Source organism: Glutamicibacter sp. NPDC090743 (assembly GCF_044769125.1).
GTDB lineage: Bacteria > Actinomycetota > Actinomycetes > Actinomycetales > Micrococcaceae > Glutamicibacter.
This window is the reverse complement of record NZ_JBIVXE010000004.1, coordinates 228415-286085: the sequence shown is the minus strand read 5'-3', so window position 1 is coordinate 286085 and position 57671 is coordinate 228415. Positions and strand designations below refer to the sequence as shown.

56 protein-coding genes, 1 tRNA gene and 1 pseudogene (1 of these 58 running past the window's edge) are annotated in these 57671 nt (G+C 60.5%); 20 read left to right on the top strand and 38 right to left on the bottom strand.

The genetic code is table 11. The features are described 5' to 3' along the window. Positions 1-354: 354 nt before the first annotated feature. The 4 genes from ACIQTS_RS10100 to ACIQTS_RS10085 form a co-directional block, all read right to left on the bottom strand. Complete coding sequence (locus tag ACIQTS_RS10100) at positions 355-2025, bottom strand: ubiquinol-cytochrome c reductase cytochrome b subunit (protein ID WP_105658350.1); 1671 nt, start codon at positions 2023-2025, stop codon at positions 355-357. A gap of 2 nt (positions 2026-2027) precedes the next feature. Then, the gene (locus ACIQTS_RS10095) at positions 2028-3077 is read right to left on the bottom strand and encodes a ubiquinol-cytochrome c reductase iron-sulfur subunit (protein WP_105658351.1); all 1050 of its coding nucleotides are present in this window, start codon (positions 3075-3077) and stop codon (positions 2028-2030) included. 71 nt (positions 3078-3148) lie between these two features. After that, positions 3149-3943 carry a cytochrome c gene (locus tag ACIQTS_RS10090; protein ID WP_105658352.1) on the bottom strand — a complete coding sequence of 265 codons (795 nt, stop codon included), beginning with the start codon at positions 3941-3943 and terminating at the stop codon, positions 3149-3151. 76 nt (positions 3944-4019) lie between these two features. Beyond that, positions 4020-4658, bottom strand: coding sequence for a heme-copper oxidase subunit III (locus tag ACIQTS_RS10085; protein WP_105658353.1), 639 nt, complete (start codon positions 4656-4658; stop codon positions 4020-4022). A gap of 286 nt (positions 4659-4944) precedes the next feature. On the opposite strand from ACIQTS_RS10085, the gene trpD reads away from it, so the two are divergent. Then, entirely contained in the window at positions 4945-6012 is a 1068-nt protein-coding gene (trpD, locus tag ACIQTS_RS10080) for an anthranilate phosphoribosyltransferase (RefSeq protein WP_332594750.1), read from the top strand. 85 nt (positions 6013-6097) lie between these two features. Here trpD and ACIQTS_RS10075 read toward each other — a convergent pair whose 3' ends face one another. Further along, on the bottom strand, positions 6098-6379 hold the full coding sequence (locus ACIQTS_RS10075; RefSeq protein WP_105658354.1) for an Lrp/AsnC family transcriptional regulator: 282 nt from the start codon (positions 6377-6379) through the stop codon (positions 6098-6100). A 302-nt stretch (positions 6380-6681) separates the two neighbouring features. On the opposite strand from ACIQTS_RS10075, the gene ACIQTS_RS10070 reads away from it, so the two are divergent. Beyond that, positions 6682-7140, top strand: a complete 459-nt coding sequence (locus ACIQTS_RS10070) for a sigma factor-like helix-turn-helix DNA-binding protein (protein ID WP_402473126.1) — start codon at positions 6682-6684, stop codon at positions 7138-7140. Further along, the gene (locus ACIQTS_RS10065; RefSeq protein WP_402473123.1) at positions 7141-7683 is read left to right on the top strand and encodes a hypothetical protein; all 543 of its coding nucleotides are present in this window, start codon (positions 7141-7143) and stop codon (positions 7681-7683) included. It begins immediately after the preceding gene. On the opposite strand, the gene ACIQTS_RS10060 is transcribed toward ACIQTS_RS10065, so the two are convergent. After that, positions 7672-8046 (bottom strand): DUF3054 domain-containing protein, encoded by a 375-nt coding sequence (locus ACIQTS_RS10060; protein ID WP_105658356.1) that lies wholly within the window; start codon positions 8044-8046, stop codon positions 7672-7674. The genes ACIQTS_RS10065 and ACIQTS_RS10060 overlap by 12 nt on opposite strands. A 175-nt stretch (positions 8047-8221) precedes the next feature. Between ACIQTS_RS10060 and ACIQTS_RS10055 the strand changes: the two genes are divergently transcribed. Then, entirely contained in the window at positions 8222-9163 is a 942-nt protein-coding gene (locus ACIQTS_RS10055; RefSeq protein WP_402473121.1) for an arsenic resistance protein, read from the top strand. 149 nt (positions 9164-9312) lie between these two features. Here ACIQTS_RS10055 and ACIQTS_RS10050 read toward each other — a convergent pair whose 3' ends face one another. Further along, complete coding sequence (locus ACIQTS_RS10050) at positions 9313-9774, bottom strand: DUF3817 domain-containing protein (RefSeq protein ID WP_402473118.1); 462 nt, start codon at positions 9772-9774, stop codon at positions 9313-9315. A 227-nt stretch (positions 9775-10001) separates the two neighbouring features. Here ACIQTS_RS10050 and ACIQTS_RS10045 point away from each other — a divergent pair, with 227 nt between their 5' ends. Next, entirely contained in the window at positions 10002-10589 is a 588-nt protein-coding gene (locus tag ACIQTS_RS10045; protein ID WP_332594752.1) for an HAD family hydrolase, read from the top strand. Positions 10590-10644: 55 nt separating this feature from the next. Here ACIQTS_RS10045 and ACIQTS_RS10040 read toward each other — a convergent pair. Together ACIQTS_RS10040 and ACIQTS_RS10035 are read right to left on the bottom strand one after the other, a co-directional pair. Continuing rightward, positions 10645-11025: pseudogene (locus tag ACIQTS_RS10040) on the bottom strand (SRPBCC domain-containing protein); the annotation flags it as partial. A gap of 259 nt (positions 11026-11284) precedes the next feature. Next, the gene (locus tag ACIQTS_RS10035) at positions 11285-11647 is read right to left on the bottom strand and encodes a helix-turn-helix transcriptional regulator (protein ID WP_105659237.1); all 363 of its coding nucleotides are present in this window, start codon (positions 11645-11647) and stop codon (positions 11285-11287) included. Positions 11648-11965: 318 nt separating this feature from the next. Between ACIQTS_RS10035 and zapE the strand changes: the two genes are divergently transcribed. The 6 genes from zapE to ACIQTS_RS10005 all read left to right on the top strand — a co-directional run bounded on the left by zapE (position 11966) and on the right by ACIQTS_RS10005 (position 16614). Beyond that, positions 11966-13018: a cell division protein ZapE gene (gene zapE, locus ACIQTS_RS10030; RefSeq protein WP_402473116.1), complete on the top strand. Its 1053-nt coding sequence runs from the start codon at positions 11966-11968 to the stop codon at positions 13016-13018. Then, the gene (gene def, locus ACIQTS_RS10025) at positions 13015-13656 is read left to right on the top strand and encodes a peptide deformylase (RefSeq protein ID WP_402473113.1); all 642 of its coding nucleotides are present in this window, start codon (positions 13015-13017) and stop codon (positions 13654-13656) included. The genes zapE and def overlap by 4 nt, the downstream gene beginning before the upstream one ends. Further along, complete coding sequence (locus tag ACIQTS_RS10020) at positions 13656-14507, top strand: putative RNA methyltransferase (RefSeq protein WP_400289052.1); 852 nt, start codon at positions 13656-13658, stop codon at positions 14505-14507. Before def ends, ACIQTS_RS10020 begins: the two co-directional genes overlap by 1 nt. A 104-nt stretch (positions 14508-14611) precedes the next feature. Continuing rightward, the gene (locus ACIQTS_RS10015) at positions 14612-15088 is read left to right on the top strand and encodes an NfeD family protein (protein WP_105657869.1); all 477 of its coding nucleotides are present in this window, start codon (positions 14612-14614) and stop codon (positions 15086-15088) included. Between the two features lie 55 nt (positions 15089-15143). Then, positions 15144-16082, top strand: coding sequence for an SPFH domain-containing protein (locus ACIQTS_RS10010; RefSeq protein WP_105657849.1), 939 nt, complete (start codon positions 15144-15146; stop codon positions 16080-16082). A 184-nt stretch (positions 16083-16266) separates the two neighbouring features. Further along, positions 16267-16614 carry an RNA polymerase-binding protein RbpA gene (locus tag ACIQTS_RS10005; RefSeq protein ID WP_105657848.1) on the top strand — a complete coding sequence of 116 codons (348 nt, stop codon included), beginning with the start codon at positions 16267-16269 and terminating at the stop codon, positions 16612-16614. Positions 16615-16972: 358 nt separating this feature from the next. Here ACIQTS_RS10005 and ACIQTS_RS10000 read toward each other — a convergent pair whose 3' ends face one another. The 16 genes from ACIQTS_RS10000 to ACIQTS_RS09925 all read right to left on the bottom strand — a co-directional run bounded on the left by ACIQTS_RS10000 (position 16973) and on the right by ACIQTS_RS09925 (position 35753). Then, positions 16973-17701 (bottom strand): polyprenol monophosphomannose synthase, encoded by a 729-nt coding sequence (locus ACIQTS_RS10000; RefSeq protein WP_402473109.1) that lies wholly within the window; start codon positions 17699-17701, stop codon positions 16973-16975. Positions 17702-18112: 411 nt separating this feature from the next. After that, a complete protein-coding gene (locus tag ACIQTS_RS09995; RefSeq protein WP_402473106.1) occupies positions 18113-19717 on the bottom strand; it encodes an amidohydrolase in 1605 nt (534 codons plus the stop codon). Between the two features lie 56 nt (positions 19718-19773). Further along, positions 19774-22557, bottom strand: coding sequence for a DEAD/DEAH box helicase (locus ACIQTS_RS09990; protein WP_402473103.1), 2784 nt, complete (start codon positions 22555-22557; stop codon positions 19774-19776). Positions 22558-22585: 28 nt separating this feature from the next. After that, positions 22586-23452, bottom strand: a complete 867-nt coding sequence (tatC, locus tag ACIQTS_RS09985) for a twin-arginine translocase subunit TatC (RefSeq protein WP_105657844.1) — start codon at positions 23450-23452, stop codon at positions 22586-22588. 9 nt (positions 23453-23461) lie between these two features. Next, on the bottom strand, positions 23462-23677 hold the full coding sequence (gene tatA, locus ACIQTS_RS09980; protein WP_105657843.1) for a Sec-independent protein translocase subunit TatA: 216 nt from the start codon (positions 23675-23677) through the stop codon (positions 23462-23464). A gap of 32 nt (positions 23678-23709) precedes the next feature. Next, positions 23710-23970, bottom strand: coding sequence for a hypothetical protein (locus tag ACIQTS_RS09975; protein ID WP_133833372.1), 261 nt, complete (start codon positions 23968-23970; stop codon positions 23710-23712). Between the two features lie 102 nt (positions 23971-24072). Beyond that, positions 24073-26076, bottom strand: a complete 2004-nt coding sequence (locus tag ACIQTS_RS09970) for a helix-turn-helix transcriptional regulator (RefSeq protein WP_402473099.1) — start codon at positions 26074-26076, stop codon at positions 24073-24075. A 93-nt stretch (positions 26077-26169) separates the two neighbouring features. Next, a complete protein-coding gene (locus ACIQTS_RS09965) occupies positions 26170-26565 on the bottom strand; it encodes an FKBP-type peptidyl-prolyl cis-trans isomerase (RefSeq protein WP_013348985.1) in 396 nt (131 codons plus the stop codon). Positions 26566-26581: 16 nt separating this feature from the next. After that, positions 26582-27517, bottom strand: coding sequence for an FKBP-type peptidyl-prolyl cis-trans isomerase (locus ACIQTS_RS09960; RefSeq protein WP_400289040.1), 936 nt, complete (start codon positions 27515-27517; stop codon positions 26582-26584). A gap of 119 nt (positions 27518-27636) precedes the next feature. Next, a complete protein-coding gene (gene pafA / locus ACIQTS_RS09955; RefSeq protein WP_402473096.1) occupies positions 27637-29010 on the bottom strand; it encodes a Pup--protein ligase in 1374 nt (457 codons plus the stop codon). 78 nt (positions 29011-29088) lie between these two features. Next, positions 29089-29274, bottom strand: coding sequence for a ubiquitin-like protein Pup (locus tag ACIQTS_RS09950; RefSeq protein WP_105657838.1), 186 nt, complete (start codon positions 29272-29274; stop codon positions 29089-29091). Positions 29275-29340: 66 nt separating this feature from the next. Further along, on the bottom strand, positions 29341-30957 hold the full coding sequence (gene dop / locus ACIQTS_RS09945) for a depupylase/deamidase Dop (RefSeq protein WP_400289036.1): 1617 nt from the start codon (positions 30955-30957) through the stop codon (positions 29341-29343). Then, positions 30954-32591, bottom strand: coding sequence for a proteasome ATPase (gene arc, locus ACIQTS_RS09940; protein ID WP_402473354.1), 1638 nt, complete (start codon positions 32589-32591; stop codon positions 30954-30956). Before arc ends, dop begins: the two co-directional genes overlap by 4 nt. A gap of 220 nt (positions 32592-32811) precedes the next feature. Continuing rightward, positions 32812-33873: a tRNA (adenine-N1)-methyltransferase gene (locus tag ACIQTS_RS09935; protein WP_402473093.1), complete on the bottom strand. Its 1062-nt coding sequence runs from the start codon at positions 33871-33873 to the stop codon at positions 32812-32814. 42 nt (positions 33874-33915) lie between these two features. Beyond that, complete coding sequence (locus tag ACIQTS_RS09930; RefSeq protein WP_402473090.1) at positions 33916-35043, bottom strand: site-2 protease family protein; 1128 nt, start codon at positions 35041-35043, stop codon at positions 33916-33918. After that, a complete protein-coding gene (locus ACIQTS_RS09925; protein ID WP_402473088.1) occupies positions 35040-35753 on the bottom strand; it encodes an HAD family hydrolase in 714 nt (237 codons plus the stop codon). Before ACIQTS_RS09925 ends, ACIQTS_RS09930 begins: the two co-directional genes overlap by 4 nt. An 83-nt stretch (positions 35754-35836) precedes the next feature. Between ACIQTS_RS09925 and ACIQTS_RS09920 the strand changes: the two genes are divergently transcribed. Beyond that, complete coding sequence (locus ACIQTS_RS09920) at positions 35837-36745, top strand: PAC2 family protein (RefSeq protein WP_402473085.1); 909 nt, start codon at positions 35837-35839, stop codon at positions 36743-36745. A 33-nt stretch (positions 36746-36778) separates the two neighbouring features. Here ACIQTS_RS09920 and mshC read toward each other — a convergent pair whose 3' ends face one another. From mshC to ACIQTS_RS09905, 3 genes are all read right to left on the bottom strand, one after another. Next, positions 36779-38041, bottom strand: coding sequence for a cysteine--1-D-myo-inosityl 2-amino-2-deoxy-alpha-D-glucopyranoside ligase (mshC, locus tag ACIQTS_RS09915; RefSeq protein WP_402473082.1), 1263 nt, complete (start codon positions 38039-38041; stop codon positions 36779-36781). A gap of 127 nt (positions 38042-38168) precedes the next feature. Next, positions 38169-38993: an undecaprenyl-diphosphate phosphatase gene (locus ACIQTS_RS09910; RefSeq protein WP_105657830.1), complete on the bottom strand. Its 825-nt coding sequence runs from the start codon at positions 38991-38993 to the stop codon at positions 38169-38171. Between the two features lie 78 nt (positions 38994-39071). Next, positions 39072-39281: a hypothetical protein gene (locus ACIQTS_RS09905; RefSeq protein WP_105657829.1), complete on the bottom strand. Its 210-nt coding sequence runs from the start codon at positions 39279-39281 to the stop codon at positions 39072-39074. A gap of 44 nt (positions 39282-39325) precedes the next feature. On the opposite strand from ACIQTS_RS09905, the gene ACIQTS_RS09900 reads away from it, so the two are divergent. Continuing rightward, positions 39326-39559, top strand: a complete 234-nt coding sequence (locus ACIQTS_RS09900; protein ID WP_105657828.1) for a DUF5703 family protein — start codon at positions 39326-39328, stop codon at positions 39557-39559. Positions 39560-39624: 65 nt separating this feature from the next. On the opposite strand, the gene ACIQTS_RS09895 is transcribed toward ACIQTS_RS09900, so the two are convergent. The 5 genes from ACIQTS_RS09895 to ACIQTS_RS09875 form a co-directional block, all read right to left on the bottom strand. Further along, complete coding sequence (locus ACIQTS_RS09895; protein ID WP_402473079.1) at positions 39625-40764, bottom strand: acyl-CoA dehydrogenase family protein; 1140 nt, start codon at positions 40762-40764, stop codon at positions 39625-39627. 47 nt (positions 40765-40811) lie between these two features. After that, positions 40812-42128 (bottom strand): M20/M25/M40 family metallo-hydrolase, encoded by a 1317-nt coding sequence (locus ACIQTS_RS09890; protein ID WP_402473076.1) that lies wholly within the window; start codon positions 42126-42128, stop codon positions 40812-40814. Positions 42129-42212: 84 nt separating this feature from the next. After that, the gene (locus tag ACIQTS_RS09885) at positions 42213-43187 is read right to left on the bottom strand and encodes a TAXI family TRAP transporter solute-binding subunit (protein ID WP_402473074.1); all 975 of its coding nucleotides are present in this window, start codon (positions 43185-43187) and stop codon (positions 42213-42215) included. Then, positions 43177-44613 (bottom strand): ATP-binding protein, encoded by a 1437-nt coding sequence (locus ACIQTS_RS09880; protein ID WP_402473071.1) that lies wholly within the window; start codon positions 44611-44613, stop codon positions 43177-43179. Before ACIQTS_RS09880 ends, ACIQTS_RS09885 begins: the two co-directional genes overlap by 11 nt. Further along, entirely contained in the window at positions 44610-45278 is a 669-nt protein-coding gene (locus tag ACIQTS_RS09875; protein WP_105657866.1) for a response regulator transcription factor, read from the bottom strand. The genes ACIQTS_RS09880 and ACIQTS_RS09875 overlap by 4 nt, the downstream gene beginning before the upstream one ends. Positions 45279-45521: 243 nt before the next feature. Between ACIQTS_RS09875 and ACIQTS_RS09870 the strand changes: the two genes are divergently transcribed. The 5 genes from ACIQTS_RS09870 (at position 45522) to ACIQTS_RS09850 (ending at position 50212) form a co-directional block, all read left to right on the top strand. Then, positions 45522-46802, top strand: coding sequence for an Nramp family divalent metal transporter (locus tag ACIQTS_RS09870; protein WP_105657825.1), 1281 nt, complete (start codon positions 45522-45524; stop codon positions 46800-46802). Positions 46803-46884: 82 nt separating this feature from the next. Then, on the top strand, positions 46885-47529 hold the full coding sequence (locus tag ACIQTS_RS09865; RefSeq protein ID WP_105657865.1) for an NADPH-dependent F420 reductase: 645 nt from the start codon (positions 46885-46887) through the stop codon (positions 47527-47529). 228 nt (positions 47530-47757) lie between these two features. Next, positions 47758-47841: transfer RNA gene (locus ACIQTS_RS09860), tRNA-Leu, on the top strand. A gap of 132 nt (positions 47842-47973) precedes the next feature. After that, positions 47974-48951, top strand: coding sequence for an alpha/beta fold hydrolase (locus ACIQTS_RS09855; protein ID WP_105657824.1), 978 nt, complete (start codon positions 47974-47976; stop codon positions 48949-48951). Positions 48952-49018: 67 nt separating this feature from the next. Continuing rightward, positions 49019-50212 (top strand): glycosyltransferase, encoded by a 1194-nt coding sequence (locus tag ACIQTS_RS09850; protein ID WP_402473067.1) that lies wholly within the window; start codon positions 49019-49021, stop codon positions 50210-50212. Between the two features lie 62 nt (positions 50213-50274). Here the strand turns inward: ACIQTS_RS09850 and ACIQTS_RS09845 are convergent, their stop codons facing one another. The 3 genes from ACIQTS_RS09845 to ACIQTS_RS09835 are packed head-to-tail and all read right to left on the bottom strand — an operon-like array spanning position 50275 to position 53762. Next, positions 50275-51129, bottom strand: coding sequence for a MaoC/PaaZ C-terminal domain-containing protein (locus ACIQTS_RS09845; protein WP_105657822.1), 855 nt, complete (start codon positions 51127-51129; stop codon positions 50275-50277). Then, positions 51130-52467 carry a 3-oxoacyl-ACP reductase gene (locus ACIQTS_RS09840; protein ID WP_332486288.1) on the bottom strand — a complete coding sequence of 446 codons (1338 nt, stop codon included), beginning with the start codon at positions 52465-52467 and terminating at the stop codon, positions 51130-51132. After that, a complete protein-coding gene (locus ACIQTS_RS09835; RefSeq protein ID WP_105661261.1) occupies positions 52467-53762 on the bottom strand; it encodes an acetyl-CoA C-acetyltransferase in 1296 nt (431 codons plus the stop codon). Before ACIQTS_RS09835 ends, ACIQTS_RS09840 begins: the two co-directional genes overlap by 1 nt. Positions 53763-53837: 75 nt before the next feature. Here ACIQTS_RS09835 and ACIQTS_RS09830 point away from each other — a divergent pair, with 75 nt between their 5' ends. Next, positions 53838-54497 (top strand): TetR/AcrR family transcriptional regulator, encoded by a 660-nt coding sequence (locus tag ACIQTS_RS09830; protein WP_402473063.1) that lies wholly within the window; start codon positions 53838-53840, stop codon positions 54495-54497. Between the two features lie 46 nt (positions 54498-54543). Further along, positions 54544-56559, top strand: a complete 2016-nt coding sequence (locus ACIQTS_RS09825; RefSeq protein WP_402473060.1) for an acyl-CoA dehydrogenase — start codon at positions 54544-54546, stop codon at positions 56557-56559. Between the two features lie 57 nt (positions 56560-56616). Here ACIQTS_RS09825 and ACIQTS_RS09820 read toward each other — a convergent pair whose 3' ends face one another. Together ACIQTS_RS09820 and ACIQTS_RS09815 are read right to left on the bottom strand one after the other, a co-directional pair. Further along, a complete protein-coding gene (locus tag ACIQTS_RS09820; protein ID WP_105657817.1) occupies positions 56617-57063 on the bottom strand; it encodes a VOC family protein in 447 nt (148 codons plus the stop codon). Between the two features lie 93 nt (positions 57064-57156). Then, positions 57157-57671, bottom strand: the 3' portion of a protein-coding gene (locus tag ACIQTS_RS09815; protein WP_402473056.1) for a dihydrodipicolinate synthase family protein. Its footprint extends 424 nt past the window's final position; the window shows 515 of its 939 coding nt (coding positions 425-939); the start codon falls outside the window, past its right edge; its stop codon occupies positions 57157-57159.

Here is a 57671-nt window from a genome sequence, read left to right as displayed (position 1 = left end):
GTGCCGCATTCGATTCCAGCCAATCCGGAATGGCTGCACTGCAGGCCGGCAGTAGCATTCAGCCCCGAACGGCATTTCTGACTGAAGTGCCAAACAGGATGGCCAATTCTTCTCCGCACTGGGGAGCGCAGCTCGATACGCGGCTAGGGGAGCAGTATCGGACTTTCCACCCTGAGCACCCGGCAGTGCCAGATGCCGTTCTAAGCCACTGGAATCTCGATGGGCGTCCACCATGCGTCTTCGGAGCGCTCACCCGGCGCTAGGCTCACTGGGACCCCTGGGAAAGCCGGGTTAACGAAAGGAGGGACACACCTTGCGGTGTGTCCCTCCTTTTGTGACTAACTCAGGTCGCTATTACTTGGCGATCGAGTCCTGCGTGTCACCCTCAACCTCATGGTGGCCGTGGGCTGCATGAGCAGCTTCCAGCTCCGATGGGGTTACCGGGGCGACGCGATCTTCGAAGAAGAACTTCGAGATTGCTGCACGACGCTTCTCCGAACCGGAGACGTGTCCTGCTGCGTCAGGCTGAGCCGGGATGTACTGGCGATCAACGTAGTTGGTCAGCAGGTAACGCTTGTAGACGTCGACTTCCTCGTGCTTCTCCGAGAAGCCGCCCTCAGGCGACATCTGGATGATGCCAGCTTCGCGGCCATGCAGGACGATCTCGCGATCCTTGCGCTGCAGCGACAGGCAGATACGGCGAGTCAACCAGAAGGCGAAGATTGGGCCCAGGAAGAACAGCGTACGCAGCCAGTAGGTGACATCGTTCAGCGACACGTGGAAGTGGGTCGCGATCAAGTCCGAGGAAGCAGCAGCCCACATGACGCAGTAGAAGACTACGCCGGCAGCGCCCACTGCAGTTCGGAATGGAGCGTTGCGTGGACGGTCGAGCAGGTGGTGCTCGCGGTTGTCCTTGGTGATCCAGCGTTCGATCCACGGCCATGCGAACATCACTGCGAACAGTGCGCCTGCAGGAACCAGTGCTGGCAGCAGTACCGACATCACCAGGGTGTTATCGCCCCATGGGAATGGAATGATCCATTCGAAGCTGAAGTTGCCCAGGTAACCTGGCATCAAGCGCAGCGCGCCATCGACGAAACCGATGTACCAGTCCGGCTGGGTACCAGCCGAAACAGGGGATGGGTCATATGGACCGTAGTTCCATACCGGGTTGATCTGGAACAGGCCAGCAATGAATGCCACGATGCCGAAGACGATGAAGAAGAATCCACCGGCCTTGGCTGCGTATACCGGACCAACCGGGAAGCCAACAACGTTGTCGTTGGTGCGGCCTGGGCCAGGGTACTGGGTGTGCTTGTGGGTCACGACCATGAACAGGTGCACAACGATCAGCAAGATGATGACCGCAGGAACAATCATGATGTGCAACGAGTACAGTCGCGGAATCACGGTATCGCCAGGGAACTCGCCGCCGAAGAAGAACATCGACAGGTAGGTGCCGACGATCGGCAGTGCCTTCATGACGCCATCGATAATGCGCAGGCCGTTACCGGACAGCAGATCATCAGGCAGGGAGTAGCCGGTGAAGCCGGCAGCAAGACCCATGATCAGCAGCACGCCGCCGACAACCCAGTTCAGTTCACGTGGGCGACGGAATGCGCCGGTGAAGAATACGCGCAGCATGTGCACGGACAGGGAAGCGACGAACAGCAGTGCCGACCAGTGGTGTACCTGTCGCATGAACAGGCCGCCGCGCACGTCGAAGGAGATATCCATGGTCGATGCCATAGCCGTCGACATGCCGATACCCTTCATCGGTACGTACGAGCCGTCGTAGACGACGTGAGCCATCGACGGATCGAAGAAGAAGGTCAGGAAGGTGCCCGAGAGCAGCAGCAGTACGAAGGTGTACATTGCCACTTCGCCGAACATGAACGACCAGTGGTCCGGGAAGATCTTGCGACCGAATTCCTTGACCATGCCCGAAGCGCCGACGCGGGAATCCACGAAGTTGGCGATGCGACCGGTAGCGGTCGATGCCTGGTATTCGTTAGTTGTCGTCATGATTAACCACGCTCCCAGTAGGACGGGCCAACTGGTTCGTGGAAGTCACTCTGAGCTACCAGGTAGCCCTCGGAGTCCACGGTAATTGGCAGCTGTGGCAGTGCGTGGCCAGCTGGGCCGAAGATGACCTTGCATTCCTGCGTCAGGTCGAAGGTCGACTGGTGGCAAGGGCACAGCAAGTGGTGGGTGTGCTGCTCGTACAGAGCAATCGGGCAACCCACGTGGGTGCAAATCTTGGAGTATGCGACGATGCCGTCGACGTTCCAGGTTTCGCGTCCCTCGGAGATCTGCATTTCTGCTGGATCCATGCGCATCAGCAGAACGACGGCCTTGGCCTTTTCGTTCAGCGGGTGCTCGGTCTCGTTGAGGCCTTCTGGGATCACGTGGAATGCGGAACCGATCTGCACATCCGAAGCCTTGATCGGGGTACCGGATGGGTCGCGGGTCAGACGGATGCCCTTGTCCCACATGGTGTGGCGCAGGGAATCGATCATCTCGTTCGCGGTGTTACCGGTGCGATCCAGATCGCGGAACATGAAGATTGCTGGGATTGGCGCCAAGGCGATGGCACCGATCAGGGTATTGCGGATCAGCGGACGACGCTTGATGCCGGACTCTTCGAGCACGGTATCGATGATTTCGACGGCATCCTGGCGATCTTCTTCCGAGCGGATCTCGTGGCGCATTTCCATGAGCTCGTGATCCGGCATCAGGGTCTTGGCCCAGTGAACAATACCCACACCGATACCGAGCATCGCGAAAGCGGTGCCCAGTCCCAGTGCAGCGTTCTGCACACGCAGTTCAGCGAAGGTCATCTCGCCCAGGTGGCCCAGGACGAAGTAGGCCACGAAGAAGAAGAGCGTGCCGATGATGGAGATGGTAAATAGGAGCGCTACTTGACGCTCATGTCGCTTGGCTGCGCGCGGATCGCGGTCTGCGAGACGCGGACGATGGGGTGGTAAGCCCGGATCTGGGAATCGATCCTGAGCTACATCGTCAGCCTTAGCAACGGTGCCCGAGTTTTCGGGACTGCCGTGACTATGGTCGCCCATGTTTCTCTCTCATCCTTCTGTTAGGAATTTATGTACGTAGTGATGGTTACGGCCGAGGCCGCGGGTTTGCCTTAGGAAGGACGCGAGGTCAACCAAATGGTGAAGGCAATGATGATACCAAGACCTGCGGTCCAGGTGAACAGGCCTTCAGCAACTGGACCCAGGGAGCCCAGGGCTGCACCGCCAGCGGAACCATTTGCTTCAATGGTCTTCAGGAAGGTGATAACGTCACGCTTCTCTTCTGGGGTGATGTTCGAGTCGTTGAACACTGGCATGTTCTGTGGGCCGGTAGCCATCGCTTCGTAGATGTGCTTCTCGGATACACCGGTCAGGGTTGGTGCGAACTTGCCGCGGGTCAACGCGCCACCGGCAGCAGCCGCGTTGTGGCACATTGCGCAGTTCACACGGAAGACGGTGCCACCGTGGGCGGCGTCGCCCTGGGTGGTATCCAAGTATTCCTCATCAGGGATCGCTGGGCCTGCACCCAGGCTTGCAACATACGCTGCCAGCTGGGAGATCTGCTCGTCGTCGAACTGTACTGGCTTGACCTGGGCCTGCGGGCCCTGCATCTGCATCGGCATACGGCCGGTGCCGACCTGGAAGTCAACAGAAGCCGCGCCAACGCCGATCAGCGATGGACCGGAGTCAGAGCCTTCGGCATTCATGCCGTGGCAAGTAGCGCAGTTGGCGACGAAAAGCTTCTGACCTTCTTCTACATCGGCCTGCGATGCAGAAGTGGTCTCAGCTGCCTTCGCTTCGCTGATGTTACCGGCTGCAGTGTAAAGACTGCCGGTAATCAGCAATCCGAACAGAAGCAGGGCCACAGCGGCGAGCGGGTGGCGGCGCTTTTTCGAAAGAGCCTTCACTTGCTGGTTCCTCACTTAGTTTCTTTGGTGTGGTGTTGCCGTACTTCTTGTTGAGGCAACTAATGAATTTAAGTTGCTACTTCAAGAAGTAGATGATCGCGAACAGGGCGATCCAAACAACGTCAACGAAGTGCCAGTAGTAGGACACGACGATGGAGCCGGTTGCTTCGAAGTGACCAAACTTCTTAGCCAGCATCGCACGACCAATGATCAGCAAGAATGCAATCAGACCACCAGCGACGTGAATGCCGTGGAAGCCGGTCGTAATGTAGAAGGCCGAAGCGTAGGAGTTCGAGTCGAATGCCACGCCCTCGCTAACGAGGACAGCGTATTCGTAGGCCTGAACCGAAACGAAGATCGCGCCAAGGATGAAGGTAAGAATGAACCATTCAATCATTCCCCATTCCTTGAAGTTGAAAAGCCCACCGGAACGGCGAGGCTTGAATTCTTCGGCACGGAACACGCCTAGCTGGCACGAGAACGAGCTGGACACCAGGATGATGGTGTTAACCAGCGCGAACGGTACGTTGAGCTTGGCAGTTTCAGTCGCCCATAGTTCGGGCGCGGCAGCCCGGAGGCTGAAGTACATGGCGAAGAGGGCGGCGAAGAACATGAGCTCGCTGGAGAGCCACACCATCGTTCCCACCGACACCATGTTTGGGCGGTTCGGCGCATGTGGCGCCGTCGTATTTGGGGCATGAGTCGCAGTTGTCACACTGACATTATGTCTCTAAATGCCCCTCAGATACCAATGCAAAAGCGGGTTGGCAGAGGTTTGTTGCGCCACATCTTGGCAACATCCGCGGAAACATGCGGAAGTACAGAGAAAACTCTTTCTACAATTCGTAGAGCTTCATCCGGCGAGTCTCACGAAACAATCATTTATGCAACGAAAGTGTTTCGTATTTAACCCCAGAAACTAGGCATTTTTAGCGACCTGAGCCACATCATCTAACGACATGAATTGGGTAGCGCCCCGGTGTCTGGATAGGCTTTCCCATGTGTCAACGAGCCTTGTAAACGAAAAGTTCCCGACGTGGCCAGATCTATTGGCCACCCTGATCAACGGTGGCGATCTCAGCCGCGAACAGGCCGCTTGGGCAATGAATGAGATCATGTCCGGCGAGGCGAGCGACGTTCAGATTGCCGGGTTCCTGGTTGCACTGCGATCCAAGGGTGAAACCGTGGCCGAATTGACCGGCTTAGTGGACTCCATGGTCGCCAATGCGCGCCCCTTGACCATCGATGCACAAACTTTGGACATTGTTGGGACCGGTGGCGATCGCCAGAACACCGTCAACATCTCAACGATGGCCACACTGGTGTGCGCTGGCGCCGGCGTGAGCATAGTTAAACACGGCAACCGCGCATCCTCTTCGTCCTCGGGTTCCGCCGACGTGCTTGAAGCATTGGGCGTCCGCCTGGAGGTACCAATCGAGCGCCTTGTAGAGGTGTACGACAAGGTTGGGATTGCGTTCTGCTTCGCCAACGTCTTCCATCCCTCGATGCGCCACGTTGCCGGAGCACGCCGTCAATTGCGCATACCAACCGCTTTCAACTTCATGGGCCCCTTGACCAATCCCGCATTGCCCAGCGCATCCGCCATCGGCTGCTCCGACATGGTCATGGCACCAATCATGGCGGGCGTTCTTGCAAGCCGTGGCGTGCGTGGCCTGGTCTTCCGCGGGGATGACGGACTGGATGAACTAACCACCACTGCAGCTAACCGCGTCTGGGAAGTGCGCAACGGCACGGTCACCGAGTTCACGTTCGATGCCCAGGACGTGGGATTTGCCCGTGCGACGCTTAATGATCTGCGCGGTGGAGATGCACTACATAACGCAGGGGTTGTACGAGATGTCATCTCCGGGACTCCCGGACCCGTTCGAGATGCGGTCCTCCTGAACGCGGCTGCCGGAATGGTGGCTTACAGCGATACCGCTGAAGGCAGTTTCGAAGATCGCATGCGGGCGGCGATTGGGAAAGCGGCGCATTCCATCGATTCCGGTGCGGCGAAGGCGACCTTGGAAGCCTGGTCCTCAACGACCCAGGCGATCGTAGGCGCGTAGCACCGTCAGATGCCAACGAAGCCGGTCTTTGGTTCGCGATTTTACAATCGCTGAACCGAAGGCCGGCTTTGTTCTTGAAAAGTCCTTAGTCGCCTAGGCCAAGGGAAAAGGCTGCTTCAAGATCATGTTCCGAATATGCGCGGAATGCAATGTGGGTCTGGGTGCCGCGGATGCCTGGAATCTTGGAAAGCTTATTGGCAATGACTTCGGCGAGGTCCTCGTGCTTGTTGACTCGTGCAATTGCAATCAAGTCCCAGTCGCCTGCTACGGAATAGACTTCGCTGATGCCCGAGATTGCGGAGATCTGCTTAGCGCATTCAGGGATACTGTCCGTTGCAGTCTGGATCATGACGAATGCGGTGACCATCACTGTGCCTTTCGGTTCTAACTTATCGCCTGCCAGGAGGCGGCTGATCTGGAATCAACTCTAGTCGAAAAGCAGCGAATGAGAGGCATGGGCGCATCGCCCCGCTTCGCATAGTACAATGATTTTAATTTGTAGATTCAGATACAAAGTTTTACAATTGTTCCATGATTGTGTTGACCATTGACCAGCGGCGTTCACGTTCCACCGAAGATAAGGTGGAGGCTCTAGTCAAGCAAGCTAATGCTACCGTTCCAGTGGTTCGCCCCTTCCAGCGAACCGCTGGCGATGAAGTTCAAGCTGCCTTGGATAACGCCAACGAAGCTATTCGCTTGGCAGTGATGATGGCAGCTTCAGGGGACTGGAGTGTCGGCATTGGCTTTGGGCAAGTCGAAACGCCACTGCCCGAAGAAACCCGTGCCGGCAGGGGACCTGCCTTTGAATATGCTCGTGTCGCAGTTGAGCGGGCAAAGAACACCAATGCGCATCTAGCTGTTCATGGACCGTCGCATGAAGCCACCCGTCTGGAAGCCGAGCTCCAGCTGACTGCCTGCATAGTTTCAAAGCGACGGGCCACGGCATGGGAAGCGGGCACTCTGGCCGACGAAGGCCTGACCCAGCAGCAGATTGCCAAAGAATTAGGAATCACCCAGCAGGCTGTCTCTTCTCGTCTGTCGGCCGCGCTATGGTTTGAGGCGAACCGAATGATGGATGAAGCTGCCAAATCGCTGAACCGACAGCTGAAGATGCTAAAGGAGCAGTAAATGCTTTGGATCGCTTGGGGGAGTCTGAGCCTGGCGGCGTTTGTCTCTTGCATAGCTGCCTACCTTGGCTATGCCATGGGCAAACGAGCTCGTGTCCGCGACTGGCTAGTTGTGGTCTCTGCCCTGTTCGCCATTCTCTCGGCCCTGCTGGCAGTTGCTTCTCAAACTTCGTTGGAGCAGAACGGGCTTTCGCCGGTGTACGCGATCGTCCTGAGTTCCATCTTTGCCATTAGTTTCGGCGGTCCGTTTACGGAACTTGTTTTCCGGCTTGCTGCGAAGAATGATGTCGAGCTCCAAAAGGAGGAGTCCGACCCTTCACCGCTTCGAGGCGGGCTGTGGATCGGACTCCTGGAGCGCACGGCCATCGTTGGAAGCCTCTGGGCCGGTTGGCCAGAAGGCATTGCCGTCGTCTTGGCGGTCAAGGGTCTTGGCCGGTTCTCTGAACTGAAAAACCATCGCGCCGCCGAACAGTTTATTCTGGGGACTTTCGCCAGCGGTCTCGTCGCTGCCGGTTCCTACGGGCTCGGCCTGCTATTTACCTAGCCGCTTAGCCACCATTGAGGTAACCAGCCGACGCCCCATCAAGAATGCGCCCAGAACCAGTGTCGCGACGATGATGAAGGGGAGTGCCGCAGTGGAATCCATGCCAACGCGAAGCGCAAGGCCCGCTGCTACGGTCACCACCCAGACCAGTACGCCAACAGGGAAGAGCTTGTTGATCGTGGTCCAAGGCTTGGACAGCAAGGTCACGACGACGTAGGCAACCAAGAACGGCAGGGCGGTCATCAGGATGCCGCCAATGCTCAAGGCATGCTCGTGTTCACGTCGACCGAGCAGGGCGAATAGAACAATGAGAACAACGTCGACAGCCATCCACAGCGGCCACTTACGAATAGAATCCTTCATGTACTCATCATAGGTTTACCCCGGTGTCCGTGAGTAATTCGGCGTTGGCTGGATCGTTGTCGGTTCAGACACAGAAGGTCGCCGTCGAGGCTCGCCCGAATGAGCTCACGGCCATGGTGGCCGCAGCTATTGTTCTAGCATTAGTCCTATGAAGATCTGGCCTGGCAATGCATGGATGCAAACGCACCAGATCGCCCTCTATTTATCCGCGATCACTGCCGGTTGCGTTCTCGGCCTGGCCTTGCCTGCCGCAAGCAAGGGTCTCGAGAACTCGGTTAACCCGTTCCTTGGGTTGCTGCTCCACGCTACTTTCCTGGGCATGCCGCTGACCCGTTTTCCGGAGGCCTTCCGGGACACTCGCTTCATGGGTGCACTGTGCGCGGTCAACTTTGCCGTGGTGCCGCTCGTGGCCTTCGGGCTATCGCGAATAGTGGCGGGGGACCAGGCACTGCTCTTCGGCGTGCTGCTGGTCTTGCTAGCGCCCTGCATCGACTACGTTATCGTCTTTACCGGCTTAGCCGGGGGAGACAGCCAACGGTTGCTGGCGGCCACACCGCTCTTGTTGATCTTGCAGATGCTGCTCGTGCCGGCATACCTCTATATATTTGCTGGACCCTCGGCGATCGACGTGATCGTGCCAGCTCCTTTCCTGGGGGCACTGCTGGGACTGATCGTGCTCCCACTGCTGGCAGCAGCACTCACCCAGGCACTCGCCAAACGATTTACCTGGGCAGAGCCCATCGGGGATTGGGCCGACTATCTAATGGTTCCGTTGATGATGGGAACGCTATTTAGCGTGGTGGGCTCGCAGATCTTCACGGTGAGAGCAAGCCTGGGTCAATTAGGGCTGGCCATTATGGTTTTCGCTCTGTTTATCTGCATCATGAATGTCCTTGGATACTCCGCGGGGAAACTCTTCAAGCTGCCCACCGCCTCGCGGCGGGCAGTTACTTTCAGTGGCGTCACACGCAATTCTCTGGTGGTGCTTCCCCTGGCCCTGGCTTTGCCCGCGGAGCTGGAATTAGCCTCTGCCGTGGTCGTTAGCCAGACCTTGGTAGAGCTAATTGGAATGTTGCTGATGGTTCACTACGCACCGAAGCAACGCACCACCAAGTAGTTCGAGCCTTACCCTGCTATGTCCGGATTAAACAGAATTTGCCTGGCCAAGAACACATGGAAGTGACCGGGCCAGGCAAATTGGATTGAGGAGTCAGGGCATTCAGTGATGCCCAGGCGAAAGCAGCCTGCTCCTCATAGAATCCATGATTAGTGCTCGCCACCTGGAGGGCCAATGAAAAGCATGGTCGAGAAGATACCGGCAATAACGACGAATAGCAGGACCGTGGTCAGCGCCGGGCGGGCAACAAGCCAACGCATCGTCGCGTCGGTCCACTTGCGATCATCTGGATGATCGGTTGCCTCGGTACGCCAGGTACCATCCAGCTTTCCCTTGCGTTCCAGCCACTTGTCGTAAGGAATGGTCAGATATGGGACGACGGCGGTCGCGGCAGCTCCAATGATCAGCGACTTCCTCCAGCGCTGATTCATGCCAATGAGCACAGCCATCGTTGCATAAGTCAGGAAGACAAAGCCGTGGATGAAGCCGGCAATGGAAACAGGCCAATCACCAACCTTGACGACGTACTTCAAAATCAATGCAATGATCAGCATCGTCCATGTGACAGCTTCAGCGCGGGCAACTAGACGGTACAGGGCGCTTGGAGACATAGGGTGTTTTCTGTCCTTGAAGGTAGATAGGGGAGTAGTCCGGGAACTCGGTCAAGTACTAGCCTATCTGGCTCCAGGGATACCGCCGACATCCTGCCCTGGAGCATGGAGTTCCCGGTTGACGCAGCACCTACTTGATTTCTAGGCAGGCCCTTGCTGCAGGAAAAGCACCGGATGCACTTGGACCCAGATGCCCCAATGCGCCTGAATCTGGCAGGATGGCACCCATGATCCACGCAGTAGTTTTCGATTTGGACGGAGTGATCCGCAATTTTCCCGAGGCCGCCACTGCTGACGTTGAAATGGAATATGGGTTGCCATCAGGCACTTTGAACGCGGCGGCTTTCGACCCTGCTCGCCTGGAACGACTCACTACAGGTAAAATATCTCGTTTGACATGGATCAAGGAGATTGGGAAGAGCGTTGGATCCACGGAAGCCGCCAACGCATGGGGTCTCATAGAGCCCGTTGTAGATCGCGATGTGCTGCAGCTACTCGACGATCTACAACGTGCAGGTATCACCACCGCCATTCTCACGAACGGCAGCGACACCATTGACATCGAACTTAAGCGGCAAGGAATCGCCACCCACGTCGCCCGAGTATTCAATTCAGCAAAAATCGGTTATCCGAAGCCAGACCGACGAGCATTTCTGCACGTAATCAATGCTCTGCACCTGTGTGCAAACCAGATCCTCTTTACCGACGATTCCGCCGGGAAACTTGTCGGGGCGACCGATCTCGGGATCCACACACATCACTTTACTTCCGCTGCGGATTTGAGGTCGGCATTGACCGGGCGCGGTGTACTCTAGCCGGATCGATCATCGTTTGGAATAACATCAAGGGGAGTGGCAAGAGGAAAGCGCCCTAGTTCTCGAATACCTCCTGATAAACGTCCCAGAATTGGTCCATCGAGCGCGGAGCCCCAAGCAGGACGGCCTCCAGATACATGAGATGCGTTTCCCATCCCGCCAGGTAATTCGAGACGCCAACGCTGAGTTTGGAGTGGCTCAGCGCAAGTTCAGCTCCGAAGAGGCTCGACTGCAGAGTCAAACTAACCTCCGACACAGATTCTTCCGGAAACTTCCAGGACATCACGAGGGCGGATGCTGGCTCGACCTGTTCAATCCGGCTTTCGCAGATGTAGTTTTCCGCATGCTCGATCTGCACAGTAGAACCCACGTCAAGGCTTCCAGCGACGTGAGTTCCCAGCCAGAGTGGCAATGCCTGACGATCAATCATTGCGGGCCAAAGCCTGTCGGTCTATACGCCGAAGGACCACCTGAGATCCACAGATCCCGCCGAAGCGTCCGCGAACTTTCGAATGATGGGCATGAAAAGAGCCTGCTTCGATATACGGGGCAGCCAGCACAAATGGCTGCAGTGAGACCCTGCGTGGGGAGTCGTGGATTTCCAATACTTTACATAATGTAGATTATCGGCTTATTCGCAATGTCGTTGGAAGTAGCCATATTCGTCCATTTACGCCACGGATTTCGAAGGCCGCTTACTGCTCAGCTTGTTGACGCTGATCCTGCAAATCCAGCCGGTGCCTCGCGAAGTCCAGGGTCTGCCGAATGAACTCGCGCGATCGCTCATCATGCATCGAGTAGATGACATGGCGGCCGGACTTCCTCGTTTGCAATACACCAGCTGCTCGCAGCTTGGATAGCAATTGGCCGGCAACCGTTGGACTAACGCCGATCAACTGAGCCAAATCGGACAGGGAAAGATCGTCCATGGACAGCGCCCAGAGCATCTGGAGCCTTGCCGGATCCGACAAGGTTTTGAGTACCGTTGCCGACATGTCCAAAAGATCGCTGGAGACGATCTCGTCTTCAGCCGTTGGGACAATGAATTCGCTGGTCATCTCACGCGCTCCCTCTCCGCATTTCGCCCGCCCTGGTCCGATTCAACTGCTTCAACCCAGCTCTATGGGTGTGTCCATTATGGCCACGGATCAAGATAAAGCGATAGGTATGCTCAAAATTCACAAGACTAAACAGGCTCGTAGCCATCTTTGGGAGCACTCCCCTATTTAAATCATCCGTTTCGAAATAAATCGAAGGCTTCTTGACTAGGCACTTTAACGTCGCCTCGGCACCGCAAGGCATCCCTGCAAGCTGGAATGGTGGCGATTGCATCACAGAAGATTGGCCGCGTCTGCGCTCAGTGGCAAAATTTAGATATGGCTAATCCGTTGCTACGCATTCCCCACGGGAATAAGTACGCTCTTCAGATCCGCGAAGCTCTCAAGCTGCAAGGTATCGAAGTTGACCCGGTTCAGAGTGATCTGATCGACCTTCTAGGACGTACTTTGCGTACGACGATGACGGCAAAGCACCCTGGCGTCTACATTTATGGCCCTCCTGGTCGAGGCAAAACCCTCATCATCAATACCTTGGTCTCGGTGCTGCCTGAAACCACGACAGCGCGCTTCCATTTCCACGAGTTCTTCCAGCGCGTAAATTCCCCGGTCAACCGTGTCCCGGGCCAGCCGCTGGGCGCGATTTTCTCGCAAGGGCTTGAGCGCGAGCTAGCTGGACTGCGGTTGCTGGTCTTCGATGAGTTCCATTGCACCGAACCTGGCGACGCAATGTTCATGGCCAAGCTCATTCGGCATTGCACGGAACACGAGATCCAGCTGGTCACTACGTCGAACTACGGGCCGGAGAAGCTGCTTGACGATGACACTTTCCATCACCTGGTTCAGCCAATTATTGAACGGATCCAACGGGACTTCACTGTATTCTCGCTGGATCATTCGGTGGACTACCGACAGCTCGCCGCCGATCCCGAGCAGGTCTTGGACGGGTATCGGAGAGGCACGCTAAATCTCTTCGAAGCACCAGGAGAACTGCCGGTCCACGATACGATGATCCAGATCGGCTACGACGAAATCGGGCCAGTCCACGTGAATGCGGATGAGATCTGGATCAGCTTCGATCAGATCTGCCGAACCCGCCGCAACACTGCCGACTATCTGGATTTGGCAAGCCGGTATTCGCGCTGGCATATAACCTGCATCCCAGCTAGTGCCACCATGCCAATGGATGAGGAACGCCGATTGGCGAATCTTATCGATATCTTCTACGACAAGAACGTGGAAGTTCATCTGTACGCCGCAGACAATCTGGGCAATCTTGGACACATGCTGCATGACACTGAAAAGGCCCGACTCACCTCGCGCCTGGCTCAACTTCAGCTCAACGAATACGAACGGACTAGCGCTTGCCGATGAACACCGAGTACACCGCACAGGACATCGAGAATATCGTTCGAGAAGTCCTGGAGACTGCAGATGAGAACCTCATACTGCCTATTGTCCAACTGGGACATCCCGTTCTCCGCCAGCAGGCGGTGGCCTACGAGCAGCAGCTTCCACAGGAACTGCTCGAAGAACTCCTTGAAGCAATGCGCCAGACCATGTACGACGCCCCGGGTGTAGGACTCGCCGCTCCGCAGGTGGGTATCCCCCTGCAGATTGCCGTGCTCGAAGATCTCTATCCCATTCCGGAGGAAGCTGCCTCGCACAGAGAGCGTGAGCCGCTGGAGTACTTCGAGATTTTCAACCCCGTATATACGGCATCAACAGAGCGCGCGGCAGTCTTCTACGAAGGTTGCCTGTCTTTCGAAGGATTCCAAGGCGTAGTGAGCCGGCCCGCCGATATCACCGCCACTTATAAAGACCGGGACGGTCAGGAAATAACTCGAAGCTTCTCCGGTTGGCAGGCCCGCATTGTCCAGCACGAAACTGATCATCTGTCGGGCACTGTCTATATCGACAAAGCACTTACCCGCTCCTTGATTAACGAATCCGAACTGTGGCGCCATGAAAGCATGGACGTTGCAACTGCACAAGAGGTTCTGAAATTCTAATGTTCTCCGGCACCACGAACGTTACTTGCCCGGTCTGCGAGCAACCCCTTGGCTTCGAGGAAACTCGGGATAGAACCCTGAGTTGCGAAACCGGGCATCGTTTCGACGCCGCCAAACAGGGTTACTTCAACTTCCTTACTGGCAAAGGAACGAACTTCCTCGAAGACACCTCGGCCATGGTCCAAGCCCGCGATGCTTTCCAGTCGAAGGGACATTATGAGCCTCTGGCGCGCGCGCTGTCCGAGCTGATCAATGATCATCACGACGGACATTCGCTTGACGTGCTGGATGCGGGCGCAGGTACCGGCTACTACCTGGGGAAGATTCTAGAGAACTCTCCTGCTGCTGAACTTGATGCTTTGGCTCTGGACATCTCCCGCTTTGCCATGCGTCGTGCCGCGAAGGTTCCAAGCACGCTCGCTGTGGTCTGGGATGTCTGGCGCAAATTGCCTACTGCCGACCGATCACGCGATGTGGTGATCAACTGCTTCGCACCGCATAACCCGGCAGAGTTCCAACGTGTACTGCGTACTGGTGGATTATGCATTGTCGTGACCGGCGAACCAGATCATCTCAACGAAGTCGTCGACCCGCTGGGCATGCTCACCGTAGGACAGGGCAAGCAAGCCGCCTTGGTGGAAAAATTTGCGGCTGAAGGCCTTAATCATCGCGGATCCAAGAATCTGACATATCGGATGAACCTGAATGCGGACGATCTCTATAACCTTGCATTCATGGGTCCGTCCGGGCACCACCTCTCCCCTGAAATTCTTCATCAGCAGACGCTGGCGTTGGGTTCCCAGCCTGTAACAGCTTCCTTTGGAGTACACGCATTCGTCACGCAGGGCTAGAAGATACCCCAAAATGACTACACCTTTTATCTGCCTTCTACGGCAGAATGTAGGAAAGACCAGTTACGACTGGTCAATGTCCTAACAGAATTTAGGTGAATGCCATGACAACAGCCGAATGGATCATCAGCAACGCTTGGGTGATCTGGCTGGCACTGTTCTTGCTGCTGGCGATCATCGAGATGCTTTCTCTTGATCTCTACTTCATCATGCTCGGCGTAGGTGCCCTTGGTGGTGTAGCGGTCGCACTGCTCAGTGGACCCATGTGGTTGCAGGTCCTTGTATTCTGCGTCATTTCATTGTTGATGATCTTCCTGGTTCGACCTATTGCCGTCAAACATTTACGGAAATCACCCGAGGGCTTCCGCACCAATATCGAGCGATTAATCGGTGCGGATGCACTTATTCTCGAGCCGACCTCGCGCATGTCGGGTTCGGCCAAGATCCGTGGAGAGATCTGGACCGCCCGTGCTGAATCCAGCGTTCCGACCATGAATCCCGGCACCTATGCCGTGGTTTCACGTATCGACGGGGCAACTGCATACCTCACCGCGAAGTCCCCTGACCCTGCAAACGGCTAGCTAGCCTGACGCCCCCAAATTCATCACTACTGCACAAGGAAAGAGAGTACGAACCATGAATTCAGATGGTTTTGGCTTGACTATTGTGCTTGTCGTTCTGGCAATCTTCGTGATTGTCGTCCTGCTGCGCAGCGTGCGCATCGTGCCGCAGGCACGTGCTGGCATCGTTGAGCGCCTCGGCAAGTACAACCGAACCCTAAATCCCGGTCTGACAATCCTGATCCCCTTTGTGGATCGCTTGCTGCCGCTGCTGGACCTGCGTGAACAAGTTGTTTCCTTCCCGCCGCAGCCAGTTATTACCGAGGACAACTTGGTAGTTTCGATTGATACCGTGGTCTACTTCCAGATCACCGAGCCGCGTGCCGCGACGTATGAAATCGCTAACTACATCCAGGCCGTAGAACAGCTGACCACCACTACGCTTCGTAATGTCGTCGGTGGCCTGAATCTGGAAGAGGCCCTGACTAGCCGCGACCAGATCAACGGCCAGCTGCGTGGTGTCCTTGACGAGGCAACCGGCAAGTGGGGCATCCGTGTTTCCCGTGTCGAGCTGAAGGCTATCGATCCACCGCTGTCCATCCAGGACTCGATGGAGAAGCAGATGCGCGCCGAGCGTGACCGCCGTGCTGCCATCCTGACCGCTGAGGGCACCAAGCAGTCCTCCATCCTTACTGCCGAAGGCGCACGCCAGGCTTCCATCCTCGAAGCCGAGGGCGATGCACAGGCCGCAATCTTGCGCGCTGACGGCGAGTCCCAGGCCATCCAGAAGGTCTTCGATGCAATTCACGCCGGCAAGCCGGACCATGAGTTGCTCGCCTACCAGTACCTGCAGACTCTGCCGAAGCTTGCCGAAGGCACTTCGAATACCCTGTGGGTGATTCCAAGCGAACTGACCGAAGCACTCAAGGGCATCGGCGGAGCGCTGGGCGGCAACGGATCGGGCAGCAAGCCTGCCACTCCGGAATCGCCATCGGCCCCAGGTAGCAACCTGTAGCAACAGCTGGTTTAGAACCGATTAGCCGTCTGCGGCGAGGTGCATACAATGCACCTCGCCGCAGACGCGTATAATGGATGTTTTGGCACCAAGAATTATCTTCACCTCTAGTCGGAGGGAATTATTTCCGAGTGCCAAACGTTGGTACGTGTAGCGAATTCTTCAATCATCGCGGAGGGAAAACATGAGCGATCGCAGCCTACGAGGCATGCGCCTGGGTGCACAGAGCATGGAATCTGAGGCAGGTGTGGAGCCGGCTGCCCGTCAGCGTGTGGAATACCGTACCGAAGAGGGCGAGACCGTCTTCGTCGTCTTTGCTGCCGAAGCTGAAATTCCAGCAACCTGGCACACCAAGACCGGTAAGGAAGCCAAGCTCGTCCACGGCGAAGCCAAGGCCGAAGAACCGGGCAATGAAAAGCCTGTCCGTACCCACTGGGACATGCTTCTTGAGCGCCGTTCCGAAGAAGAACTGGAAAAGACTCTGGCAGACCGCCTCCAGCAGCTGCGCGCTGCTCGCGGGGAAACTGCCTAATCTCCCCCACGCACGGTTCCATGCTGCCTTAGCATGGCCGTAGGGGCTTGGTTGAGGGCTGGGTTTGATGACCGATGGTTATCAAACCCAGCCCTCACTCTTTTGCCTGTCTGCTATGGGGCTCAAAGACCACGCCCAGTATTTTCAACTGCGTCAAAGAGCCTGCATGAAATTGCGCGGCCAGCGCCGCCGGCCTAAGCAGCTTCGTAGAAGCTATCTTCATCCTGCACAGTCCGCCTTTGGGGCGGTGGGCTGGTTTGTATTTCACTGCCTGCCCGAGACCTGATGATGATTCCTGGTTAAACGAACTGGCGTGCAACGATCCATCGTTGCACGCCAGTTCGCTTAACCACGGGTATTACTTCTTGGAAGTCAGCTTCTTCCACCGGGCGCCCAAGCCCCAGCGGGTGACATTCCACATTGCTTCGAACACAATGTTGCCGCTCATCTTCGACGCGCCCAGTTCGCGCTCTACGAAGGTCACGGGAACTTCAACGATCGTCTTGCGCAGCATGGCCACGCGGAAGGTCATGTCCACCTGGAAGCCGTAGCCGCGCGACTCAACGGCGTCAAAATCGACTGCTTCCAGGGTTTCGCGCTTGAAGGCGCGGTAGCCTGCGGTGATGTCGCGCAGAGGTAAGCCCAGCATGGTGCGCGAGTAAAAGCTGCCGCCGCGCGAGATGATCTTGCGCAGCATTGGCCAGTTCACGACTTCGCCGCCCTTGACCCAACGCGAACCGATTACGAGATCTGCGCCCGCGGCACTGGCTTCCAAAAGGCGTGGAAGCTGCTCTGGCATATGCGAGCCATCGGCATCCATCTCTACCAGTACGTCGTAGTCGCGAGCCAACGCCCATTCGAAACCTGCAATGTAGGCGGCTCCCAGGCCATCCTTGCCGGTACGGTGCAATACGTGGATATTCGAGTCCTCAGCAGCCATCTTGTCTGCAAGTTCTCCGGTGCCGTCAGGCGAGTTATCATCAACGATCAATACATCCGAGTCAGGAACTGCGGTACGCAAGCGTCCTACGGTCAGCGGGAGCGACTCCAGTTCGTTGTAAGTCGGAATGATTGTAATGACGCGCACGCGGCGGCACCTTTCTGGGTATACAACACAAAGCCTCTTCCCTGCTCGGCGTCGACTGCATGGCTTATGCAGGACACCGGGTAGAAAAGAGTTAATCCAAACTCAAAGTATAGTCATCATTTGCCAATCAGCGCGCTGGAGACACCGCATTAACGAACGATCCTCAGTGACTTCGGCCCTATTCTCCACGCCGAAAGGCACAGAGAATGTTATCTAAGGTCACTGAGGATCGTTGTTTAAATTGCGTAGTTTCCAACGCAATGCATGTGCATCTCGAAGAGGCGCTTAGACCAGCCTAGTGGGTACCCCACCTAGGCTGTCAACCATCAAATGACTTCACTCTTTACCTAGACACCACTAGTCAGGGCCAATTTTGCGAATTCATTCTGCTTATTGAGCATCTGTTTCGCTTTAAGCCGATTCGCTTGGCTCAAGGGTATTGAAAAGCGTGATTCCAGCGCGTACTGTACGCAGGCACTGCGGAATTTCCTCATCAACGACCGGAAGCATCGGAGTTCCAGCTCGTGCATCGGTACTCCAAGAACTGATTCGGACGTCCGGAGTTTGCACAGCAAGTTCAGAGGCAGTCCACACTGCAAAAGTCGCCGGCGCGCCGATCACGAGCTGCCCGGCGAACGGGTTCATCTCGCCCATGGCGCGGTAGGTGGATCGGGTTTGAGCCAAGAAGGCCGCACGAGCCGAAATGCGAGCCTCAGCATTCGTCATGTTCATGCCGGCGCGAACAACCTGCCAGCCATCAACCTCCGTTACCGGAGCATCAGAGCCAAGCACCATTGGCACACCAGCCGAAAGCATAGCGGAGAGGTTGTTCATCGATGCTGCGCGCTCCCCCAGGCGCTGCGCGTACATGCCGTTCGAGCCGCCCCACGCCTGGTCGAAGACCGGCTGCATCGAAACCATGATGGCGTACTGCAGCAAACGGGCCCGCGAGTCTTCATCAACCATCTCGACATGCTCCAGACGGTGCCGGCACATCTGCAGCTTAGCTGCCCCAATCTGCTCAGCAGCCAGGTCAAAACCTGCCAACACCTCGTCCAGGGCGCCGTCTCCGATCACATGGAACGAGGCCTGGATCCCCCGGGAACTGCAAGCGACCAGGTGGGCCGCAATTTCGTCACGCGTCAGATACAGGGTGCCGCTTTCGCCCGGCTGATCGCTGTAGTCTTCGCGCAGGTACGCCGTGTGGCTGCCTAGCGAACCATCCACGCGAAGATCGCCACCCAAGCCCAGCACCTTTCCCGTTGGGAAGGATGCGACCAGCTCCTGGGCGATGTCTGCATCGCTAACCAGTTCGCCCCAGTAGGCATGGACTTGCGGCAGTTCAGGGTTGTCGATGGCCAGCAACTGCTCCAGCGCCTCTCGGCCCTCAATATGCGGGGCCGCCATCTCCACAACGCTGGCGAAACCACGCGAGGCGTAGTGCTCCAGTGCCAGGCGCTGGTATTCCTGTTCGGCCTTCTGCGTATTGGTGAGTGCTTCACGCACGGCGTCGTGATCCGCACCAGAAATGATGCCAGCGGCGAGGTGGCCCAGGTCCAGCAGATCCAGCAGTTCCCGATTGACCAGGGCACTGTGCACATCGCGACGCGCCAGGTAATAGCCGCGGCCTTCCGCGGCACTGGTCAGGTCGGTTTCCGCGGGCAGCTGCTGGTCAGCCCAGTTCGAGTTGTCCCACCCCTGAGCCAGGACCAGCTTGGTCGACTTCTGCGCCTGCTCGGCGACGAGGGAAAGCAGCGAAGAAGCCGAGGTTGCTGCACCCAAATCGGCTCCCGAAAGGGTGCGGCCCAAGGCGGCAAGGTGCGTGTGGGATTCGACGAACGCCGGGGTAATCAAACCACCATTGAGGTCGACCACTTCGTCGACGGCAGACGCGTGGCGCTCGGCTGCGTCTTCGCCGCCCAACCATGAAATGGTGTCGCCATCCACCACCATTGCGGTAGCAAATGGATCGGCCGCTGAGTAGATGGACCCGTTTCGGTAGAGTGTTTTTGCCATCAGCGTCTCCCTTTTCTCGTGCACTGGCTAATAAGTTTTTCGGCTGGACCTGCTGGCTAGTCCAGCACGTTCGAGTAGGCCACTACACCGCGCTTGATCTGGTCTACTGCCTTGTAGGCATTGCGAACCAGCAATGGCGGAAGGTCGCTATTCTTTGCGAACTGGTCCAATGTGTCGATGACCTGCTTGGCCCAGCGCACAAAGTCACCCGGTGCCAGATCGGTACCGCGCAGCGCGCTGTTCAGGCTCGAACCGCGGGCCCACTTGTACATTGGCCAGATCAAACCGGATTCCGGTGGAGCGGTCGGGTCAAGGCCCAAGGCCTCTTCAGCGTCCGATAGCTCGCCCCAAATCTTGATGGTGCTATTCCAGATGTCATCGATCTTGCCCGTTGGCATTTTCGGATCGGCACGGTCCCCGTCGCGGCGTGCCTGGTAGACCAGGCTGGCGACAACCGCGCAGAGTTCTTCCGCATTGAGCTGCGTGAGCTTGCCGGTCTCCAGGATTTGGCTGGTGAGCAGATCTCGGTCGCCATAGATGCGGCGCAGGCGGCGGCCCGAGTCGGTCAGCGCGAAATCTTCGCCGCCCTCGGAAGGCACGAGGTATTCGAACTGCTCGAGCACTTTGCAGACCTTGTCGAACTGCGTGGCAATGGTATTGGTTCGCCCGCGGATGGCGCGACGGGCCTTGTCCGTGTCCTTCTTCAGCTTCCAGTACCTGTCGGCCCAGCGCATGTGCTGGTCCTTCTCCGAGCAGGCGTGGCAAGGATGGTCCTTGAGCTCCAGGCGCAGTGCGTTGATTTCACGCTCGAAGGAATCCGAGCCTTCGAAATCAAAGCTCTGGGCGTCCTGGCGTGGAGGACGCGACTCGTAGATCGCGTTGCGCAAGGATGAAGCAAGGTCCCGGCGCTCCTTCGGTGTGCGCCCGTTGAACCCCTTGGGAATCTTGATCCGCGAAATGATCTGCACTGGTCCGTTGAGGTCTTCCACCGAGAGCCGGCGAAGCTGCGCTTCTTCGGTCAGCACGGTGTGTCGCGGGTTGTACATGGCCTTATCAAGCTCGACGACCACGGCGCGGCCGAAGCGGCGGCCACCTGGCAGGTCCACCACGTCGCCGCGGATCACGGCCTGCAGGGACTGCTCAGCTGCCGAACGGCGCTCGTGGCGGCGGTCCTTCGCAGCGTTCTTCTCGACCTGGGCCAGGTTTCGTTGGAGTTTCAGGTACTCGGTGAAATCTCCGAGATGGCATTCCATCGACTTGGCGTAGCCGGCCAGGGATTCTTCCTTGGAACGCACCTGGCGCGCCATGCCCACCACGGAACGGTCCGCCTGGTACTGGGCAAAGGAGGTTTCGAGGATTTGACGAGTCTGTTCACGGCCAAACTGCGCCAGCAAGTTGGTGGACATGTTGTAGGTCGGACGGAACGAGGAATTCAGCGGATAGGTTCGCTTCGAAGCGAGTCCTGCCAAGGATTCCGGTTCCAGGTCGGGGTTCCAGACAACAATTGAATGGCCTTCGACGTCAATGCCGCGGCGCCCGGCACGGCCGGTGAGCTGGGTGTACTCCCCCGAAGAGATCTGCACGTGGGATTCGCCGTTGAATTTGACCAGTTTTTCCAGCACGACCGAGCGTGCTGGCATGTTCACGCCCAGTGCCAGGGTCTCGGTTGCGAACACCACCTTGATCAGGTTGCGTGCAAAGAGGTCTTCAACGATTTCCTTGAAGATCGGGAGCAGGCCGGCGTGGTGGGAAGCGAAGCCGCGAACCAGACCATCGCGCCAGGACCAGAATTCCAGAACGTCCAGGTCTTCGCTGGGGATCCGGTAGGCGACTTCATCCAGCGCTTGCGCGATCTCGGCGGCTTCTTCATTGGTCGTCAGGCGCAGGTCAGCCATGGCGCACTGCTGCACGGCCATATCGCAGCCCTTGCGGGAGAAAATGAAGAAGATAGCTGGCAGCAGAGCAGCCCGGTCAAGCTTCCCGATAACCGCTGGACGGTTGATGCGGTGCCCCATGCCTGAACTGCGCTGGGGGCCGCGGCCGCCGCGACCCCGGCCGCGCTGCACTCGGCCGCCAGGGCTGTGGGAGCGTACGAGTTTTCGCAGTTCGGGGTTGACCGAGGCCTTTGAATCCTCTTCAGCCACCTTGTCGAAGGCTACGTCTTCGGCAAACAGGTCCACCACGTTAGGGCCGACCATGACGTGCTGGAAGAGCGGCACCGGGCGATGCTCGGAGACGATGACATCGGTCTGGCCCCGGACGGTATCCAGCCAGCCACCGAATTCCTCGGCGTTGGACACGGTTGCCGAGAGTGAAATGATCTGCACGTTGGACGGCAGATGGATGATGACTTCTTCCCATACGGCACCACGGAATTTATCGGCGAGGTAGTGGACCTCATCCATGATCACGTAGCCCAAGCCGTCGAGGGTTTGGGAATCCGCGTACAGCATATTGCGCAGCACTTCGGTGGTCATGACGACGATCTGCGCTTCGGAGTTGATGGAGGTGTCGCCGGTCAGCAACCCGACCTTCTGCGCTCCATAGCGATTCACCAGTTCCGAATACTTCTGGTTGCTCAGCGCCTTGATGGGCGTGGTGTAAAAAGCCTTGCGGTTCTCGCCTAGAGCCTGGTAGATGGCGTATTCGCCAACAACAGTTTTTCCGGCGCCGGTGGGCGCAGCGACCAGTACGCTGTGCCCTTCTGCGACCTTCTGGCAAGCTTCGGCCTGGAATGGATCCAGGTCGAAGGAGATGCTTGACCGGAATCCAGGAAGTGCAGTGCCGTTTTCGACCTGCCGTGCCTTGGAATTCGCGTAGCGTTCCGCGGGTGAAGTCACTTGTGGTCGTTCACTTTCTTGCCCTGGTTCAGAGCTGGGATTTAGGTTCGTCAATCGAGCTAGGGGTTTCAATGCCAGAAGTTTCACCAGCTGCTAGGCGTTCATTCTCGGCTTCCCGTGCCGCCAGCTTCTTTGCGCGCTTCTTGTCGTTGAAGTGGCAGATCAAGGTGGCAACGGCGAAGGTGAGGAACAACGGTCCAGCCAACGCGAACATGGTGATTGCATCGCCGCCTGGTGCTGCCATAGCGGCAACCAGGGCGATGAGGAAGACGGTGATACGCCAGTTCTTCAAGATGAGCTTGGCTGGCAGGACGCCAACCATGTTCAGGCCAACCATCAGTACCGGTACCAGCATGGCCAAGCCGAATGCCAGGAGCAGGCGGAAGATAAACGGCAGGTACTCGGAAATGTTCAGCAGGTTATCCGAGTTCTCCGGCGACAGGCTAATGAAGAATTCCAGCGCAAACGGAAGAACGAAGTAGGCCATCGCCACGCCGCCAAGGAACAGCGGAACCGCGGCTGCTACGAAGCTGTAGCTCAAACGGCGCTCGTTCTTTTTCAGTCCCGGCACGATGAATGCCCACAGCTGGTAGAGCCACACCGGCGAGGAAACGATCAGGCCGACGAACAGCGCCACCTTGATCATGATGTCGAAGGGTGACATCACCGCAGTGAACACTACCGAGCCGCCGGCAGCTTTCACAGGCGCGATCAGCAAGGCAAGCAGCCAGTCGTATACGAAGAAACCGGCTACCGTGCCCAAGGTCAGCGCGATGAGCGACTTGAATAACCGGTTCCGTGCTTCAATCAGATGCTCTTTGAGAGCCATCCGACCTTCTGCGTCCTTGGCCCGCTTCTTCTTGCTGCGCGGGTTCTTGTCTTTATTTGTTGCCACTGAAGAGGTCTACGAGTTGTTCTTTTCGTTGGGGTTCGGATCATTGATGGTGCCATCAACGGTTTCAGATTTAGGATCATCATCCTTCATCTGGCGAACCTCGGACTTGAAAATGCGCAGCGACTGGCCCATCGAGCGAGCCAAGCCTGGAAGCTTTGGAGCGCCGAAAAGCAGCAGTGCAAGCACGATAATGATGACCAAATGCCATCCCTGTAAGCCACCCATGTGGATTCCCTTCTCTCTATCTAAAGTCTACGTCAGAACAAGCCAAGATCGCGCATGTTCTGAGCTTGGCCGCGCTGTGCGCGACGTGCAACGCGGCGAACTCGACGCGCCTCGATTCTTTCAGCTTTGCCCTTATCGCGAAGCTTTTTGATCTTCTCCGGATCCGCGTGCGTTGCATCGGTTCCGTGCGGGTAGCGACGAGGGTTCGCAGCGTACTCGACCACGGTGCCCTCCTGGCTTAAACCGGCGCTGATGTGATCCGCAGCGTCGCCCAGGCCCTCGACGACCGCCATTCCCCGTTTGAACAAACGGAAGCCGGCAAGTGCCGCAACAAGTATTGTCGCCAAAACGAGCACAGTCCACAAAAGTACCCAAAACCACCAAGGAAGCATCTATTAATCCTCATACATTGCGATAGCCTCGTCCAACCAGTTCACTACCTGTTCGCGCGTAGCGTCAGGAGAGACCACAGTCAGTTTACCGCTATGGCGAGCCACGAGCGGCGCAGCTACCTGGTGATCCGAGAACCGGACGTTGGCCAGATACCCCGTACCGACCTTTCCCGTGGACCAGGAAAGAGGATGGAAAGCTTCGATAACCGGTAAGATCTCGGCGTCTACATAGACCATGACCTCTAAGTCATCGTCGTTGGAGGCATACCGGATCTGGACATCTTGCTGGTCTTCATGCCGAGCCGCCAGCTCGAATTGTTCACCGGCAGTTTCCACACTTAACATCCGGTCCACCCGGAAAGTTAATAGGCTCTGGCGCTTTCGGCACCAAGCCCGCAGGTACTGCACCGCTCCGTCTTCAATGAGCCGGATCGGTTCCACATCGCGAACCTGGTGAGTTCGCGAACGGGCCGAGTAGTAATCGATGCGCACGACGTCTTGGGAACGAATCGCCTGAATCAGCTGCTGCGGAATATCGTTCTCGCGCGCCTTGGACAGTGCGAAGCCCAGCGCCCCGCTCCAGCCGTCAAAACGGGCCACCGCGGAATTCACCTTGGCCAGTGCCGCGTCGAGCACCTGCTGGTGCTCGAACTCGGGAATGCTTGCCAGGGCGTTGAGCCCGCCGAGCACGGCTACTGCTTCCAGCGGCGCCAGCTTCTGCGGCTCGGCCAGCAGGGCTGCATTGGAGATCGTAACGGTATCGGATTCAACGTCGCCGTCATTGACGTTGATCAGTTCGTCATGCTGGCCGTACGGGACACCGCACATCATGATCATGGCCAGCTCTTCACGAACCTTGGCAACGCTCATGGAGTAGCGTTCTGCCAGCGCTTCGATTTCTACGGCACCATGGGCGTGCACATACTGGATCGTGTCGATATTTCGCATAACCTGAGTTGTGGTGGTGCCACGGCCGGTGGCGCGATGCGGACGGAACTTCACCTCTGCGTAGGCATCCTGGTTGCCCTGGCTGGTCTGGGAGCTGCGCGCGTCGCGCAGAATCCGGCGCACCTGGGCCACCAGTTCGGAGGGTCCCAGGACTTTCACGGCCGGACCATAAGCTGCCAGCTGCTGGGCAAATGAATGCGGATCCGCATAGCCGATCTGCAGCTCATCCTGATCGCTGCGGCCATTTACTGCCTGGGCGCGCAGCGGGATTGCTTCATCGCCCAAGAGCCGCACCGTTGCCACCAGTCCCGGATTCTGCAGGTCGAAATCCTGCAAGACCTGGGTCATGTCGAAATCCTGGGGGCGGGCGTGGTACTGCCCGTCGGCGTTAGCGCCGCCATGCCGGTAATTCGTGAACTTGCCCTGAACCCGCGAGAGGCGGAAGACACGGGTATCTTTCCGCGTGTGGTCATAGCCGGTGAAGTACCAGTTGCCGTAGCGCTGCCCGATCCCCCACACATCAACAATTCGTTCGCTCTGTGCGCCGCCAGAGGACGTATAGGCGAACTTGAGCGTGTTGCGGTTGAAGACCGCCAGGGCGCATTCGCGGAAGTTCGGTTCATCCATGGAAAGGCGTGGGACCAATGAGCCGGCCAACCGAGCGACCGGCGAGGCCACGCCATCATGGCCGGTGACTCGGGCCGCGGCATTGAGCCCCAATGACTGGAGCTTGGTGTCTTTCCAAAGGCTCGCGGCCAATGCGACCAGGCCGGCTTCTGCGGGGCTGAATTCCACCGGCGGCAAGAACCACTCGGTCGTGTCGATGCTGTAGTACGTAACATCGTCGATTACTTCTTTGTCCAGCTGCAACCCGAAGTCATTGCGGATATCGTCCTTGAGGCGATCCAGCGCCTTCTCTCGGGTCTCCTTGGTACCGCCTGGCACCAAATAGGATCCAATGCGGTCGGCGTTGAACTTCCGTGATTTAGTTGCCAGCGCATAGATGAGGCTGGTCAGGCGTTCTGCCTTGCTGGGTCCCGGGGATTGCTTTGTGCTCACGTGCCTAGACTAACCAACTTTCGCCGATAAGGATGACTTCTGGGACAGCAATGGCCCCGATTATTTAATCGAGGCCATTGCCAGCACTTGGAATTACTTGGTGCCCATCAGATCCACAACGAAAATCAGTGCTTCGTTAGGCGCAATGGCGCCTGGGGCGCCACGCTCGCCGTAGGCCAGGTGCGATGGGATATCCAGTCGGCGACGGCCGCCGACCTTCATGCCCAGCAGGCCCTGGTCCCAGCCCTGGATAACCATTCCGACACCCACTGGGAAGTCGAGGGTCTGCCCGCGGCCCCAGGAAGAGTCGAACTCTTCGCCGGTGGACCAGGCAACGCCTACATAGTGCGCTTCAACGGTGGTGCCTGGGGTGACCTCGGCGCCGGTTCCCTCGACCAGGTCGGTGATGACCAGTTCTTCAGGAGCGTCGGTGCCCGGGAAATCGATCTCAGGCTTGGTGCGGTCGTAGTTGCGTTCTCCGAACGACATAGTCACGGCCTTTCTGTTACTTGCTTTCGCTTACCTTGTCTAATTCTACGTAGAAGACCAGTGGTCCTGCAGGACGCCCCTGGGCTTCAGCGGTGTCGCCGTAGGCCAAGTCCGTTGGGACAGTCAGCAAGACCTTGCTGCCTTCCTTCAGGCCCTGGAAGCCCTGCAGCCAGCCCTGGATGACTCCACCGGCCATATCGGCTTCGAAGCCTTCTTCGTTGCCGAAGTTGCCGTCGAATTTCTTGCCATCTTCCCAGCGCACGCCGTGGTAGTGGGCAGTGACCTTGGACGTTTGGCCAACGGCTGGGCCGTCGCCTTCTTCAAGGACGTCCACTGCCAGGCCTGCCGGGGCTTCGGTGTCCTTGGGGATGGTGATCTGCGGATCGCCCTTGCCGGTCTTCACGGTGGGGAGCTTGCCGTCGTCCTTGAGCTGCTGGACTTCTTCCTTGCCCATCGTCTGGCTAGGGCTCTTGGAATCCGCAATCTTGATCACGATCAGCCGTTCGGCACGCGAGCCTTCGGCCGGTTCGGCGATGGACCCGTCCGGCTGCTGAACGCCTTCGATGGCTGCGTAGGCGATCCAGTCGCCAATCTGGGACTTCAGCAGGGTTTCGTAGAGCTCGGGCATCTGCTCCTTGAGCGTCTCGTCAACCTTCATGGGAGCCGGATCAGCAGTGAAGTTCTCATTGGTCAGCAGGCCGTCGATGGTCTTGTACAGGCCCGACTGGATCTGGATGGTGTCGCCTTCCTTGATGTCGGAACCCTCGCCCTCCACCACGGTGACTGCTTCTGACTTTTCGGTCAGGAGCGGCGCATCGAATTTGACCTCAGGTGCGGTTTTGCTATCTTCTGCTGGCTTGACGTCGATGCCGCTCAGGGATGACGAACCCGAACCGCAGGACGCCAGGGCAAGGATGGACGCGGTGGCGCATACTGCCAAAACTTTTCGCACGAATCTTCTTTCCGGTTGGACTAGCTGGTCATGCATTGCGGGCTTGCACAGGGCAAGGCCCGTAATGATCTGCGTCCAGCTTAGAGGTTTTTGCTGTGTAAATACTTGTTTCCAGCTAGCTAAAGCTGCTGGCCCATCAGCTCAATGAGCTCGTCAATCTGTGAATTGGTGGTTGCGAACGGGTCCTTGCACAGCACAATTCCGCCCGGGCCATCCTCATACTTCATGTGGGCCCAATCGGCGCTATAGCGTCGCCCATTGGCGCGGGCGGCGCGAATGAATTTGCTTCGCAGTGCCGCGCGTGTCGTGGCTGGCGGGTTGTTCACAGCCTGATTGATTTCAGCGTCGGAGACGACTGCGCTGGCCAGGCCGCGGCGCTTGAGCAGGTGGAACAGGCCGCGCTGCGGGTCGATGTCATGGTAAGTCAGGTTCAGCTGCGCGATCCGTGGCGCCGAGAGCTCCAGGGAGTTCTTCTGGGCATAGCCCGTGAGCAGCTTGTGCTTGATCGCCCAGTCGATGTCCCGGTCGATCAGCGAGAAGTCCTGGCTTTCCACTGCGTTCAGCGTGCGTTCCCACAATTCCAGGACGGTATCCACCTGGTCGTGGTGCGCGCCGTGGCGGGCGATGAATTCCTTGACGGATTCGAAGAGGATCCACTGGATCTGCAGTGCGGTCGGTTCGTCGCCGCCCATGAGCCGCACCACGGTCTGGCCAGTGAAATCGTGGGAGATCTGGCGGATGGAGCGAATCGGGTTTTCCAGTCGCAGATCGTGGTAGATTTCGCCGGATTCGATCAGGCGCAGCACCAGGTCGGTGGCGCCGATCTTCAGCAGCTGGGTGGTTTCGCTCATCGACGAGTCGCCCACTATGACATGCAGCCGGCGGTGGTACTCGGCATCGGCGTGCGGCTCATCGCGGGTATTGATGATCGGACGCGAGCGCGTTGTGGCCGAGGAGACCCCCTCCCACATGTGATCGGCGCGCTGGGAGAAGACGTACTTGGTCTGCTCTTCATCGGTGATCAGATGCCCGGCACCGCACAATAGCTGGCGGGTGACGAGGAAAGGGATGAGCATGTCAGCGAGGCGCTTGAACTCGATTTTGCGTGGAATCAGGTAGTTCTCGTGGCAGCCATAGGAGTTCCCGGCGGAGTCCACATTGTTCTTGAACATGTAGATCCGGCCTTCGTGGCCTTCCTCGGCCAGCTGGTCCTCTGCCTGGTCAACGAGGTCCAGCATGAACGCCTCCCCTGCGCGGTCGTGGGCGATCAGCTGCTTGAGCTGGTCGCATTCCGCGGTGGCGTACTCCGGGTGCGAGCCCACATCCAGGTAGAGGCGCGAGCCGTTCTCCAGGAACACATTCGAACTGCGCCCCCAGCTGACTACCGGCTTGAACAGGTGCCGTGCGGCATCCTCCGGGGTGAGCCGGCGCCCATCCGACGGGACATAATTCAGCCCGAATTCGGTTTCCAGACCAAAGATTCTGCGATCCACGCGAAGCTACTTCCCCTCAACTGCGGTTCCGCCACATTGGTCAGAACACGACTTCCAAAGCTGTGTGCCCGTTGGGGCTTACTGGCCGCCCTTTTGCACGAATCCGCGGACGAACTCTTCAGCGTTGGATTCCAGCACCGAGTCGATCTCGTCCAGCAGGTCATCCACGCCGGCGGACTGGCCGGTGGTGTTCACCTGGACCTGTTCCGTTTCGGCCTGCTGGTTCTGGGTGCTGCGGCGGGCCGAGAAGCTTTCCTGAGTCATCGTTTTCTCCTAAGTCGTCGTGAATCCCGGAATTACGCGCCGAGACTCATACCTATTCTGCGCCGATTAGCGACGCCTGGCCAATTCGTCGATAAATTCCGCAATCTCCAGCTGCGTGTCGAACAGCTCGCCAACCTGCGCACGGGTTCCGCCCAGCGGTTCGGGCATGTGGAAGCGGCTGATCTTGCGCGCCCCGGGGACGGCGAAGGACAACGCATCCCAGTTCGCTGCGACCACGTAGGGCGCATAGCGCTGCAGGGTCATGCCGCGCAGGTAGGCCCGGGTATCTTCCGGCGGGCTGGCCACGGCTTGGTTGATCTCCTGCTGGCTGAAGATCCTCTGGATGGCCCCGCGTTCGGCCATGCGGTAGTACAAGCCCTTATCGGTCCGCAAATCAGCCCATTGCAGGTCCAGCATCGCCACGCGTGGATCGGACAGCTCAAGCTGGTGGCGCTGGGCGAAGCCGTTGACCAGCTGGTATTTGGCGATCCAGTCAATCTGGTCTGCCGCGTCCATCGGGTCGCACTCGAGCAACTCCAGGATCTGCGCCCAACGGCTGAGGATCTCGGTGGTGTCCGGATCATCAATGCCGCGTGCCGCACAGTAGTTTTCTGCCGCATGCAGGTAATGGCGCTGGATTTCAATGGCGGTGAGCTGGACCCCGCCGCGCAACCGCACCTTGGCCTTCAGGGTGGGGTCGTGGCTGATTTGCTGCAAGGCCAGGACCGGCTCGACCAGTTCCAGCTGCGGGGCCATCCCCGCTTCGATCAGAGAGAGTACCAAGTTGGTGGTGCCCACGCGCAGCAGGGTGGAGATCTGCCCGAGGTTCGCATCCCCGATGATCACGTGCAGGCGGCGGTACTTGTCCCAGTTCGCGTGCGGTTCATCGCGGGTGTTGATGATCGGGCGGTTGATCGTGGTTTCCAGGCCCACTTCCGCCTCGAAGAAGTCGGCACGCTGGGAGACCTGGAAGGCGGCGCGCTCGTTGAGCATGCCCTGGCCCACCCGGCCGGCACCGCAGAAGATCTGCCTGCTGGCAAAGAACGGGGTGAGCCCGCGGACAATCGAAGAGAACTCGATGCCGCGCGGCATCAGGTAGTTCTCATGCGAGCCGTAGGAGACCGACTTGTTATCGGTGTTGTTCTTGTACAGCAGCAGTTCCCCGCTGCCCAGGCGCTGGGCGGCGGCCGCGGCGCGGCGCATCACTTCATCGCCGGCTTGGTCCCAGAGCACCGCATCACGCGGGGTCATCGATTCGGGGCTGGAGTATTCCGGGTGGGCGTGGTCGACGTACAGGCGTGCGCCGTTGCCCAGGACCATGTTCATCACGACATCCGTGGATTCCTTCTCCTGGTAGAGCGTTGAACCCAGATGCGCGTCGTTGCCATCCAGCGCAATGGATTCGGCGGTCCAGATGCCCTCGTCGTCCAGCCCCGGCTCCAGGTCGGTCAGCTGGCTCGGATGCGCTTGGGCCCGGTCCATGGCGAATCCGCGCGCATCTTGCAGCGGGGATTCGTCGCTGTAGTCCCAGCGTGCTGCCTTGGCCGCCGAATCCTGCTCGGCGACCAATTGCGCGTAGGCGTCAACGATCTGCGCCGAAAGCACCGTGGCGTTGGCCTTGGGCATGTTCGGGCGGATAATTCCGTATTCGGTTTCCAGGCCGACCAGCCGACGTGCGCTCATTTGCCGGCCTGCTGCTGGACCAGGGAACGGATGTTGCTGATCCGCTCGCCCTTGCGGCCGGAAATTCGGGCCCAATCATCGGGGTTGGTGGTGTTGGGCATGTCTTCGTGCTCGGCGAACTCCTCGCGCACCGCACGCAGCAGGTACTCCATTTTCAGTCCGCGTTCGTTCTGCGTAATCAGCGCCTTGATGGCATGCTTCTTGGCGCGGTCCACGATGTTGTGGATGACCGCGCCCGAGGCGAAGTCCTTGAAGTAGAGCACTTCGGTGGCACCGGTAACATAGGTGACTTCGAGGAATTCGTTGATCCGCTCGGTGGAGTACATTGCCTGGACGGCTCCGCGGATCATGCGCGCTATGGTGGCGCCGGCATCCCCGGCATCGGCATCGAGCTCATCGGCGTGCAGCGGCAGTTCGGTCGTCAGGTACTTGCTGAAGATTTCTGTGGCGCCCTCGGCATCGGGACGGCGGATCTTGATCTTGACGTCCAGGCGTCCCGGACGCAGGATCGCCGGGTCGATCATGTCCTCGCGGTTGGACGCGCCGATGACAATCACGTTATCCAGGCGCTCTACGCCGTCAATTTCGGCCAGCAGCTGCGGCACGATGGTGGTTTCCACATCCGAGGAGACACCGGTGCCGCGGGTACGGAACAGCGCTTCCATCTCGTCGAAGAACACCACCACCGGATCTCCATGCAGCGCCTTCTCCCGGGCGCGGGCGAAGATCAGGCGGATGTGCCGCTCGGTTTCGCCCACGTACTTGTCCAGCAGCTCCGGACCCTTGATGTTCAGGAAGTAGCTGCGGTTGCTGGCCCCTTCCTTGCGCTCGACGACGCGCTGGGCCAGGGAGTGCGCCACCGCCTTGGCGATCAGGGTCTTGCCGCAGCCCGGAGGGCCGTAGAGCAGGATCCCCTTTGGCGCGCTCAACCCGTGTTCGCGGTACAGCTCAGGGTGGGTGAAGGGCAGCTCCACCGAGTCCTTGATGGCTTCGATCTGCGAGTTCAGCCCGCCAATGTCCGAGTAGGCAATGTCCGGGACTTCCTCGAGCACCAGGGACTGCATGTCGGTGAGCTGGACGCGGGATACCGCCATGCCCGAACGCGAATCGATGGCCAGCTGGTCGCCCACGCGCAGGTGCATCTCGCGCAGCGGGCCAGCGAGTTCAACGACGCGCTGGTCATCGGCACGGGCCATGACTACGGCGTGGTGATTTTCCAGCAGTTCCTTGACCGTGACCAGTTCACCGGTCTCTTCGAATCCCAGGGCCGCGACGATCACCAGAGCTTCATTGAGCAGCACCTGCTGGCCGATGACCAGCTTGTCGAAATCCATCAGCGGGCTGACGGCCACGCGCATCTTGCGCCCGGAGTAGATGACATCTGCGGACTGGGCGCCGGTGGATTCGATGCCGAGCCCGGGATCGGGGTGCTTGCGCGGGTGCTTGGCCACGATGGTGCCGTGGCTGAAGGGAGTGTCCCCGTCCTTTTCCAGCGCCGACTTCAGGTTGATGATCTGCTCGCGGGTGGTTTCCAGCAGGGCCACCAGGCGCTTGTTATTGCCGCTAATCCCGGCGAGTTGCTTGTCGAGGTTGCGATTCTTGTCGCGCAGCACGTTGACCTGGCGTTCGGTCATCTGCAGCCGCTCGGCCAATTGTTCTGCCTCGCGATTATCGTTCACGTTCCAACCTCCAACATCCAACGTCACCGGGGCGGTTCGTGCGCCCTGATGAGGTTTTTTCCGGTGCTTGGCGCACCGTCTTGCTTCCATCCTAGGAACTGAAGGCCCCGAGTGCAGAACACTCGGGGCCCAATGTCACATAATGAGACGCAATGTCTCAATATATGGTTGCAGCTCAGGCTTCGCCGCCAGCGCCTTCGGCGCCTTCTTCAGCGGCACGCACGCGCACGGACTGGTTGGCATCGCGGGCGGCCCGGCGCAGCTTCTTATCCGACAAGCCGCGCTCGCCCAGTGCTTCAGCGGTCCACTCGCCGTCGGCGTGATCGCGCGTCCATGCGCTCAGGTCCTCATCGGAGTACGAGTGCTCCTTGATGCGCTTGGCCTTCGGGATGCCATCGGCGGAATCGGCCAGACGGCGGCAGGTGATCAGGAATGCGGTGTGCGCCACCATCCGGTGATCCGGGCGGACAGCCAGGCCGTCGACGTGCCAGCCGCGCACCAGGGTTTCGAAGCACTCTGGCTCGGTGAACTGGCCCGAAGCGCGGATGGCCTCGACCACGCGGGACATCTGGGTCACCGAGGACACGTAGTTGGTCCACACGCCGCCCGGCGCCAGCACGGTAGCTACCGCATCCAGGCATTCCCAGGGGCTGAGCATGTCCAGGACCACGCGGTCGATGCTGCCCGGTGCTTCCAGCTCGACGACCCTGTCCTGGAAGTCGCCGATGGAGATCTGCCACGAGGGGTGCTCGCCACCGAAGACGGTGGAGATGTTGCCGCGGGCGATATCGGCGAATTCCTCGCGTCGCTCGAAGGAGTGCAGGAAGCCCTCATCGCCGACCGCGCGCAGCAGCGAGATGGACAGCGCTCCGGAACCGACACCGGCTTCGACGACGCGTGCGCCCGGGAAGATGTCGCCGAACTGCACGATCTGCGCGGCATCCTTCGGGTAGACCACGGTGGCGCCGCGCGGCATGGAGAGCACGAAATCCTTGGCCAGCGGGCGCAGGGCCTGGTAGCGGAAGCCGTCGATATTCTCGATGACCGAGCCTTCGGGCAGGCCGATGATGGCCTCGTGCGGCAGCACGCCCTTGTGCGTGTGGAACTCTCCACCGTGCTGCAGGGTGATGGTGTTGATCCGGCGTTTCTCGTCGGTCAGCTGCACGCGGTCGCCGACACGGAAGGGGCCGCGACGGGCTGCCGCGCCGTGCGGCGCCTGGCTCTTAGCTTCGCTCACTGATGTGATCCTTTTCTTGGTGCTTTTCAGTCTGTATAGAGTTTACTTGCGGCGTCCGGTGACGGCGTTGACGATCTGCCGCTGGTGCAGCAGGCCCACCACCTGCCCGGTGGCGCTGATCACCGCGTATTCGGCGCTGTCCACGCTGGCCAGGTAGTCGATCAGTGCGCGGCCATCGGAATCCTCGGCCACGATCGCGCCCTGGCCCAGGGCACGGGACACGGCCAAGGCCGGAACCTGGGCCGCCTGGTTCGGGTCCACCCGGGACAGTGCCTGCGCATCGATGACCCCGACCGGCATCCCTTTCGTGTCGACCAGGATGATCTCTCCCCCGCGAGCGTTCTGGCGGGAGAGCACGTCGGCTACGGTTGCGTGCGAAACCATGGCCGAAGCCGGGCGCATCAAGTCGGTGGCGATCACGGTGGGCAGGTTCAGCATCATCTTGGAGTGCGCAATCAGCTGCGTGGTGGCTTGCCACATGAACATCGCCACCATGATGCCGACCACCACCGTGATGATCTGGGGCTGCTCGCCGCGTACCAGAGGATAGATCACGAAGTAGAAGACCAGGCCCACGGCGATTGCCCGGCCCACCCAGCTCGAGGCGATGGTGCCCTTGAACTGGGATCCGGTGGCCTTCCAGACGATCGATTCGACCAGCCGCCCGCCATCGAGCGGAAGCCCGGGCAGCGCGTTGAAGGCGCCGAGCAGCAGGTTTGCATAGACGAAGAAGTCCAGCAGCAGGTTCGGGTACACGCCCATGGCCGCGTTCTCGATCACCAGCCAGCCGATTCCGGCCAGCAGGAAGTTCGACAGCGGTCCGGAGAGTGCCACCCAGAGCGAGGCGCCGGGCTTGGCCTTGAAGGAACCGAACTGGGTGTGCCCGCCCATCAGCGTCAACACGATGTGCGCATCGGGCCACTTGAAGGCGCGCGCGGTCATCGCGTGCGCGACCTCATGGATCAGCACGGCCACGGCAATAGCCACCGCGCAGGCCAGGCCCATCAGGTAGGCGTTCAGCGGCGGGATGATTCCGCCGCGCGAAAGCTGGATGCCAACGCTGAAGGTGATGACCGCGGTGATGAGGAACCACGAGCTGGAGAGGTAGACCGGGACGCCCCCGATACGCCCCAGCTTGATTCCAGGGGACTTTTCCTGAGTGTCGCTCACGCGCTAACCTGCACCAACCATCGAGTCATTTCATGTACATCCACGGATGCCAAGCTGTCGATCCGGCGCCAACTGCCTTCTCCCGGGTCGGTGGCGTTGGGAACCAGCACCGCATGCAGCCCGGCCGCGGACGCCGAGGCGATGCCCGGCACGGAATCCTCGAAACCAATGCACCTGGCTGCTTCCAGTTCTTTCCCGGTGCACTGGCCAAGCAGCTGCAGTCCAGCCAGATAAGGTTCCGGGTGCGGCTTGCCGTTGGCGACCTCTTCACCGGTAACGCTGGCCTGGAAGGTGCCTTCGGGGATGCTGAGCATCAGTTCATCGACAATGCTGCGCTCGGACATGGTCACCAGGGCCTGCGGGATGCCTGCCTGCTTGCACGCCGCGAGCAATTCGCGGGCTCCTGGCCGCCAGGGGATCTCGCGGCGGATGCCGGCAACCACCCGGGCAGAGAGCCAGTCGATGATCTCGCGGATCTCCAGCTTGACCCCGGCCTGCTGCAGGGCCCGGGCGCCATCTGGCAAGGCGTTGCCGACCAGGGCCAGGCCTTGTTCATGGCTCCACGAGCCGCCATGGGAAGCCACCAGCTCAGCTTCGGCAGCCAGCCAATAGGGTTCGGTGTCGATCAGCGTACCGTCCATATCCCACAGGACAGCTTGGGGGGTTGCGGGCTCGGTTCCGGCGGCAAAGTCAAAACTGGTGCTTGGCATGAGTCCATTCTAGATGGAAGAGTGGGGCTAAGCCGCTTCGGCGAGCCACGCCGAGAGCATCGAGTGCTGCCAAGGAGTCTTCAATGAACGAGGAATACCACACCCCGACGCTGAATAGCTATATTGCCAAGACCCAGCATGAGATTCGCCCCACCATCGTCTTGGCTGCCTTCGAGGGGTGGAACGACGCCGGTTCGGCGGCCACGGACGCCGTCCGCCTGCTGCTCGAGTGCAACGCCCATGAGCATGTGGCCACCGTGGGCGAGGACGATTTCTACGACTACCAGTTCACCCGGCCCAAGACCCGGCGCACCGGGACCGGGCGCGTAGTGGACTGGCCGTGCACCGAGATCTTCAAGATCCATTTGCCCCAGGCGGCCGCCGACCTGCTGGTGGTGCTGGGTGTCGAGCCGACGTTCAAATGGCAGACCTTCTGCTCGCGGATCATCAAGGTGGCCCAATCCCACAATGCCCATGCCGTGCTCACCCTGGGCGCCTTGCTGGCTGATGTGCCGCATACCCGGCCGGTGCCGACCTCGCTGGCCAGCGACGATCCGCGGTTCCAGGAACACCTGAGGATCAGCGCCTCCACCTACGAGGGGCCCACCGGAATCCCCTCGGTGCTCGGCGTGGAGTTCGAACGGTACGGGATCCCGAGCCTGTCGCTGTGGGCGCAGCTCTCCCACTATGTTGCGCAGTCCCCCAGCCCGCGGGTGCAACTGGCCATCATCGAGCTGCTGGAGGAAGTCATCCCGGTCTCCGTGCCGGACCAGAAACTGCGCGAGGATGCGCTGGCCTGGAAGCATGGGGTCGATGAGCTCGCGGCAGCGGATCCGGATGTGGCCAAGTACGTTGAACAGCTGGAGCAGGCAACGGACACCAGCGAGCTTCCCGAGGCCAGCGGCGAGTCCATTGCCCGGGAATTCGAGCGCTATCTGCGCCGCCGGGGAAAGTACCGCAAAGACAGCCCGGGGTCCGACTTCGATATCTGAAGCCGGACCCCGGGATGCTTGGCGCGGTGCTGCCTAGAGCTTGAGCCCCAGCAGCGCGTCGATGCCGTGGCGCAACGCTTCGGCGCCGTCGCCATTCGAGCCGGCCGGCTGCGCCGCCCACCGGTCGAGTGCCTCCAGCGCGGAGGGCGCATCGATGTCATCGGCCATGTGCTTGCGGATGCTTTCCACTACCTTGGCTGCGTCCTCGTTGCTGGTGGTGGCCAAGGCCTGGCGCCAGGCAGCCACCCGCTGCTGGGCTGCGGCCAGCAATTGTTCGGTCCAGAACCAGTCGCTGCGGTAGTGCTGGGAGAGCAGTACGGCGCGGATCGCTACCGGCTCGACGCCGGCTTCGCGCAGTTTGGAAACCAGCACCAGGTTGCCCAGGGACTTGCTCATCTTTTCGCCGTCCAGGCCCACCATGCCGGTGTGCACGTAGGTCTGCGCGAGTTCCGCGTTATCGCCAGCAGCTGCGTGGGCCGCGGAGAATTCGTGGTGCGGGAAGATCAGGTCCGAGCCGCCACCCTGGACAGTGAAGGGGGCCGGCAGGGTCTTGCGGGCAATCACCGAGCATTCGATGTGCCAGCCCGGGCGGCCGGCACCGAGCTTGCCGCCATCCCATGACGGCTCGCCCTCGCGGGCGGCACGCCACAGCAGCGGGTCCAGCGCATCGCGCTTGCCGGCACGATCCGGATCCCCGCCGCGTTCGGCGAAGAAGCCGAGCATGGTCTGGCGGTCGTAGTTCGAAACGGCGCCCAGTTTCCAGGCATCGTTCTGGGCGGCCAGGGTGTCGAAGTACACGTCGCCTTCCACCCCATCGGCACCAGCCGGCACACGGTAGGCCAGATCCGCATCGAGCAGCTGCTCGACGACCGGGACCAGCCAGTGGATGGATTCCACCGCGCCGATGTAGTTCTGCGGCGGAATGACGTTCAGGGCTTCCATGTCGTCGCGGAAGAGCTGGATCTGCGACTCGGCCAGTTCGCGCCAATCGACGTTGGTTGCTGCGGCGCGCTCGAGCAGCGGGTCGTCCACGTCGGTGATGTTCTGGGTGTAGGCCACGGTGCGACCGGCATCGCGCCAGGTGCGCTGCACCAGGTCGAAGGTGACATATGTGGCGGCGTGGCCCATATGGGTGGCGTCATAGGGGGTGATACCGCAAACGTACATGCTGGCCGGCGCAATAGCTTCATCCGCTGGCGCAGTGGCCTGTCGGGCTCCGGTGGCGGTATTGAAAAGTTCCAGTGTTGGTGCTGAACCAGCCACCTGAGGTACCTCAGGGTTATTCCACGCGTGCACTTATGGACATCCTTTCGCAGATGCGACGTATTTCTTCCTTTAACTCCAAGTGAAGCAAGGCGAGGTTTATTCCCGTTAACTGCAAGATGCCCGTGAAGCAGTCCACGGACATCTTGGAAAACCTGGATCAGGCGGCCATCCAGCCCAATCCCAGAGCGACGAACAGCGCCAGGCCCAGCAGGATGCGGTACCAGACGAAGAAGCGGTAGGAGTGGGTGGAAACGAACTTCAGGAACCAGCCCACAATCAGGAAGCCGACGACGAAGGCCACGACGGTAGCGACACCGGTCTGCGCCAGGGTGTAGACACCTGGTTCGTCGAAGGACTTCACCAGCTTGTACAGGCCCGAGGCGAACACCGCCGGGATCGCCAGCAGGAACGAGTAGCGGGCTGCGGCTTCACGGGTGTACCCCATGAGCAGACCAGCGGTGATGGTGCCGCCCGAACGCGAGACGCCCGGAATCAAGGCCATGGCCTGGGCGAAGCCGTAGAAGATGCCGTGCTTGACGGTCAGCTTGTCCAAGGTGCGCTGCTGCTTGCCGTAGTGGTCGGCGATGGCCAGGATCAGGCCGAAGACCACCAGTGTGGTCGCAACAATCCACAGCGAACGGAAGTTCGTATCGATGTAGTCTTCCAGCAGCAGGCCCAGGATCGCGATCGGCAGGGAGCCGATAATGATCAGCCAGCCCATCTTGGCATCCGGATCCGAATGCGGGATCTTGCCGGCCAGCGCCTTGCACCAGGCGCCGATGATCCGCACGATGTCACGCCAGAAGAAGACGATCACTGCGGTTTCGGTGCCCAGCTGGGTAATGGCGGTAAATGCCGCTCCGGGGTCTTGGGCGTTGGGCAGGAGTTCGCCAACGATACGCAAGTGGGCTGAGGACGAGATCGGGAGGAACTCGGTCAGGCCCTGGATCAATCCTAGGAAAGCTGCTTCAAACCAATTCACCCCTCGACATTACTTCACCGATTGCGACTATCTGGACTCAGAAACACGGAATAGGAAAAATTCACTCCGTGGTCGTACTCACGCATCATCCGAGGGTATGGTGAAGGGCAATAACTCGGAATACTGATCGTAGAGGGCGTCTTCATAGTCTTCGAAGGCATCGGCCAGCGCGCCAAAAGCCGCGTCGACGGATGCCTCGCCAGCACCGCGGCTCTGCGACACAATTGCCAGGTGCTGCTCCAGGCGTGCAATAAATGCTTGCAGTGCAAAACTCGGTTCAGTACTCATAGCATGAGGCTACAACGCACGGCGTTCTTTAGATAGGGGGCAGGATGCTCGAAGAAAGAATTAAGCCACCGCTGCATCATCCCGATGACCAGCGCTTTGAATACCTGGTCATAACTTCTTTCCCGGGCGAACCAAAGCATGTCGCCCGCGCCGCCCTGCGGGAGCACGCCGATAACGGCAAATGGGAGCTCATGCGCACCTGCCGCTATGAAGGCGGCGCCCAAAAATACTGGCTGCGCCGCCGGGTGATGCGCATTCGCAGCACCCTGGCTCCCTGAACCGGCAACTGGGCACATGGCTCCGTGCCCGCGATTGGCCCTCACGGCAACCGCGGGTCCTTGCCTCAGCTGTCGAGCGGGCCTACCAGCCACGAGGCCACCGTATTGGCTGCCGAAGCGGCATTGGACGGGTGGTACCAGCTGGCCTGCACGTCGCGGTAGAGCCGTTCGAACTCCGACCCCCGGAAATATCCGCCACCGCCCAGCAGCTGTCCGGCCACCTGGATGTTCTCCCGTGCAGTGTCCCCGGCCAGGGTGCGCAGCGTCACCAGCTTGGGGAACCACGCGCCCTGGTGATCCGCCTTGGCCTCCAGGTCACCGGCCACCGAGCGTTGCAGGGCATCCAGGGCCAGCAGGCGCATCGCCGCTTCGGCCAAGAGCCCGCGGGCGCGCACATCCTGCGCATACCGGGTCCCGTCCTGGTGCACCCGCTGTCCCAGGGCCTCCTGGGCCAGGGTCACCGCACGATCTGCGATGCCCACGTAGACGCTTGCGGTCAGGGTCAGGAAGGATGCGAAGATGCCGAAGACCAGCGGGTCCTGGTTTGGGCCGGCCGGCAGCCGGCTATGCACCCATTCGCGCGGGGCCACCGCATTTTCCAGCTTCGTGGTGTGCGACTGGCTGGCCCGCATGCCCAGGGTGTTCCAGTCGTTCATGGAATGCACGCCCTCGCCCCTGGCGACGAAGCCGTGAACCAGTTCCCCGGATTCCTCATCCTTGCCGAACACCCCCAACCGGGTGAACGCCGGTGCCAGCGAAGTGAAGATCTTCACGCCATTGAACTCCACCGAGCCATCGGCAGCAGTTCTCGCCCTGGTCTTCGAGTCGAAGAGCACCGCGTCGTTGCCGGGCTCCGAAATCCCGAACGCCATGACTTCGCCCTCGGCAATCCAATCGGCCACCATATCCAGGCGCTGGTCCCCGCGGGCCTGCAGCAAGTACGCGACGCCCGCCCATACCTGGTGCATGTTGATCGCCAGGGCCGTGCCGGGTGCCGCGGTGGCCAGGCGGCGCTGGGCCAGGGCCAGGGTCTGGAAGTTCCAGCCCAGTCCCCCGCGCTCTGCCGGCACCAGCGCCTTGAGGTAGCCCAGTTCCACCAGTTCGTTGAAGTCTTCGATGGCGAACGAGTTCGACTCGTCATAGCCGGCGGCCCGGTCCCGGAAACGCTCAAGCAGCTCGTCGCTCAGTATGGATTCGATGGTCAAGGATTCTGCTCCTGGATTCTGTTGTGCTGGCTGGGCCAACGCTGGTTCTAGTATTCCTGCAAGAGGTTTTGGAGCACCCGCACGCCGAACTTGATGGAGTCCACCGGCACGCGTTCGTCGACGCCATGGAACATTCCGGTGAAATCCAGCTCGGCAGGAAGTTGCAGCGGCGCGAATCCGTAGCCGGTGATCCCCAGTTTGGCCAGCCATTTGTTATCGGTTCCGCCAGAAAGCATATAGGGCAGAACCACGGCATCCGGGTCTTCAGCCAGCAACGACGCGATCATGGAATCCACCAGCGCACCGGCGAAGGGCACCTCCAGGGATTCCTGCTCATGCACCATGGACAGCTCAACGTGTTCCCCGGCCAGTTCACGCAGGGTCTCCAAGGTGGCTTCGTGCTGCTCGGGCAGGGTGCGGCAGTCGATCAGCGCTGCGGCCTGCCCGGGAATGACGTTGTGCTTGTAGCCTGCCTCCAGGGCGGAGGGATTCGCGGTGTTCTGCAAGGTAGCCCCGACGAAGCGCGAGACATTGCCCATGGCCGAGAGCAGCGGGGCCGGATCGGCTTCATCGAAGTCCAGTCCGGACAGCTCGGCCACCTGCTCAAGCAATGCGCGAGTGGTTTTGGTGTAGGACAGCGGCCATTGATGCTCACCGATGCGATGGACGGCTCCTGCCAGATGGGTGACCGCATTATCGGTGTTGAGCTGCGAGCCGTGGCCGGCCATGCCCTTGGATTCCAGCTTCAGCCAGGCGATGCCCTTTTCCGCAGTCTGCAGCATGTAGGCCCGGCGGCCGTTGATTTCGACCGAGAACCCGCCGACTTCGCTAATGGCCTCGGCCGCCCCGGCGAAGAGTTCGGGATGGTTCTGCACCATCCAGCCGGAACCATAGTCCCCGCCAGCTTCCTCATCGGCGAAGAAGGCGATGACCAGATCGCGCCGCGGGGTGATGTTCTCGCGTTGCAGGTGCCGGATGGCGGCGATAATCATCGCGTCCATGTTCTTCATGTCCACCGCTCCGCGTCCCCAGATCATCCCATCGATGATCTGGGCCCCGAAAGGATCCACGCTCCAGTCTTCGGCGATGGCCGGCACGACATCCAGGTGGCCGTGCACGACCAGGGCCGGCAATGCCCGATCGGCCCCCGGGATGCGGGTGACCACGTTGGCCCGCCCGGGAGCGGGTTCATAGATCGTGGCTTCCAGGCCGACGTCCTCGAGCAGCCCAGCGACATAGCGGGCGGCGTCAAGCTCCCCCGCGCCCTTGTTGCCTCCATAGTTCGTCGTGTCGATCTGAATCAGTTTCCTGCAGATCTCTACGGCTTCATTTTCCATGAGTGGAATGTCGCCAGCAGTGGACATCGCCAATGATCCTCTCGTAGCAGTGCTTTGCAATACACACTAGTGGGCAAAGCCCCCACCGTCGTGTGTGCACGTGCGCAATTTCTAGCCGTGAAGTTCCTGGTAGGCCTTCCTCGCGCCCGGGTGCAGGGGCTGGCCTCCGGTGCTGACCAAGGTTTCGGGGGTCAAGAACTGGATGCCGGCGCTGGATTCTGGCACCAGCTGATCAGCGTGGGCGACCAGGAGCTTGACGACGGCTCCGGCCAGCTCCTCGGGCATGTCCGCGCGCGCCATCAAGAGGTTGCCAACCCCGATCGTCTCCACGGACTTGATTCCGCGGTAGGTTCCCTCCGGGATGACTACCCGATCGTAGAGATCCGGGTACCGCTCGCGCAGCTGCGGCAGCACCGCTGAAACATCGAGCAGGCCCAAGTCCATGGTTGAAGCGAGCCGGCTCAGCGAAGCAACCGGCAGGCCGCCGAAAAGGAATAGCGCGTCAATGCTTCCCTTGCCCAGCGCCTCCAGCCCTGCCACGTACCCGTACTGCAGCTCCTTGGGCGCGATCCCGCGATTCTTCAGCTCCGCTGCACGCAATATGCGCTGGCCGGTCACCCACGTACCTGACCCTGGCGCACCGGTGCCGATGGTGCGTCCTGCCAGATCCTGCAGCGAGCTAATCCCGGCTGCTGTGCGGATGATGCAATGGAAATAGTTCTGGTAGACGCGGCCCAGGGCCATCGGCTGCGCCTGTGGAGCGCTGTCCTTCCGGTACTGGTCCACCGTATCGGCCAGGGCAAGAGCCAGCCCGGCCTTATTTTCTGCGAGCATCGCCAGATTCTGGGCGCTGGCCTGGGTATTGAGGGCTGCTGAATGCTCGGCGACGCCGTGGTCCACCAAGGCGTTGGAGAGCAAGGAGGCAAATTGGAAGTACATGCCCCCGTCTTCACCGGAGGCGATATCCAATCGATGCGCAATGGTCAACGAGCTGCAGGAACTCAGCGCTGGCAGTCCGGCGGCGACTGGGGCTGCCAGGAGATATCGAAGCAAGTTCCGCCGGGACGGCATGGGCTCAGGATTCATCGCGCACCTCGGGCTTGCTGCCATGCAGGGGCAGGCTGATCGTTGCTTTGAGCCCTTCGCCCGGAGCCGATTCAAGCGTGAGCTCACCGGCATTCGCGCGCGCCAAGCGATCCACGATAGCCAGTCCCAAACCTGTTCCCGGACTGTGCCGCACACGTTCTGCACGCCAGAACCGCTCGCCTGCATTCGCGAGTTCAGCAGCGTTCATGCCGGCTCCGTGATCCTGTATTTGGATGCTGGCAGTTCCCGGGTTGAGCCGCAGGCCCAGGACGATCTTGCTGCCAGGGGCGTACTTGAAGGCGTTTTCCAGGAGTTCCGCGAGCATCTGCTGCAAATCGAATCCGTTGCACCACACCATGGCGGTCTGCCCCGAGGTGGCGCTGCCATCGAGCACCAGCTGGTTTCCCCGTTGCCGGGCAACCTCGGATTGGCGTTCGACTTCCTCAGCGAGCATCTGCCCGACGTCGACTTGTTGGCCGTGCACGGCTGTCTCGGGCAAGGACTCCCCCGCATTTTGCTCGGCTAGCCGATGCTCGGCGCTGGCCAAGCGCATGACGCCGTCCAGCAGGGTTTCCACCCGATGCAGTTCGTTTTCCACCGCGTGCACTCCGACGGGATCCGCTTGGTCGCCCATGCGCATCTTCAAAAGATCCACGCGCAACCGCAAGGCGGCAACGGGGTTCCGGAGCTGATGGGATGTTTCAGCAATGAGCTCCTGCTGCTGCTTCAGGCTCTCGGCCATAGTTCGGGCCATGCTGCCCAGCGACCGCGATAGCCGGCGCAGTTCCGGTGGGCCTTGCTCTTCGAGGAGAACTGGTGCCTGATGCCGCGCAATGTCATTGACGGCATCATTGAGCCGGTGCACCGGACGGAGCACCCAGAAGGTCAGGCGGTCGGCCAAGAGCAGGAGTCCAGCGCCAATGGAAATGACAACAAGCCACAGCAGGCTGGACTTTTCCAGCACCTTGGCGCGTGCAGTTTCCAAGTTCACTTGCATCGTGACAGAGCCGAGCACTTGAGCAGAATTGCCGAACGGCTGCGAGAGCAAGGCGGTGGCATCCGAGAGAGGATCGATCGGCGGGATCTGGACCAGTCCCAGATTCAGCTCTGAATTGCGCACGGTGCCAGCGACCTCGGGATCCGCAGGATCGATACTGCCCGAGACCAATTGCCGCTGGCCCAGATTGATCAGCAGCCCTTCGCCATAGAGGTCGCTATAGGTGTCCATCTCCAGCTGGAGCAGCGACATGTCATTTGCCAGATCAGCATGGGTGGCAAGCTGGACAAAGCGGTTCAATGCCGACAACCGGTTCAACTGGACTTCAGCGGTGGCATCACGGCTGACGCTCTGCAACAGCATCGCGCTGACGATGGCGACGATTGCAAGCAGCAGCGTGCCCAGGATGCCCAGTACGCGCAGCCTCACGGGTTTGGCGTCTCTAGCCGGTAACCAACTCCGCGAACGTTCACGATCATCCCGGGTGCAGCAAGCTTGGAACGCAAACCGGTGAGGTGGACATCCAAGGAGCGCGACACCGCCACGAACGCGTCGCCCCACAAGCGATCAAGAATCTGCTCCCGGGTTACCACCGCTCCGTCATGCTGGGCCAGCAATGCCAGCAGCTCGAATTCCTTGGCGGTCAGCTGGAGGTGCCGTCCATTCAGAATTGCTTCGTGCTTCCCGGTGTCCACACGCAATCCGCCGGCGATGAGCACACCGCCGTTGTCATTGGATTGGACCTTGGCGCGGCGGGCCACCGCATCGATGCGGGCCAGAAGGACCGCCAGCCCGATGGGCTTGACCAGGAAATCGTCGGCGCCCTGGCGCAGTCCCCGGACAACGCTCCGCTCGTCATTGCGCGCCGAGAGGATGACCACGGGGACTTCACTGATTTGGCGCAGTTTGCGCAGGACTTCCAGTCCATCCATATCCGGCAGGCCCAGATCCAGCAGGATCATCTGGGCACTGTGGTGCTTCAACAGCGCGTCAGCACCGCGGCTGACATGCTCGGCCTGATGTCCTGCGGCGCTCACGGCATCGATCAGGGCGCGGGCGACGGCGTGGTCGTCTTCGACGATCAACAGCTGCACGGCATCATCCTCGACGTTCAGATCCGGGCTCGGCGCCCATGGGTAACTGATCAATTCTAGCAATTCGGAACACGCCGTGTTCTCCACGTCACTGCATTCCTAAGAAAGTGTTAGTACTTGACTGAGAGTTTGCCAGTAAGAAAGATCACTACCAAGATTGAATACGATCTCACACCCCCGTGGTCCGCGTCACTGCCGATGCGACTCCGCGGCGGCATCGCACTGTGGCAAAAGGAAAATCAAATGAGCGAAAACATCCAGGCGCAACGCGCCGACCTAGACGGTGGCGGCCCACCGCGCTGGAAAGTCATTGGCCCGGGACTGGTCGTTGCGGCGACCGGCGTTGGCGCAGCCGACATGGTTGCCACACTAGTAGCAGGCAGCCAGTACGGCTATGCGCTGCTCTGGGCAGTGATTGTCGGCGTAATCCTGAAGATTGTTCTGGTTGAAGGCGCCGGCCGCTACACCCTGGCAACTGGCAAAACCATTTTCGAGGGTTGGAAGACCCTGGGCAAGTGGACCACCTGGTACTTCGGTCCCTACATCATCATCTGGGGCTTCGTTTACGGCGCTACAGCGATGAGTTCCGCTGCATTGCCGCTGGCCGCCTTGATGCCGGCAGTGGATCTGAAGATCTGGGCAGTGCTCATGGGCCTGCTGGGCTTCGCGATGGTCTGGTTCGGAAAGTACAGCTTCTTCGAGAAGATCACCGCTGTACTGGTGGGCATCATGTTCGTGACCGTGGTGGGCTTGGCTTTCATCGCTGTGCCAAACATTCCGGAAATGCTCAAGGGCTTGATCCCGATGATTCCGGAAGGCGGCGTGGTCTACACCCTGGCGTTGGCTGGCGGCGTCGGCGGTACCATCACCTTGGCCGCTTACGGCTACTGGCTGCGCGAGAAAGGCTGGTACACCCCTAAGTGGATGCGGGTCATGCGCATCGACAACTCCATGGCTTACGTCATGACCGGCGTCTTCGTGCTGGCCATGCTGATCGTGGGCGCGGAAGTTGTTCGCGCCGCCGGCGTGACCATCTCCGGTGGCGACAAGGGCCTGCTGGAACTGGGCGACGTGCTGAAAGCCGAATATGGCGATGTCGTAGGCAACGGCTTCCTCATTGGCTTCTGGGCCGCGTCCTTCTCGTCGATCATCGGCGTATGGAATGGCGTTTCGCTGATGTTCGCCGACTTCTGGGGCCATATGCGCAAGAAGCCGGCAAACCACCCGGATACGTTGACCGGTGGCAAGTACTTCAAGTTCTATGTGCTGTGGCTGACCTTCCCGCCAATGGTGCTCTTCTTGCTGGACAAGCCAATTGCCCTGATCCTGGCCTACGGCGTCCTCGGTGCGCTGTTCATGCCATTCCTGGCGGTCACCCTCCTGGGCCTGCTCAATGGCAAGCGCATCCCCAAGGAATGGGCCAACCGCTGGCACACCAACACCGCGTTGGCGATTACCGCAGTACTGTTCATCATCTTGGGTGTACAGCAGCTGTACAAGTCCCTGGCTCCGCTCTGGAGCTGATGGCCTTTCACTAGGTCCAGAAGTCATGGCGGCATGCATTGAATTGCATGCCGCCATGGCTTTCGCGTTTAGGCTGGAGGTTATGAGCATCAAGCGGATTGGAATCCTCGGAGCGGGACGAGCCGGTACAGCCCTCGCCCGCGCAGCAGCATCGGCCAGAATCGACGTACGCATCGCAGGTTCCAGGCCTCCACGGATGATGAAGTACCACCTGGCACAGTACGCATCGCATGCCACCGCCGTACTGGCCGAAGACATTGCCGAGGATGCCGATTTGGTGGTGCTCATGGTGCCCCAAGAGGAACTCGACGACATTGATGTCCCATCCCTGGCTGGCATCTTGCTGGTGGATGCGACCAATCGCTGGGAAGACGAGCCGCTTCCCGACTGGCTGGAAACATCACTTGACGCTGGCTTGTCCAGCTCCGAAGGCATTGCAACCCATTTCAAGAGCTCTCGCGTGGTCAAAGCCCTCAATCACATCAGCCATTGGGACATGGACGCGGATCGGGCAACCAAGCAATCCGCGCAACGCGCCTTGGGCGTCGCCTCGGATAACAAGCAGGATGCCCAGACGGTTTCGGAACTAACCGTCGCCCTGGGTTTCTCTCCGGTCCTCCTGCCCAACTTGGCCGCGGGCCGCGGCTTGGAACCCGGTGGCGCGATCTTCAACGAAGTTCTCGATGCGGCAACGCTGTCCGCCAGGCTCGGCCCATCTTCGCAGTAGAACCGCTAAACCCGCGTTTCACTAGGCAGATCGCATCATATTCCTGTGACGCTCGACACTGATTTTCTGATTTTTTACCTTAAACCTCTACTCAATCCCGGTTTTCCCGCGGAATTCCGGGGTTTTCACCCTCCAGTTGCGGGGAGTTTCCCGATTGGAAATCCCCTGCTGGGGGTGGTAAAGTTTTACTTCGTTGCCAGCGATAACAACGCGAACAACAGACAACCTGCGCGGGTGGCGGAATAGGTAGACGCGCTAGCTTGAGGTGCTAGTCCTCGCAAGAGGGTAGGGGTTCAAGTCCCCTTTCGCGCACAGGTAGAATCCCCGGTTGACTTCGGTCAACCGGGGATTTCTTTATTTAATCCGAACGGATCCCAGCCCTCGATTGAGGATGCGGCGCATGCCTCCGCCGCGCTTGCACGTGCGCTGCCGTAAAGTGCTTATATGACTGACTCTTCCCCGGGCAACATCCCCGCCCAGCAGGGGCTCATGCCAACTGATGATGGCCACCAGCTGTACTGGGAAGAGTTCGGCAGTCCCGAGGGAATCCCGGCACTGCACCTGCACGGTGGACCAGGAGGAACACTCGGCGCGAGCGGCTACCGGAACCGCTGGGATCTGTCCCGTACTCGCCTCATTGGTTTTGAACAGCGCGGTTGCGGACGTTCTCTCCCCTCGGCAGCCGCTGCGGATACGGACATGGGAGAATTCACTACCCAGCGGCTGATAGCCGATATCGAAACGCTGCGTGTCGGGCTGGGTATCGAGAAATGGATTATCAATGGCGTGTCCTGGGGCTCGACCTTGGCTCTCGCCTACGCACAGGCCCATCCCGAACGCGTCGTCGGCATGGTGCTTTTCGCCGTCACGACAACGAGCCGTGAAGAAGTCCAATGGATCACCGAAACTGTTGGAGCGCTTTTCCCGGAAGCATGGGACCGCTTCTCGCGATTCGCCAGCAGCCACATTCCGGCCTACGCGGCGGGTGAACTGCGACTGGTCGAGGCCTACGCGCAACTGCTCGGCTCCACCGATCTGGAACTTCGCGATGCGGCGTCCCGCGAATGGGCGCTGTGGGAGGATACCCACATTTCCCTCGGATCGGAGAAGGTAATCCGCGATCCGCGCTGGCACGACCGCCGCTTCCGGCATTCGATGTCACGGCTGACCACTCATTTCTGGGCCCATAATGGTTTCTGCAAGCCGCCGATCATCGAGAATATGGCTGGGATCCGGAACCTGCCGGCCGTTTTGATCCACGGACGAGCCGATGTTTCCGGACCGTCAATGACGGCATGGAAACTTCACCAGCTCTGGCCAGCTTCCTCACTGGTTATCTGCGAGACCGATGGCCACGGCGGAGCAGAAATGGTCGATCACTGGACGTCGGCGAACGCGAACATGCTGGACCTGGCTTCTTGATAGCATCAGAGGCGGAGTTTTGAACGAAAAATTCCGTCACTAGCACAGCACTACTGGAGTACTGAACATGCGCATAGCCATGCTTTCCCTGCATACCTCACCGATGCAGCAGCCGGGCTCCGGCGATGCAGGTGGCATGAACGTGTACATCCAGAACCTTTCCTATGCGCTGGGCGCCCTGGGCCACGAAGTCCACATGCTCACGCGCACCGCCAACGAATCCGAGTCGCTCCAGGTCAGCGAGGGCGTATGGATGCATCAGGTGCAGATCGCTGCCCATCGGAACCTTGCCAAGGAACAGCTCCCGGCGATCATCGACGAGGCCGCGGAGGAAATCGCAACGCACTTGCACGGAGTGAAGTTCGATGTCGTCCACGGGCACTATTGGCTCTCCGGAATGGTGGGGCTGCAACTGGCGCAGCGCTGGTCCGCTCCCTTGCTGGTCTCGATGCACACCTCGGCTGCGGCCAAGGAACACGAATCAGGTCTCCCCGAGCCGGGGAAGCGAAAGGAAGCAGAGAAGCAGCTGCTCGCCGACTGCGCGCGCATCATCGCGAACACGCCCGTCGAAGCGAAACAGCTGCAGCGCTTCTACGGCGTGGACTCGAACAAGCTCGACATCGTCCTGCCGGGCGTCAACCACCGCATCTTCCACCCGGATCAGGACAAGCTGCGCCGGCCTCTGGGCGACGATGACTTGCACCTGGTCTACGCCGGGCGCATGCAACCGCTGAAGGGAGCCCATCTTCTGCTCGAAGCCATGGGCATCGCGCGTCGCGAGGATCCAGCCCTGCGCATTACCGCATCGCTGTTCGGCGCGCTGTCCGGGGCAACGCACTACGACCTGCCAGCGCAAGTCCAACGCCACCGCTTGGAGGACGTCGTCCGGTTCTTCGATCCGCTCTCCCCCGAGAAGCTGGCGCTCGTCTTCGCCAATGCCGACGTCGTTGCGGTACCGTCGCTCTCCGAGACTTTCGGGTTGGTGGCGGCCGAAGCGCAGGCCTGCGGCACGCCGGTGTTGGCCAATGCGGTGGGAGGGTTGGCCTACGCCGTCAATGACGGCGAATCCGGTTGGCTCATGACCGAGCCTGATGCCCAGCTTTGGGCCGCTAAGCTGCTTGAACTGGCCAGGGATCCTGAACAGATTACCGCTGCCGGACATGGGGCGCTGGAACATTCGGCCCTCTTCACCTGGGAACGCGCGGCCGTGGCCACCCTGGCCAGCTACCGTGTCGCCCAGTCCGAGCGCCAAGTACGTTGAACGCAATAGTGTCTTGGCCTTCATTGGAAATCCATTGAAGACCAAGGCACTAGCGGTGGAGCCTAGCTGCGCACCAGATCCAGCTCGAAGTGGGGCTTGGACTTGCGTGCATTCCACGCGTGGACCTTGTATCCATCGGCTTGCGGCTGGAAGGCCAGGTCAACCGATGCCGGAAGCACTACCGGGGTCTTGAACTCGATGCTCCAGTGGTACGTTCCGTTGGCTGGTTCGATCCCCGCCAATGCCCGGGCTGCCAGATAGATGCCGTGGGCAATAGCCGCTGGCATGCCCAACGCCTTGGCGCTGAGCGCGGACAGGTGAATCGGGTTGTAGTCGCCGGCTACTGCGGCCCAACGACGTCCCGTTCCCTGATCCAGTTTCCAGCTCGCGGTACGCTGCGGTGCAGCAAAGGCCGGATGCGCGCTCTTCTCCGGTGTACGGCCCTCGAGCCGCACGCCCTTGGCCAAGAACGTGCTGCGCAGCAGCACCCGGTCCTGCCCGTCCACGACGAGGCGCATCACCAAGTCGGAGGTGGCCCCATGGGGATGGGCCGAAAGGTTCTCGCTGTGCACCTCGATATCGAATGCTTCGTGCTCCCCCAGCGGCTGGTCCACGTCGACCTGGTTGGACAGGTGGATCATGCCCAGCAGCGGCATGGGGAAATCATCTTGCACCATCAAGGACATAGCCAGCGGGAAAGCCAGCGAGTGCAGGTAGAGGCTGGGCAGCACGCCGTTCATCGGCGCGCCTACGGCCTGGCGGAACTCGGCGAGTTTCACCGGATCGGCCTTGGCGCCCTGGAAGACCAGGACGGTTTCGGGCAGCACCGGGTTCTTCGGCTTCCGCTTCAGGGTCTTCACGGCCTTGGCATAGACCGAGGCCATCGAGGGAATCCCGGTGACGATCTGCGCACCCATCTAGGCACCTACCAGCGATTGGCCGCAGACCCGCAGGACCTGGCCGTTCAACCCGGCTGCGGCATCGGACCCGAGGAAGCTAATCGCCTCGGCAACGTCTACCGGCAGACCGCCTTGCATCAGCGAAGGCAGAACCATGCGGGCAACGGTGCGGGTACCCAGCGGGATCTTCGCGGTCATCTCGGTCTCGATGAACCCGGGAGCCACAGCGGCGATGGAGCCGCCATTTTCTGCAAACAGCTTGGCGCTGGCGTGCACCATGCCGATCACCCCGCCCTTGGAGGCTGCATAGTTGGTCTGGCCGCGGTTGCCGGCAATGCCGGAGGTGGAAGCCAGCGAAACGATGCGCAAACCGGGCAGCTTGGCTGCCAGGAAGGCTTCATTCATGCGCAGCTGCGAAGCGATGTTCACGGCAATCACCGAGTCCCAGCGGCCGGCATCCATATTGGCCAGCAGCTTGTCCCGGGTGATACCGGCATTGTGGATCACCAGATCCAGCGAGCCATGGCGGCCGATCGCATGATCCATGATCTGCTGGGCGGCATCCTGGGCGGTGACATCCAACTGCAAGGCGGTAGCACCGATGGAGTTGGCGACCTTGGCTAGCGATTCGCCGGCAGCAGGCATATCTACCACAACCACCTGCGCGCCGTCGCGGGACAGCGTCTTGGCGATGGCCGCGCCGATGCCGCGAGCGGCACCGGTCACCACCGCGACCTTGCCGGCCAGCGGCTTGGCGAAGTCGGCAGGCAGCACGCCATCATTGGTGCGCACAGAAAGGAACTGGCCGTCCACGTAGGCGCTGCGCCCGGAGAAGAAGAAGCGCAGCGCGGCCAGCGCACTAGGGCTGGCAACGCTGGTGCCTTGGGCAAGCACGATGCCGTTGGCGGTGGCTCCCCCGCGCATTTCGCGGCCCATCGAGCGCACGATGCCGTCGATCCCCTGGCGCACGGCGGAAAGCTCCGGCGCATCGTCATCGCTGGCGGGACGGGAGAAGGCCACCACGCGGCCACCTGGCAGCAGCTTGCGCAACGCCTGGCCGGCCGCCAGCATCAGCGGCGACAGCTCGGTGGGGTGCTCGAGTTCATCGAGCAGCAGCACCAGCCCGCCGAGCTTGGCATCGCCGGCGTCGTGCCGGCGCACATCCAGCCCCCAGGCGACCAGGGTGTCGCTCAGGTCCTGGGCCTTGGACGAGGCACCGAGCACCAGCACCGGGCCGGGCAGCAGTGGCGCATCGGGGCTGTAGCGGCGCAAGCGCGGAGGACGCGGCAAGCCCAGCAGGGTGGCCAGCTTCTTGGTGATCCCGGAATTAACCAGTTCCATGTACTTGTCCGCCATTAGCTGCGAGCCTCCAGAATTGCGACGACGCCCTGGCCACCTGCGGCGCAGACCGAAATCAGCGCGCGGCCCGAGCCCTTTTCATGCAGCATTTTCGCGGTGCTGGCAATGATGCGCCCGCCGGTGGCAGCGAAGGGGTGCCCTGCGGCCAGCGAGGAGCCGTTCACGTTCAGCTTCGACCGGTCGATGGCGCCCAGCGGGGCATCCAGCCCCAGCTTCTCGCGGCAGAATTCCTCGTCCTCCCACGCCTTGAGCGTCGAGAGCACGGTGCCTGCGAAGGCCTCGTGGATCTCGTAGAAATCGAAGTCCTGCAAGGTGAGGTTGTTGCGCTCCAGCATCCGGGCGGTGGCGTAGGCCGGAGCCATCAGCAGGCCCTCGGCACCGTGCACGAAGTCCACTGCTGCCGCTTCGAAGTCCACGAAATTGGCCAGCATTGGCAGGTCGTTGGCTTGCGCGTACTCTTCGCTGCCCAGCAGCACGGCCGAGGCGCCGTCGGTCAGCGGGGTGGAGTTTCCGGCGGTCATGGTCGCCGCATCGCCCAGGTTCTTGCCGAAGGCGGGCTTGAGCTTGCCCAGCTTTTCCATGGTGGAGTCGGCGCGCAGGTTGTTGTCCTTGGACAGGCCGTTGAACGGGGTGACCAGGTCGTTGAAGAAGCCGCGGTCGTAGGCGGCGGCCAGGTTCTGGTGGCTGGCCAGGGCCAGTTCATCCTGGGCCTCGCGGGTGATGCCCCACTTCTTGGTGGTGATTGCCTGGTGGTCGCCCATGGACAGGCCGGTGCGCGGTTCGCCGGTGCCGGGGGCTGCGGGGGCCAGATGGCCTGGGCGCAGCTTGGCCAGCGCGGCGAGCTTGGCCTTGGTGCTGCGGGCGCGGGAAAGCTCCATCAGGATGCCGCGCAGCGCATCCGAGACGGCGATCGGCGCGTCGGAGGTGGTGTCCACGCCGCCGCCGATGGCGGAATCTAGCTGGCCCAGCTTGATCTTGTTGGCCAGCGAGCCGATGGCTTCCATGCCTGTGGCGCAAGCCATCTGCACGTCATAGGCCGGGGTGGCGTGATCCAGCGAGGAGCCGAGCACCGATTCGCGGATCAGGTTGAAGTTCTTGGAATGCTTGAGCACCGCGCCGCCGGCGACGGCGCCGATGCGCTGTCCCTGCAGGCCGAAGCGGGCGACCAGGCCCTCGAGTGCTGCAGTGAACATGTCCTGGTTGGACGCATTGACATAGGCGGTATTGGAACGGGCGAAGGGAATGCGGTTGCCACCGATGATCACGGCGTTGCGCACAGAAGGCTGGCTCATGTTCGTTGAACTCCTACAAATATTCTGGTGTGACAAGTATTACTGTAACCAAGAGTACATGATACTCTGAGTTACGTGAACAAGATCACTGAGGAAATCGACCGCGAGACCGACGGCCGGGCAGCTCGCTGGGAAGCGCATCGCACCGCGCGCCACGAGGAACTGCTCAAATTGGCACGCAAAGCCGTGCACAAGCTCGGTCCCCAGGTCTCCATGGAGGACATTGCCGGACACGCAAAGACCTCCAAGCCGGTGTACTACCGGTACTTCGGCGACAAGGAAGGCCTGCGCCAGGCACTGAGCGCCATGGTCATCAACGACTTCCGCAAACGCGTCATCGCCGCAGGCCAAGCCAAGGAAGATGAAGTCAGCGCGCTGCATGCCATGGTCTCCGCCTACTTGGAGCTGGCCACCAACAGCCCGAACCTCTACTTCTTCGTCACCAGCGCTCCGCGCTCGGCCGAAGATGAAGCAGCCGGGGCGCTGACCACCTTCTTCGAAGAAGCCTCCGCCTTGATCAGTGAACGCCTGCTCAGGCTCTACGACCAGCAAGCCACCACCGCCACCTTGGACCTGTGGCCGCGCGCGGCGCTGGGCATGGTTCGGGCCGCCGGCGAACGCTGGCTGCGCCAACCGGATTCGGAGCAGAAACCGAGCTTGGAATCGCTGGCCGAAGAACTGACCAATTGGCTGGCTTACGGCATCGCTTCCACCAATGCACCAAAGACCCGCTGAATTACCAGCATCCATCCCTGCCTCACCATTGAATGAAAGGTACGTCATGAGCGAGAACCGCATCAACGTCAACGCCCTGTCCGAACAGCTCTTCGGTCCTTATGCCGAAATCCGCAAGGCCTCCCGCGCCCGCGCCGCGGATCCGCAGCTGCAGCGCGACCCGCTGCTGGGCATGGATGAGCACCGCGAACGCGTTCTGGGCCAGCTGGGCATCCTGGTGCAGCAGGAAGCCGTCCAGCGCGCCTTTCCCACTGAATTCGGTGGACAGAATGACCACGGCGGCTCCATCGCCGCCTTCGAGGAACTGGTCGCCGCCGACCCGTCGCTGCAGATCAAGGCCGGTGTGCAGTGGGGCCTGTTCGCCGGGGCGATCCTGCACCTGGGTACCGAAGAGCACCACAAGGCCTGGCTGCCAGGGGCGATGAACCTGGACACCCCCGGCGCCTTCGCCATGACCGAAATCGGCCACGGCTCCGATGTGGCCGCAGTTGCCACCACCGCTACCTACGACGAAGCCACCGATGAGTTCGTCATCCATACTCCGTTCAAGGCCGCCTGGAAGGAATTCCTGGGCAACGCCGCCCTGCACGGCAAGGCCGCCACCGTCTTCGCGCAGCTGATCACCAAGGGCGTGAACCACGGCGTGCACTGCTTCTACGTGCCGATCCGCGATGAAGCAGGCAACTTCCTTGAAGGCATCGGAGGCGAAGATGACGGTCTGAAGGGCGGGCTGAACGGCATCGATAACGGCCGTCTGCACTTCACCAACGTCCGCGTGCCGCGCACCAACCTGCTCAACCGCTACGGCAACGTGGATGAAACCGGCACCTATTCCTCGCCGATTCCCTCCCCGGGACGCCGCTTCTTCACCATGCTCGGCACCCTGGTCCAGGGCCGCGTATCGCTTGATGGCGCCGCCACCAACGCCTCGAAGATCGCCCTGCAGATCGCGATCACCTACGGCAACCAGCGCCGCCAGTTCAACTCAACCTCGGACACCGAGGAAACCACCTTGCTGGACTACCAGCGCCACCAGCGCCGGTTGATCACCCGCCTGGCCCGCACCTACGCTGCCTCCTTCGCCCACGATGGGCTGCTGGAGAAGTTCGACGCGGTCTTCTCCGGCCGCGAAGACACCGACACGGACCGCCAGGATTTGGAAACCCTGGCCGCTGCATTGAAGCCGCTGAGCACCTGGGATGCGCTGGACACCTTGCAGGAGGCCCGCGAGGCCTGCGGTGGCGCCGGGTACATCGCCAAGAATCGCTTCACCCAGCTCTACGCTGACCTCGATGTCTACGTGACTTTCGAGGGCGATAACAACGTGCTGCTGCAGCTGGTGGGCAAGCGCCTGCTCACCGACTACGCCGCCGAATTCCGCAAGCTGGACACCGGCGCGATGGCTCTGTACGTGGCCAAGCAGGTGGGCACCACTGCGCTGCACCGTTCGGGCCTGCGCAGCGTCGGCCAGGCTTTCGCCGATATCTCCGATGAGCGCAAGAGCGCCAACTTCTTCAAGGACCCGGAGAACCAGCGTGCCCTGCTCACCGACCGCATCAACACCAAGGTGGCCGAAGTTGCCGGCGCCCTGCGTGCTGCCGGCAAGGACAAGGCCAAGGGCGCCGCGGCATTCAACGAGAACCAGGACCTGCTGATCTCCGCGGCACGCGACCACGGCCAGCTCTTGCGCTGGGAAGCGTTCACCGCCGCGTTGGAGCAGACCGGCGATGCTGCCACCAAGGAGGTGCTGACCTGGCTGCGCGATGTCTTCGCCCTGAGCCTGGTCGAAGACGACCTGGGCTGGTACCTGTCCCACGGCTTGCTCTCCATGCAGCGTGCCCGCACCCTGCCCGGCTACCTCAACCGCCTGCTCGCCCGCCTGCGCCCGCACGCACAGGACCTGGTCGAGGCCTTCGCCTACACCCAGGACCACCTGCGCGCGGACATCTCCTCGGGCGGCGAAGCCGAGCGCCAGGACGAGGCCATGGAGTACTTCCGCAAGCTGCGCGCCAGCGATGACGCGCCGGTCAGCGAAAAGTCGCTGCAGAAAGCCAAGGGCTAACCCGTAGCCACGCCGATGCCCGTATCCCAAAGCATTCTGGGTGCGGGCATCGGGTGGTTAACCGTTCAAGCGCTGGGCCAGCGCCACAATGATCCCCTCAGGTCCGCGAATGTATGCCATTTTCCACACGCCTTCATAGTGTCCGATGCCGCCGATCAGCGGATAGCCGTGCTGGTTCAAGTCATCCACCGTGGCCTGCAGGTCATCGAGCTCGAAAGCGATCGAACGCAGTCCCAATTCATTGGCCATCGCCGCACGGTTTCCCGGCAGGTGCGCTGGTCTTTCGAAACTCGACAGCTCGATTCCCACATTGGATCCGGGAGCCTTGAGCATCACGATATTCGTGCGCGAGTCGGGAACAGCGCAGACGGTCTCCAGGAACTCGCCTTCAAGCCCGTTCGCCCGGCCTTCCACTTCCAGCCCCAGGCTGACAAAGAAGCCGGTCACCATCTCGAGGTCGGCAACGGTGATGCCTACATGGTCGAATCGAATGGGTCGCGGCATGGGAATCGGTTCGCTTTCGCTCGAAGGTACGCCACAGCCTACCCCGATGGACGGCGGCGAACCAGATCGCCGCTGCCTTTTGGCACCGGCAAACTAGCTAGCCCCCAGTGAAAGCTCGTCCACCACCTTGGCTACCAGCTCCCGCTCTTTCGGGCTCACCGCCTGAACCGGCAGCGGCAAGCAATCTTCAGCTACCCAGCCGAAATGCTCGGCGATGGCGGCACTGATCCTAAGGCTCCCGCCGCAGTGTGCCATCAGCTCCCACAGCGGCTCCAGTCTCACTGAGATCGCCAACGCCTTTTGCGGGTCTCCTGCCTGCACGGCACGGGTTATTGCCACCATCGGAGCCGGAACGGTTCCGCCCACCGCGGTAAACCACGCGTTGCATCCTGCGATCAGGCCAGCTGCCCCTAAAGCGTCGCCCGATACGCCGATACCCACGTGTTCGGGCAGCACCGCACGAATTGCGGCCACATGCTCCTTGGCCTGCACCGGATCGGCCGGAACCCCGGGAATCTTGATTGACACGATCCCGGGCAGCTGCGCGATACGCCCGTAGAGCCGGTTGCTGAAGGCGAAGTGGGTGGTCCGGGGATTGTCGTAGACAA

Bases quoted from the DNA above. Each gene is read 5' to 3' on its own strand.
- ACIQTS_RS10100 (WP_105658350.1), bottom strand. From the start codon at position 2,025: ATGACGACAACTAACGAATACCAGGCATCGACCGCTACCGGTCGCATC.
- ACIQTS_RS10095 (WP_105658351.1), bottom strand. From the start codon at position 3,077: ATGGGCGACCATAGTCACGGCAGTCCCGAAAACTCGGGCACCGTTGCT.
- ACIQTS_RS10075 (WP_105658354.1), bottom strand. From the start codon at position 6,379: ATGGTCACCGCATTCGTCATGATCCAGACTGCAACGGACAGTATCCCT.
- ACIQTS_RS10065 (WP_402473123.1), top strand. From the start codon at position 7,141: ATGCTTTGGATCGCTTGGGGGAGTCTGAGCCTGGCGGCGTTTGTCTCT.
- ACIQTS_RS10060 (WP_105658356.1), bottom strand. From the start codon at position 8,046: ATGAAGGATTCTATTCGTAAGTGGCCGCTGTGGATGGCTGTCGACGTT.
- ACIQTS_RS10055 (WP_402473121.1), top strand. From the start codon at position 8,222: ATGCAAACGCACCAGATCGCCCTCTATTTATCCGCGATCACTGCCGGT.
- ACIQTS_RS10050 (WP_402473118.1), bottom strand. From the start codon at position 9,774: ATGTCTCCAAGCGCCCTGTACCGTCTAGTTGCCCGCGCTGAAGCTGTC.
- ACIQTS_RS10045 (WP_332594752.1), top strand. From the start codon at position 10,002: ATGATCCACGCAGTAGTTTTCGATTTGGACGGAGTGATCCGCAATTTT.
- ACIQTS_RS10035 (WP_105659237.1), bottom strand. From the start codon at position 11,647: ATGACCAGCGAATTCATTGTCCCAACGGCTGAAGACGAGATCGTCTCC.
- zapE (WP_402473116.1), top strand. From the start codon at position 11,966: ATGGCTAATCCGTTGCTACGCATTCCCCACGGGAATAAGTACGCTCTT.
- def (WP_402473113.1), top strand. From the start codon at position 13,015: ATGAACACCGAGTACACCGCACAGGACATCGAGAATATCGTTCGAGAA.
- ACIQTS_RS10020 (WP_400289052.1), top strand. From the start codon at position 13,656: ATGTTCTCCGGCACCACGAACGTTACTTGCCCGGTCTGCGAGCAACCC.
- ACIQTS_RS10015 (WP_105657869.1), top strand. From the start codon at position 14,612: ATGACAACAGCCGAATGGATCATCAGCAACGCTTGGGTGATCTGGCTG.
- ACIQTS_RS10010 (WP_105657849.1), top strand. From the start codon at position 15,144: ATGAATTCAGATGGTTTTGGCTTGACTATTGTGCTTGTCGTTCTGGCA.
- ACIQTS_RS10005 (WP_105657848.1), top strand. From the start codon at position 16,267: ATGAGCGATCGCAGCCTACGAGGCATGCGCCTGGGTGCACAGAGCATG.
- ACIQTS_RS09995 (WP_402473106.1), bottom strand. From the start codon at position 19,717: ATGGCAAAAACACTCTACCGAAACGGGTCCATCTACTCAGCGGCCGAT.
- tatA (WP_105657843.1), bottom strand. From the start codon at position 23,677: ATGGGTGGCTTACAGGGATGGCATTTGGTCATCATTATCGTGCTTGCA.
- ACIQTS_RS09975 (WP_133833372.1), bottom strand. From the start codon at position 23,970: ATGGCGGTCGTCGAGGGCCTGGGCGACGCTGCGGATCACATCAGCGCC.
- ACIQTS_RS09965 (WP_013348985.1), bottom strand. From the start codon at position 26,565: ATGTCGTTCGGAGAACGCAACTACGACCGCACCAAGCCTGAGATCGAT.
- ACIQTS_RS09950 (WP_105657838.1), bottom strand. From the start codon at position 29,274: ATGACTCAGGAAAGCTTCTCGGCCCGCCGCAGCACCCAGAACCAGCAG.
- dop (WP_400289036.1), bottom strand. From the start codon at position 30,957: ATGAGCGCACGTCGGCTGGTCGGCCTGGAAACCGAATACGGAATTATC.
- arc (WP_402473354.1), bottom strand. From the start codon at position 32,591: ATGACCGAACGCCAGGTCAACGTGCTGCGCGACAAGAATCGCAACCTC.
- ACIQTS_RS09925 (WP_402473088.1), bottom strand. From the start codon at position 35,753: ATGCCAAGCACCAGTTTTGACTTTGCCGCCGGAACCGAGCCCGCAACC.
- ACIQTS_RS09920 (WP_402473085.1), top strand. From the start codon at position 35,837: ATGAACGAGGAATACCACACCCCGACGCTGAATAGCTATATTGCCAAG.
- ACIQTS_RS09905 (WP_105657829.1), bottom strand. From the start codon at position 39,281: ATGAGTACTGAACCGAGTTTTGCACTGCAAGCATTTATTGCACGCCTG.
- ACIQTS_RS09900 (WP_105657828.1), top strand. From the start codon at position 39,326: ATGCTCGAAGAAAGAATTAAGCCACCGCTGCATCATCCCGATGACCAG.
- ACIQTS_RS09890 (WP_402473076.1), bottom strand. From the start codon at position 42,128: ATGTCCACTGCTGGCGACATTCCACTCATGGAAAATGAAGCCGTAGAG.
- ACIQTS_RS09885 (WP_402473074.1), bottom strand. From the start codon at position 43,187: ATGAATCCTGAGCCCATGCCGTCCCGGCGGAACTTGCTTCGATATCTC.
- ACIQTS_RS09870 (WP_105657825.1), top strand. From the start codon at position 45,522: ATGAGCGAAAACATCCAGGCGCAACGCGCCGACCTAGACGGTGGCGGC.
- ACIQTS_RS09865 (WP_105657865.1), top strand. From the start codon at position 46,885: ATGAGCATCAAGCGGATTGGAATCCTCGGAGCGGGACGAGCCGGTACA.
- ACIQTS_RS09855 (WP_105657824.1), top strand. From the start codon at position 47,974: ATGACTGACTCTTCCCCGGGCAACATCCCCGCCCAGCAGGGGCTCATG.
- ACIQTS_RS09850 (WP_402473067.1), top strand. From the start codon at position 49,019: ATGCGCATAGCCATGCTTTCCCTGCATACCTCACCGATGCAGCAGCCG.
- ACIQTS_RS09845 (WP_105657822.1), bottom strand. From the start codon at position 51,129: ATGGGTGCGCAGATCGTCACCGGGATTCCCTCGATGGCCTCGGTCTAT.
- ACIQTS_RS09840 (WP_332486288.1), bottom strand. From the start codon at position 52,467: ATGGCGGACAAGTACATGGAACTGGTTAATTCCGGGATCACCAAGAAG.
- ACIQTS_RS09835 (WP_105661261.1), bottom strand. From the start codon at position 53,762: ATGAGCCAGCCTTCTGTGCGCAACGCCGTGATCATCGGTGGCAACCGC.
- ACIQTS_RS09825 (WP_402473060.1), top strand. From the start codon at position 54,544: ATGAGCGAGAACCGCATCAACGTCAACGCCCTGTCCGAACAGCTCTTC.
- ACIQTS_RS09820 (WP_105657817.1), bottom strand. From the start codon at position 57,063: ATGCCGCGACCCATTCGATTCGACCATGTAGGCATCACCGTTGCCGAC.